General features: G+C 59.1%; 54 protein-coding genes and 5 pseudogenes (1 of these 59 cut by a window edge). 29 read left to right on the forward strand and 30 right to left on the reverse strand.

From position 1 onward, the window contains the following. Positions 1-587: 587 nt before the first annotated feature. From ACH79_RS42815 to ACH79_RS00580, 3 genes are all read right to left on the reverse strand, one after another. Positions 588-761 carry a hypothetical protein gene (locus ACH79_RS42815; protein ID WP_202639156.1) on the reverse strand — a complete coding sequence of 58 codons (174 nt, stop codon included), beginning with the start codon at positions 759-761 and terminating at the stop codon, positions 588-590. A gap of 142 nt (positions 762-903) precedes the next feature. Then, on the reverse strand, positions 904-1,122 hold the full coding sequence (locus tag ACH79_RS00575) for a hypothetical protein (protein WP_161849285.1): 219 nt from the start codon (positions 1,120-1,122) through the stop codon (positions 904-906). A 703-nt stretch (positions 1,123-1,825) separates the two neighbouring features. Then, positions 1,826-2,143: a helix-turn-helix transcriptional regulator gene (locus ACH79_RS00580; RefSeq protein WP_161849286.1), complete on the reverse strand. Its 318-nt coding sequence runs from the start codon at positions 2,141-2,143 to the stop codon at positions 1,826-1,828. Positions 2,144-2,499: 356 nt separating this feature from the next. Between ACH79_RS00580 and ACH79_RS00585 the strand changes: the two genes are divergently transcribed. Both ACH79_RS00585 and ACH79_RS00590 read left to right on the forward strand, forming a co-directional pair. Further along, entirely contained in the window at positions 2,500-3,147 is a 648-nt protein-coding gene (locus ACH79_RS00585) for a response regulator transcription factor (protein WP_371419352.1), read from the forward strand. 398 nt (positions 3,148-3,545) lie between these two features. Further along, positions 3,546-4,343 carry a DUF4239 domain-containing protein gene (locus ACH79_RS00590; RefSeq protein WP_161849287.1) on the forward strand — a complete coding sequence of 266 codons (798 nt, stop codon included), beginning with the start codon at positions 3,546-3,548 and terminating at the stop codon, positions 4,341-4,343. A gap of 210 nt (positions 4,344-4,553) precedes the next feature. Here the strand turns inward: ACH79_RS00590 and ACH79_RS00595 are convergent, their stop codons facing one another. Together ACH79_RS00595 and ACH79_RS00600 are read right to left on the reverse strand one after the other, a co-directional pair. Beyond that, complete coding sequence (locus tag ACH79_RS00595) at positions 4,554-4,817, reverse strand: hypothetical protein (protein WP_161849288.1); 264 nt, start codon at positions 4,815-4,817, stop codon at positions 4,554-4,556. 238 nt (positions 4,818-5,055) lie between these two features. Next, positions 5,056-5,421: a hypothetical protein gene (locus ACH79_RS00600; protein ID WP_161856151.1), complete on the reverse strand. Its 366-nt coding sequence runs from the start codon at positions 5,419-5,421 to the stop codon at positions 5,056-5,058. 220 nt (positions 5,422-5,641) lie between these two features. Here ACH79_RS00600 and ACH79_RS00605 point away from each other — a divergent pair, with 220 nt between their 5' ends. From ACH79_RS00605 to ACH79_RS00615, 3 genes are all read left to right on the forward strand, one after another. Beyond that, a complete protein-coding gene (locus ACH79_RS00605) occupies positions 5,642-6,094 on the forward strand; it encodes a hypothetical protein (protein ID WP_161849289.1) in 453 nt (150 codons plus the stop codon). A gap of 322 nt (positions 6,095-6,416) precedes the next feature. After that, positions 6,417-6,854, forward strand: coding sequence for a Spy/CpxP family protein refolding chaperone (locus ACH79_RS00610; protein ID WP_161849290.1), 438 nt, complete (start codon positions 6,417-6,419; stop codon positions 6,852-6,854). Between the two features lie 63 nt (positions 6,855-6,917). After that, positions 6,918-7,445, forward strand: a complete 528-nt coding sequence (locus ACH79_RS00615; RefSeq protein WP_161849291.1) for a DUF1269 domain-containing protein — start codon at positions 6,918-6,920, stop codon at positions 7,443-7,445. Positions 7,446-7,530: 85 nt separating this feature from the next. On the opposite strand, the gene ACH79_RS44970 is transcribed toward ACH79_RS00615, so the two are convergent. The 3 genes from ACH79_RS44970 to ACH79_RS00630 form a co-directional block, all read right to left on the reverse strand. Beyond that, positions 7,531-7,782: a hypothetical protein gene (locus tag ACH79_RS44970; protein WP_161849292.1), complete on the reverse strand. Its 252-nt coding sequence runs from the start codon at positions 7,780-7,782 to the stop codon at positions 7,531-7,533. A 251-nt stretch (positions 7,783-8,033) separates the two neighbouring features. Further along, positions 8,034-8,789, reverse strand: a complete 756-nt coding sequence (locus ACH79_RS00625; protein ID WP_161849293.1) for an outer membrane protein — start codon at positions 8,787-8,789, stop codon at positions 8,034-8,036. A 307-nt stretch (positions 8,790-9,096) separates the two neighbouring features. Next, positions 9,097-9,276 (reverse strand): hypothetical protein, encoded by a 180-nt coding sequence (locus ACH79_RS00630; RefSeq protein WP_246738367.1) that lies wholly within the window; start codon positions 9,274-9,276, stop codon positions 9,097-9,099. A gap of 373 nt (positions 9,277-9,649) precedes the next feature. Between ACH79_RS00630 and ACH79_RS00635 the strand changes: the two genes are divergently transcribed. The 5 genes and pseudogenes from ACH79_RS00635 to ACH79_RS00655 form a co-directional block, all read left to right on the forward strand. Then, entirely contained in the window at positions 9,650-9,856 is a 207-nt protein-coding gene (locus ACH79_RS00635; protein WP_161849295.1) for a hypothetical protein, read from the forward strand. 34 nt (positions 9,857-9,890) lie between these two features. After that, positions 9,891-10,254: pseudogene (locus tag ACH79_RS43590) on the forward strand (SOS response-associated peptidase family protein); the annotation flags it as partial. Positions 10,255-10,938: 684 nt separating this feature from the next. Continuing rightward, on the forward strand, positions 10,939-11,196 hold the full coding sequence (locus ACH79_RS00645) for a hypothetical protein (RefSeq protein WP_161849296.1): 258 nt from the start codon (positions 10,939-10,941) through the stop codon (positions 11,194-11,196). 685 nt (positions 11,197-11,881) lie between these two features. Further along, on the forward strand, positions 11,882-12,271 hold the full coding sequence (locus ACH79_RS00650) for a putative quinol monooxygenase (RefSeq protein WP_161849297.1): 390 nt from the start codon (positions 11,882-11,884) through the stop codon (positions 12,269-12,271). 198 nt (positions 12,272-12,469) lie between these two features. Continuing rightward, positions 12,470-13,806 (forward strand): annotated as a pseudogene (locus ACH79_RS00655) (transposase); the annotation flags it as partial. Positions 13,807-14,666: 860 nt separating this feature from the next. Here the strand turns inward: ACH79_RS00655 and ACH79_RS00660 are convergent. The 6 genes from ACH79_RS00660 to ACH79_RS00685 all read right to left on the reverse strand — a co-directional run bounded on the left by ACH79_RS00660 (position 14,667) and on the right by ACH79_RS00685 (position 21,558). Further along, positions 14,667-15,113 carry a hypothetical protein gene (locus tag ACH79_RS00660; RefSeq protein WP_161849298.1) on the reverse strand — a complete coding sequence of 149 codons (447 nt, stop codon included), beginning with the start codon at positions 15,111-15,113 and terminating at the stop codon, positions 14,667-14,669. A gap of 101 nt (positions 15,114-15,214) precedes the next feature. Next, on the reverse strand, positions 15,215-15,727 hold the full coding sequence (locus tag ACH79_RS00665) for a hypothetical protein (protein ID WP_246738368.1): 513 nt from the start codon (positions 15,725-15,727) through the stop codon (positions 15,215-15,217). Positions 15,728-15,751: 24 nt separating this feature from the next. After that, entirely contained in the window at positions 15,752-16,408 is a 657-nt protein-coding gene (locus ACH79_RS00670; protein WP_246738369.1) for a hypothetical protein, read from the reverse strand. Continuing rightward, a complete protein-coding gene (locus ACH79_RS00675) occupies positions 16,366-17,400 on the reverse strand; it encodes a TAXI family TRAP transporter solute-binding subunit (protein ID WP_246738370.1) in 1,035 nt (344 codons plus the stop codon). The genes ACH79_RS00670 and ACH79_RS00675 overlap by 43 nt, the downstream gene beginning before the upstream one ends. 576 nt (positions 17,401-17,976) lie before the next feature. Then, a protein-coding gene (locus ACH79_RS00680) for an IS3 family transposase (RefSeq protein ID WP_246738128.1) occupies positions 17,977-19,154 on the reverse strand; the annotation gives its coding sequence in 2 pieces (ribosomal slippage) (positions 17,977-18,857 and positions 18,857-19,154; 1,179 coding nt in all). 2,200 nt (positions 19,155-21,354) lie between these two features. Then, positions 21,355-21,558: a hypothetical protein gene (locus ACH79_RS00685; protein WP_161849299.1), complete on the reverse strand. Its 204-nt coding sequence runs from the start codon at positions 21,556-21,558 to the stop codon at positions 21,355-21,357. A gap of 555 nt (positions 21,559-22,113) precedes the next feature. On the opposite strand from ACH79_RS00685, the gene ACH79_RS00690 reads away from it, so the two are divergent. Next, positions 22,114-22,428 (forward strand): hypothetical protein, encoded by a 315-nt coding sequence (locus ACH79_RS00690; RefSeq protein ID WP_161849300.1) that lies wholly within the window; start codon positions 22,114-22,116, stop codon positions 22,426-22,428. A gap of 519 nt (positions 22,429-22,947) precedes the next feature. Further along, positions 22,948-23,508, forward strand: coding sequence for a tetratricopeptide repeat protein (locus ACH79_RS42820; RefSeq protein ID WP_202639157.1), 561 nt, complete (start codon positions 22,948-22,950; stop codon positions 23,506-23,508). A gap of 1,134 nt (positions 23,509-24,642) precedes the next feature. On the opposite strand, the gene ftsZ is transcribed toward ACH79_RS42820, so the two are convergent. Then, the gene (gene ftsZ / locus ACH79_RS00700) at positions 24,643-25,800 is read right to left on the reverse strand and encodes a cell division protein FtsZ (protein WP_161849301.1); all 1,158 of its coding nucleotides are present in this window, start codon (positions 25,798-25,800) and stop codon (positions 24,643-24,645) included. 858 nt (positions 25,801-26,658) lie between these two features. On the opposite strand from ftsZ, the gene ACH79_RS00705 reads away from it, so the two are divergent. Continuing rightward, positions 26,659-27,819, forward strand: coding sequence for an IS30 family transposase (locus ACH79_RS00705; protein ID WP_161849302.1), 1,161 nt, complete (start codon positions 26,659-26,661; stop codon positions 27,817-27,819). Between the two features lie 118 nt (positions 27,820-27,937). Here ACH79_RS00705 and ACH79_RS00710 read toward each other — a convergent pair whose 3' ends face one another. Together ACH79_RS00710 and nhaA are read right to left on the reverse strand one after the other, a co-directional pair. After that, complete coding sequence (locus tag ACH79_RS00710; RefSeq protein WP_161849303.1) at positions 27,938-29,467, reverse strand: adenylate/guanylate cyclase domain-containing protein; 1,530 nt, start codon at positions 29,465-29,467, stop codon at positions 27,938-27,940. A 359-nt stretch (positions 29,468-29,826) separates the two neighbouring features. Beyond that, positions 29,827-31,176 carry a Na+/H+ antiporter NhaA gene (gene nhaA / locus ACH79_RS00715; RefSeq protein WP_161849304.1) on the reverse strand — a complete coding sequence of 450 codons (1,350 nt, stop codon included), beginning with the start codon at positions 31,174-31,176 and terminating at the stop codon, positions 29,827-29,829. 792 nt (positions 31,177-31,968) lie between these two features. On the opposite strand from nhaA, the gene ACH79_RS00725 reads away from it, so the two are divergent. Continuing rightward, positions 31,969-32,970 carry a hydrolase gene (locus ACH79_RS00725; protein ID WP_246738371.1) on the forward strand — a complete coding sequence of 334 codons (1,002 nt, stop codon included), beginning with the start codon at positions 31,969-31,971 and terminating at the stop codon, positions 32,968-32,970. 1,044 nt (positions 32,971-34,014) lie between these two features. Here the strand turns inward: ACH79_RS00725 and ACH79_RS00730 are convergent. After that, positions 34,015-34,983 carry an AraC family transcriptional regulator gene (locus tag ACH79_RS00730; protein ID WP_161849306.1) on the reverse strand — a complete coding sequence of 323 codons (969 nt, stop codon included), beginning with the start codon at positions 34,981-34,983 and terminating at the stop codon, positions 34,015-34,017. A gap of 212 nt (positions 34,984-35,195) precedes the next feature. Here ACH79_RS00730 and ACH79_RS00735 point away from each other — a divergent pair, with 212 nt between their 5' ends. The 5 genes from ACH79_RS00735 (at position 35,196) to ACH79_RS00755 (ending at position 38,412) form a co-directional block, all read left to right on the forward strand. Continuing rightward, the gene (locus ACH79_RS00735; RefSeq protein WP_161849307.1) at positions 35,196-35,966 is read left to right on the forward strand and encodes an alpha/beta hydrolase; all 771 of its coding nucleotides are present in this window, start codon (positions 35,196-35,198) and stop codon (positions 35,964-35,966) included. 96 nt (positions 35,967-36,062) lie between these two features. After that, positions 36,063-36,941, forward strand: a complete 879-nt coding sequence (locus tag ACH79_RS00740) for an alpha/beta fold hydrolase (protein ID WP_161849308.1) — start codon at positions 36,063-36,065, stop codon at positions 36,939-36,941. A gap of 61 nt (positions 36,942-37,002) precedes the next feature. Continuing rightward, a complete protein-coding gene (locus ACH79_RS00745) occupies positions 37,003-37,497 on the forward strand; it encodes a DUF302 domain-containing protein (RefSeq protein ID WP_161849309.1) in 495 nt (164 codons plus the stop codon). A 108-nt stretch (positions 37,498-37,605) separates the two neighbouring features. Next, entirely contained in the window at positions 37,606-38,133 is a 528-nt protein-coding gene (locus ACH79_RS00750; protein WP_161856155.1) for a hypothetical protein, read from the forward strand. 117 nt (positions 38,134-38,250) lie between these two features. Beyond that, positions 38,251-38,412 (forward strand): hypothetical protein, encoded by a 162-nt coding sequence (locus tag ACH79_RS00755; protein WP_161849310.1) that lies wholly within the window; start codon positions 38,251-38,253, stop codon positions 38,410-38,412. A 228-nt stretch (positions 38,413-38,640) separates the two neighbouring features. Here ACH79_RS00755 and ACH79_RS00760 read toward each other — a convergent pair whose 3' ends face one another. From ACH79_RS00760 to ACH79_RS00780, 6 genes are all read right to left on the reverse strand, one after another. Continuing rightward, on the reverse strand, positions 38,641-39,798 hold the full coding sequence (locus ACH79_RS00760) for a DUF2652 domain-containing protein (protein ID WP_161849311.1): 1,158 nt from the start codon (positions 39,796-39,798) through the stop codon (positions 38,641-38,643). Positions 39,799-40,229: 431 nt separating this feature from the next. Next, positions 40,230-40,841, reverse strand: a complete 612-nt coding sequence (locus ACH79_RS00765; RefSeq protein ID WP_161849312.1) for a VOC family protein — start codon at positions 40,839-40,841, stop codon at positions 40,230-40,232. Positions 40,842-40,880: 39 nt separating this feature from the next. Beyond that, entirely contained in the window at positions 40,881-41,147 is a 267-nt protein-coding gene (locus ACH79_RS43600; RefSeq protein ID WP_246738785.1) for an SDR family oxidoreductase, read from the reverse strand. Continuing rightward, the gene (locus tag ACH79_RS43605) at positions 41,065-41,571 is read right to left on the reverse strand and encodes an SDR family oxidoreductase (protein ID WP_246738372.1); all 507 of its coding nucleotides are present in this window, start codon (positions 41,569-41,571) and stop codon (positions 41,065-41,067) included. Before ACH79_RS43605 ends, ACH79_RS43600 begins: the two co-directional genes overlap by 83 nt. A 138-nt stretch (positions 41,572-41,709) precedes the next feature. After that, the gene (locus ACH79_RS00775) at positions 41,710-42,189 is read right to left on the reverse strand and encodes a DUF6130 family protein (RefSeq protein ID WP_161849313.1); all 480 of its coding nucleotides are present in this window, start codon (positions 42,187-42,189) and stop codon (positions 41,710-41,712) included. Between the two features lie 67 nt (positions 42,190-42,256). Continuing rightward, a complete protein-coding gene (locus tag ACH79_RS00780; RefSeq protein ID WP_161849314.1) occupies positions 42,257-42,571 on the reverse strand; it encodes a DUF6875 domain-containing protein in 315 nt (104 codons plus the stop codon). A 20-nt stretch (positions 42,572-42,591) separates the two neighbouring features. On the opposite strand from ACH79_RS00780, the gene ACH79_RS44975 reads away from it, so the two are divergent. Together ACH79_RS44975 and ACH79_RS00790 are read left to right on the forward strand one after the other, a co-directional pair. Further along, entirely contained in the window at positions 42,592-42,846 is a 255-nt protein-coding gene (locus ACH79_RS44975) for an AraC family transcriptional regulator (RefSeq protein ID WP_161849315.1), read from the forward strand. A 156-nt stretch (positions 42,847-43,002) separates the two neighbouring features. Next, entirely contained in the window at positions 43,003-43,761 is a 759-nt protein-coding gene (locus tag ACH79_RS00790; protein ID WP_161849316.1) for a sulfite exporter TauE/SafE family protein, read from the forward strand. A gap of 756 nt (positions 43,762-44,517) precedes the next feature. Here the strand turns inward: ACH79_RS00790 and ACH79_RS43615 are convergent. The 3 genes and pseudogenes from ACH79_RS43615 to ACH79_RS00805 all read right to left on the reverse strand — a co-directional run. After that, a pseudogene (locus ACH79_RS43615) lies at positions 44,518-44,900 on the reverse strand (XRE family transcriptional regulator); the annotation flags it as partial. Between the two features lie 6 nt (positions 44,901-44,906). Further along, positions 44,907-47,366 carry a S8 family peptidase gene (locus ACH79_RS00800; protein ID WP_161849318.1) on the reverse strand — a complete coding sequence of 820 codons (2,460 nt, stop codon included), beginning with the start codon at positions 47,364-47,366 and terminating at the stop codon, positions 44,907-44,909. Between the two features lie 14 nt (positions 47,367-47,380). Continuing rightward, a complete protein-coding gene (locus ACH79_RS00805; RefSeq protein ID WP_161849319.1) occupies positions 47,381-48,364 on the reverse strand; it encodes an AAA family ATPase in 984 nt (327 codons plus the stop codon). Between the two features lie 520 nt (positions 48,365-48,884). Here ACH79_RS00805 and ACH79_RS00810 point away from each other — a divergent pair. Beyond that, positions 48,885-50,045, forward strand: a complete 1,161-nt coding sequence (locus tag ACH79_RS00810; protein ID WP_161849320.1) for a TIGR02677 family protein — start codon at positions 48,885-48,887, stop codon at positions 50,043-50,045. On the opposite strand, the pseudogene ACH79_RS00815 reads toward ACH79_RS00810, so the two are convergent. Continuing rightward, positions 50,021-50,375 (reverse strand): annotated as a pseudogene (locus ACH79_RS00815) (Ku protein); the annotation flags it as partial. The gene ACH79_RS00810 and the pseudogene ACH79_RS00815 overlap by 25 nt on opposite strands. 170 nt (positions 50,376-50,545) lie before the next feature. Between ACH79_RS00815 and ACH79_RS00820 the strand changes: the two are divergent. From ACH79_RS00820 to ACH79_RS00840, 6 genes and pseudogenes are all read left to right on the forward strand, one after another. After that, a complete protein-coding gene (locus tag ACH79_RS00820; RefSeq protein ID WP_161849321.1) occupies positions 50,546-50,926 on the forward strand; it encodes a hypothetical protein in 381 nt (126 codons plus the stop codon). 22 nt (positions 50,927-50,948) lie between these two features. Further along, positions 50,949-51,397, forward strand: a pseudogene (locus ACH79_RS43620) (hypothetical protein). A gap of 2 nt (positions 51,398-51,399) precedes the next feature. Continuing rightward, complete coding sequence (locus tag ACH79_RS00825) at positions 51,400-52,128, forward strand: SOS response-associated peptidase (RefSeq protein ID WP_161849322.1); 729 nt, start codon at positions 51,400-51,402, stop codon at positions 52,126-52,128. 129 nt (positions 52,129-52,257) lie between these two features. Next, the gene (locus ACH79_RS00830) at positions 52,258-52,524 is read left to right on the forward strand and encodes a hypothetical protein (RefSeq protein ID WP_161849323.1); all 267 of its coding nucleotides are present in this window, start codon (positions 52,258-52,260) and stop codon (positions 52,522-52,524) included. A 48-nt stretch (positions 52,525-52,572) separates the two neighbouring features. Then, positions 52,573-53,676: a DNA polymerase IV gene (gene dinB / locus ACH79_RS00835; RefSeq protein ID WP_161849324.1), complete on the forward strand. Its 1,104-nt coding sequence runs from the start codon at positions 52,573-52,575 to the stop codon at positions 53,674-53,676. Next, positions 53,673-53,894: a hypothetical protein gene (locus ACH79_RS00840; RefSeq protein ID WP_161849325.1), complete on the forward strand. Its 222-nt coding sequence runs from the start codon at positions 53,673-53,675 to the stop codon at positions 53,892-53,894. The genes dinB and ACH79_RS00840 overlap by 4 nt, the downstream gene beginning before the upstream one ends. Before the next feature lie 11 nt (positions 53,895-53,905). Here the strand turns inward: ACH79_RS00840 and ACH79_RS00845 are convergent, their stop codons facing one another. Further along, positions 53,906-54,271 carry a hypothetical protein gene (locus ACH79_RS00845; protein ID WP_161849326.1) on the reverse strand — a complete coding sequence of 122 codons (366 nt, stop codon included), beginning with the start codon at positions 54,269-54,271 and terminating at the stop codon, positions 53,906-53,908. Between the two features lie 351 nt (positions 54,272-54,622). Then, positions 54,623-55,492, reverse strand: a complete 870-nt coding sequence (locus ACH79_RS00850) for a VOC family protein (RefSeq protein WP_246738373.1) — start codon at positions 55,490-55,492, stop codon at positions 54,623-54,625. Positions 55,493-56,479: 987 nt separating this feature from the next. Between ACH79_RS00850 and ACH79_RS00855 the strand changes: the two genes are divergently transcribed. Further along, positions 56,480-56,733 carry the 5' end (the start) of a TOMM precursor leader peptide-binding protein gene (locus ACH79_RS00855; protein WP_161849328.1) on the forward strand. The gene runs 1,993 nt beyond the window's last position, so 254 of the gene's 2,247 nt are visible here — the first part of the coding sequence; the start codon lies at positions 56,480-56,482; the stop codon falls past the right edge of the window.

The raw sequence follows: 56,733 nt of genomic DNA on the forward strand, positions 1-56,733 counted from the left end.
CCAGTCGGTGCTGTAGGCGCGAGCACACCTGCGGGGCTGATGGGTTCTATTATTTCTTTTCGTTGGGAGCGACCGCGGGAGGTGATGAGAGTTCTTCAGCGGGCGTAGTGCCCCTAAGTTCGGATGCCCCAACACACTCACCCGCTCAACTCTTGGTGCCCCTGACAGTCCCTACCAGTTTGCATCCCATTTGGCGCACGCGGCTTCGCTTGGACAATCGACTTTCCTCCGACCATTGGCTTCTTTGCCGGCGGGGCGCCCTGAGCGACAGCGGCACCACCAACCGAGACTGCTGCGAATACTAATGCAGCTCGTGCAGCGGTATTTCTGCTAATGATCATCGATCTTCTCCATCTAAATCCGGCTTGAAGCGTTGCCTCTGGAGAGAGCGCTCGATGGCTTTTTCCGCGTTACCAATCGCCTCGCCCCGCGTGCTGCCATATCCGGATATCTTGGTCCCGGAGACGGTTGCGACCTACTTCCAATGGTGGCGTACGATGCCCTGCACAACGGAGTATTCGATCCCGCGATACAAATCGCGATTGCCTTTGTGTTTCGTCGCGATGTGGCCGCCAACTGAGCGGTCCTTACTCTGACCGGTCCGCCATCATCTTTTCAATATCGCCAGCGAGTTGTCTAAAATGGGCGGCGAGGCGCTCGTAAAGCTCGCGCTTCTGCCGATCCGTCGCGCTTCTCGCGATCTGTTCGGCAAAGTCGGCTTCGGCGCGCAGCTTCTCCGCGCTGGCCTTCATGTCCTGCATAGACCCTCACCTCGGCGGCAACCGATCATATACGTCGCCCGGCGTCGGGGACCATCGCAGGGGAATTAGAAAGCAGCTCGATCGCTCAATTTTGCCCGCCTGCTTAGCATTCCATGAGAAAGAAGCCGCCAACTGGGCGGCCTTACCGTAGGCCAATCCGTGCCACGGTCATTTCCGCGATCTCTCGCGGCTCGCTAATGCCTGTCGCGCCGACCTCGATAACCTTGCGAGCGACCATATCGCAAAGCGGGTCATTGCGATCAACCACGCCCAGCAAGTTTAGAGCGTGGTTGAAGGCTTTGTTCAAAAGCTCGATTTCTTCCGGCGTGCGCTTGTTTTTCAATAACCGATTGATTGGCATTGTCCCGCCCTCAGCCGACGCAAACAAAACCAGACCCCTCTTATAGCACTGGAACTCCGTTCACGGCCAGAGAACTACGGAAGGAACCCTAACCCTTCTCGAGCTTGCTGCGTTTTGCTAAGGCCAACACGCCAACCGGCATCATCAGTCTGAAGATGGAACGCGAAGACGGCGTGGTGGGTGCTCATGACTTGCTGTTGGTCGTTCTTGTAGTCCTGACTAACGTCAGGCCCTTCGAGGCCATCAGCGCGAACACAGTCACAGGGCATTCCTGCCCCACACTGACATCCCAACCCTTCTGCCCAGGCACGCTGCGGATGGTTGACCTTGCAGTCAGGATCAATCATCGAACGAGCCTAACCGGACGACGCCGGTATGCATCGATCGCAGAATTTGACAGCAGCAGCCTGCGCCGCTCGCCGCGTCTCATCATGCAAGCGATGCTGTCGAACAGAAACCGCGAGGTGTCGTTGGGTTCGCCGAGTTCACCCGTCCTCTCAAGGACGCTCCAAGCAATATTGAAAGACTGCTCAAAGAGGTCGGTGTCGGTCATGCAAGGAAAAACAGAGCCTCAACTGAAATGTTCCTACACCGGGCAAGGCCACGGCCGCGCGGTGATGGTTTGGGAGCAACACAACAAATGTTAGGTTTTGGTATGCAAGGAGAGCCGCGCCTCAACCGCATCGCAAATTCAGTGGCTCGTTCAACTAATCGCCTGCTGCGTCCTAGAACACCACCGTCTCCTCGCGCGCTTCTTTATTGTTGCGCACCCGGTTGGTAGGTAGGGTCTCGGCGGCCATTCCAGAAGCTCGACACCTGTTTCCGTGAAGACGATGCCTGCGGCGCTCAGTTCCGTTATCAAGGCGGATAATGTCGACGCCTGTGGTTCGCGTTTGCAGCTTTCGAGATCAGCGATTATCACACGACGAACACTGATACCCTCTGCCAAGTAGGATTGAGACCAACCAAGAAGTGCACGTGCGCCTCTTACCTGCGCAGCGAGCTTTGGAAAATCATGCATGGCTCCTCCGAAAAAAGAGTATGCAGAGGTTCAAAAGTGAACAGTATAGATTCTATAACAGTCTCATTTTTTATTGTTTGCTGCCTGCTAAGGTCAACCAAGATCAGGTTGTGAGCGCAATGCCAGCACGAGCGGCTCGGCGACAGACCTAGCAGCACCGTCCGTCACGTCACACCTTGTTCATTCGCCCCGCTGAGGTTCCGCGTATTTTGTTGTGAACCCTTCACCCTTATGGGTGAGACCATCTCTTCCGGCGGTTCGAGGGTCCCGTTTTTCTAACCTCAGCGCTCACCGATCCCGGGTTGACCCCGTGGGATGTAGAGCGTCATCCTATTGTCGTGGGTGGGAGGAAGGCAGTGGAGGTGAAGGTCGGTTCGATGTTTGTACATATTGTCGAAGACAATGCGAACTTCCGCAAAGCAATTGAAGGCCTGTTGAAGCAATTCGGATATGAGGTCTCCACTTATCCTTTGGCCCAGCATTTCCTGGATCGTTTGCCGAGCGACGACATACCGAGCTGCATCCTTCTTGACGTGCGGCTTCCGGGAATGAGCGGGCCAGAGCTGCAACAGCGGTTGTCAGAACTCGGTTCGACGCTCCCCATCATATTCCTCTCCGGCTACACTGATATTGCGACTACAGTGAAGACCATGAAGGCTGGCGGAGAGGATTTTTTGATCAAGCCCGTATCATCGGACCAGCTTCTTCCAGCCGTCGAACGAGCCATCGCCCATCACCGCGCGGTGCTTAACCTGAAGCAGACCCGCGCCCTCATTCTCTCCCGCATTGCAACGTTGACGCCGCGCGAGCGGCAAGTGTTTGAACTTGTCATTCGTGGCAAAACTAACAAAGAGATCGCCAACGTCTTGGGCGCGACCGAACGCACCATGAAGGCGCACCGCCATTTCGTGATGACGAAGATGCAGGCTCGATCTCTGCCAGAGCTTGTTTTGCTGGCCGAGCGCGTCAGCATCCTTGCGTCCGACGCGGGGCAGACTAGCTAAGACCGCGCTCGGTGCTGACCAGCCAAGGAGTCGTCCCAAAATGCAGAAACGGCGCTGTCGCCAGCGCCGTCTGGTGCACCTTACGCGTGGAACCGGCCCACTTCGACTGGCGCTGGCGGGAGCGACCCGCTCTGGCTCTGCTGGCGTGGGAAGCCTTGCCCGCGATCCGCCGATGAGGCTACGCCGCATGTAGCGAGAGTCAATTGGATCGGACAATTAATTTTAGGCCAGTGGCGATAACCTTTCACGCCATCGCAGCATCTGGCCAACGTGGCGCCCTCACTCCGTTGGCGCTGAGTATACGTCGTAAAAGGCTGAAATGATCTGCCCAAGTGATTGCATAATTTGTTGCCACACTTGGCGGCGTGAGGCGGGCCATTCTGGAACGGAGATCAAGAATGATCTTCATGTTGTTTGCCGTGGCCATTGCCGTCTTATTTTTTGCCGGCTCGCTCATCTTGCTACGTTTGGGTCAGCAGCTCGGCTTGCAGCATCGCAAGCGGAGCGGCAGCGAGGGCCTCGGAGGGTTAGCGACCGTTGAAGGCTCAATTTTCGGCTTAATGGGTCTGCTGCTCGCATTCACCATCTCAGGTGCGCTGCAACGCTTCGATGATCGCCGACAGCTGGTCATTCAGGAAGCGACGGCGGCCACCACCGCATATGACAGACTGAGCCTTTTCGGCGGAGACGATGCGCGCAGGCTTCAGACCGGCCTCAAAGAATACGTCCGCGCCCGGATCCATCTATACCGCATGGCGCATGATTTCTTGCTGCTCCAGCGGGCGGAAGATTTCTCGGACCAGCAAGAAAAAAAGGTGCTCGAACTCAAGAACCAGTTGTGGGACGCGGCGGTGGCGGCTTGCCCGCAGCCGAACTATCGACCTGCATGCGCTCTATCTCTTCCGGCGCTAAATAGTCTCTTTGAAGTCGCGCGCCTGCGTGCAGGTGCCGCCGAAAAACATCCGCCACAGATCGTCTACTTTATGTTGTTTGGCCTTGGTCTTGGCTGCTCACTGCTTGCCGGGTTCGGTATGGCCGCGAGCGCAGGGCACAGCTGGATACACATGTTGCTCTTTGCAGGAACCCTGACCGTCGCGCTCTACATCGTGACCGATATGGAATATCCGCGTCTCGGCCTCATCCGGATCGAGAGTTTCGATCATTTCCTCGCCGACGCCTACGATCAAATGCGATAACGCGCTTCGGCTGGCCTGAAACTGTCACCGCAAGTGGGTCCTTCGGCCCGTGGCGCACCTGCCGGGACCGCGCGACCCCACATATTGAGGATATCTGGCGCGAGAAAATCCGTGGTGCGGTTGCACGCGTGCCGGCACGCCAACGGCAGCGCAGCGAATGGCGCGATGCAATATCATCGAGGTGATGAAATGGACGGTGGTTGCTTGGCTTTATTTCGGAAGACATTCCACATTGTAGGCAATGATAATCTGGGCCGGATCGGCCTTGCCGATGGTCTTCAAGTCTTCCAGGCCACTTCTCAGCTTGGCTCCGGCATCCCTTAAACTTTCTTCAAGCGCCGATTTAGCCGCCCTGCATCGTTCTTCGTTGGAGAACTCCTGAAACACCACGGTCGGAAGGAGCCTCCATTCCGCCCTATCATTGGAGGCGGCTGGGCTGACGGAGTAGGAAAAGACGTACATCAGAACCCACATCGCATACTCCACGGTGTAACGACGACTTGCGCGGAGCGCCTCTGAACGTCTGCTCCAGGGGCAAGTCCAGGCATGGCACGTTCCGCAGCGCTGGGAATGACGCGATGTGCCAACTCGATCTGCACCAGGCCAACGCGTTGCCGACGGCACTATGGCCACCGGCGACATGGTCATTGTGCGCTATGCCGATGACCTCATCATCGGCTTCGCGCCCCATCGGCCAACGGCGTCGCGCCACTCAGTACGGATAGTACCGGTTTGGGCAAACCCAGTTGCCGTAGGTGTCGTAGCCGCAGCCGCCGCGGTAGGCCCCCGCCGCGGCTGCGCCGACCGCGGCCGCGCCCACCGCCGCCGCGCCGACACCGTAGCCGCGATAGCCGTAGCCGCGATAGCCGTAGCGCCCGCCGCGCACAGCGACCGCGCCACCCCGATATCCACGAGCAGCGACAGCGCCGCCCCGGGGTCCTCGAACTGCGACAGCGCCACCGCCGTGGAAGCCTCCAGCGCGCATACCACCGCCGCGTCGGGCGAACGCGTCATCGGGAGTGAAGGTGACCAGCAGCAAGGCTGCGGCTGCCGAAGCGATGAGAATTCGACGCAACATTAGGAGTTCTCCTTCTTCGAGATAGGGAAGCCGCGGACACCTGCACATCGCACCGAACCGCGGGTCAGTTGAAGCCTCGCGCGCGGGAGCTTCGCGCCCTTGACCTGGATCAAACAAACCTCACGTTCATCTACGTGAACGACTGCTCGATCACCGCCCATTCACGCGGATGCTGCAAGCAATCGGAGTATCTTGCCGCGACGCAACAGGAACGAACACGATGGCTGAGACCGTCAGCGTTGGTTGCCCGTCACGTCGCCCAGCCTGCGACCGTGAGCTCGTCGGCACTGGCGCTGCACCTTGCAGCCGAACCTACATCGCCAAACTCGAAGCCGAAGGCGTCATCCAGCGGCAAGGTGACGGCTTTGCGCTCGACCAGAGCCGCGTTGCCTATCTGCGATACTTGCGGCGCAAGCGGCAGCAATCGCCGCGCGCGGAGGCCGACGCTGATCACGTCAAGGCCAAGACTGAGATGCTGCAACTGCGGTTGATGGAGAAGAAGCGAGAACTGGTCCGGCGGGCGGACGTTGATGAGTTGATCGACACCCTTGCCGGGGTCGTTCTCACGCATCTGAGCGGCATGGCGGCGCGGTGCAGCCGCGACATGGTGGTGAGGCGCAAGATCGATCAGGTGGTGTTTCAGGTCAGGCGTGAGCCGAAGCCTGCAGCGTGATGGCCGATGTGGTCGGCGAACCGCCGTTAGAGCAACAGGTCTGACGATATGGATTGCCACGAAACCGTATGTCGCCTCCGGGAGCACAGCAGACCAAGTGTGCTCAAAGCAAGTTCTTCCGATTTTTGACCCACGGCGGACATCAGTTGTCTGTCAACTGCTCCGCACAAGCTCGCGTGAGCTGTTAAGCTAACTCGGGCAGCTTGGCGATGTTCACCGCTTTCAGCTGCGCTTCATGACAATCAACTGATCTAGATCAACGAAGTTGGCGTCGGGCCGAGGATATCGTTGTTTAGGGCCGATGTCTGGCTGGAGGTCTGTCATGCATTCAGCAATCCTGATTTTCCTTGCCATTCTGGCCTTTGCGACGACGCCAGCGCGCGCCCAAGGCTCGTGGCTTGAGACGAGATTTGCAAGGGCGATTTGCAGCGGCGGGGCGACGCCCGTTGCCAACACCGATGGCCTAGCGAGGCGGCTTAAACTCACCGATCCTCAAAAAGCGGCGCTGAAAGATTTGACTGGTGCTTCTGCGTCTGCCGACGCTTCTGCGAAGAAGTTGCTATGCGCTGACAAAGATCTTTCTACGACGCCGGGCCGAATGGCGTTCGCCGCAAAGATGGCGGAGACCAGGCTTTCCGGCCTGAAGGCAGTCGAGCCCAAGCTTCAGGCGTTTTATGACAGCCTGGACGCGAAGCAGAAGAAAGCGTTCGACACTGGCGGGCGCATCGGCGGAATATTCGACTGGTGGGGCAAGAAATAAAGGCCCGACTAGAACGAAGAAACTGGAAGAAGATTTTCTCGTTCGAGTAGAGGAGCAGAACTGATGAGTGATCTTGTCGTGATTGCATTCCCAACCGAGGCGAAGGCAGAGGAAGTTCGTCAGAAATTGCTGACCATGCAGAAGGACTATCTGATCGAACTCGGCGATGCCGTGGTTGCGGTGAAGGACAGCAACGGAAACATCAAGCTAAATCAACTGATCAATACCACGGCTGCTGGTGCGGTTACTGGCACCTTTTGGGGCGCGCTGATTGGCCTGATCTTTTTGATGCCGCTGGCTGGCGCTGCCCTTGGCGCAGCGTCCGGCACGCTCGGCGGATATTTGACGGATGTCGGCATTGACGACAAATGGATGAAGGAGACCGCTGCTGCCATTCAACCTGGAACCGCAGCACTCTTCGTACTGGTGCGCAAAGTCACGGCAGACAAGGTTCTTGAGAGGCTCAAAGGCGAAGGCGGCGCGGTGCTAAAGACTTCTCTCGACCACACTAAGGAAGCCGCCTTGCAAGCGGCTCTGGCAGAGGTCAAAGCGGCGGTACCGGCTTCGCCTCCTGATTTGCCGCGCGTTTGAAACGCTTGCGACCGCCTGCCGGCGACCGCGCCGCTGGGCGACGGGCGGTTATTGGGGCCGCGGCGGTTACTGGGGCGGCAGCCCATCAACCGCGGCGCCCGCGTCGAGCACTGGCAGCACAAATCCGGCGCATCGCCAGGGCGCGCGCTACAACAATGCGAACCTCCAGCAGAGATTCGGCAATCCCAACCAGCGTCCAGGTGGCGGCCGCCAGGGGCTGGGTCAGGGAACGAACCGGCCCAATGTCGGCGATCGTGCCCAGGGCATCGGCAATCGGGCTCAAGGCATCGATCGCCGCCGGCAGGCGGGCGCCGGAAGGACGGCCGGCAATCGACAAGCCATCAGCCGGAACCGCCCGACGGCGGGACGTAGCGTTGCGTGCAGGCCGGGTGGCGGCGGCAATGGCGTGACAAATTTCGGCGATGTCCGACTTCTCAAGCGCTTGATTTATGCAATCGGCAGCGACCTGCCGTTGTTCGATTGTGGGCGTGTCGCGGACCTGACGGATTTCTCAGACATGTAACCTCCAACAAAAAGGTCGGCATTTCTGCCGACCTAGTTTGCTGGAGAAGTCGAAATAACGCGAGGTCAGTATCTCGCTGCGACCGGTGCGCCGTAACCGCCGAAGCGGTAGTTGATGCGCAAGGTGACCATATCCACGTCCTGGCTGACCCGGTTGTTGAGCACAGCGGCAAAAGGTGCGACAATCGTAAACGTATTATTGGCATCGCCCATGAACAGGTGGTCGTATTCAACGCCGACCGACCAGTTCGGTGCAAAGCCGTACTCAAATCCGACACCCACGACGCCGCCCCAGCGGGTCGAGCTTGCCGAGGCCAGTTCAGCGCCGAAGTTAAGGTTGTCGAGGATGCTAAAGCGGTTGCTGGTCACCGCCGCGCCGCCCTTTACGTACAGCAGCACTTGATTCCAGGCGTAGCCGATCTGGCCGGTAAAGAGGCCGATGCCATCGGTTTTGGTGCGAAGGGAGAGCGTAGGATCGAACAGGCTGACGCGCGTATGGCTGAGATCCGCCCAATCGCCCTGGGCTTCCAGGCCAAACACCCACTGATTGGCTTGCCAGCGATAACCGATCTGGCCGCCGACGACGCCGCCGGACCGCTCGTGGCAGCCCTCAGCGAAGGTGCCAACCACCGTGTTAACAAAATCCCAGCAGTTGCGGCTCTGACCCCAGCCGCCGTTGGCGCCGATGTAGAAGCCGCCCCAGTTGTAGATCACCGGAAGCGGCGCGGGTGGCGGTGCCTTGACGGCCATATCAGCGGCCGAAGCGGGAGAGCCCATCCCGAGAGCAAGCAACCCGATAGTCCCCAGTAAAAACTTCTTCATCGTAATTTCTCCATCCCCCGTCGCCTTGTCGCGACCACCAAGTTGAAGTGCACTTCCGAATTACAACTGTAAGTAAGTTTGCATGATTTTCCCGGAAATGGCGTGACTTGCCGGCAACAGTCCGTTTTTGAAACAAGGCAGACGCGTGTCAGAACTGTGGATTGACCTCCTTCATGTCAGCGCGACCCAACGGATAGTAGGCGGGTGAACGGCGGAAAGCTTTCCGCAGCGTGTCCAGCCATCGCGATGCGCGCATCAACTTGGTGTCGGTCAACCGCTCCAGGTGCGCCCGAGGTAACGCCTACACCTATTTCCGCTTCACGATCTCGAACCCGTTGGTCTCAAGCTCCGTCATAACCACCTTGGTCAGGTGAGCGGCCTCTTCCGGTTGTATCCAATGATCGTGCGAAGCGGGATCATCTTCCTTGGGATATTTGACAAACGCGGAATGGATCGCGGCGTAGATCACGTCTCTCGGATCGGCCATCGGCACTCCTCCATGCAAATAGCTTAGCTCATTTTCACCTAACAGCGGAGCACCAGCCGTTCAGGCATTCAAAACGCCTGCTTGCCCCAGGACGTTGCTGATAGACTTCGCGTGCCACTGCCCGCCGGGCACCGTCGCGACGCCTCCCGGCATGCAACTGTGAGCTTGACGGCAGCCGTCTCCTTTAAGCCAACCATTTGAAATCGGGCGGCGCATAGGTCGAGGTGCAAGTACGGGTGTACCGCGCGCGCCAATTCAGAATGACAGAGCCGAACGATAACTAGCTATTAACCAAGTTGGATTATCTGGAGAGTTGGGCATTCGGGGCGCGTGTGCTGGCTTGCGGGCCAGCCGGTAGTGTAGGCGTGGACCCATGGCCCTTGACCCCGAAGAGTTCGTCACCCTGACAGATCACGGCTCGATGAAACTGCGCGCGGCCGTATTGCGCGCGATGACGTTGCTGCCCAAGGAACGCAAGCGGACAACAATCGTCCGCGAGAGTGAACCGGCGATCCTGAATTTCGAGCAGATCAAGAACCTTGCGGCGCAGTGGGACGAACGGCTCATGCCAATCGACTGACTAGTTTCCCTGCGCTGGTTTCAGTCGGGTCGACGAATACGCGCCCCGATCCGAAACGGAAACCAAGAAAAGGGATGTGGTCTGGTTCGACCTCAACGAGGACCGTCCATTGTTCGCCTTCGCGGGCATGTGGACGACCTACAACGGGGAAGGCAGCACCAAGTCGAAGCCGATAGCGGGGCCGCACGGTCTATGGCTTTCTGACGACATCACCTAACGCCATCGTCGAGCCTATCCAACCGAAGGCGATGCCGGTGATCGTGACGACCGATGAAGAGCGCGATGTCTGGATGCGCACGCCGTGGGACGAAGCGAAGACGTTACAGCGTCCTCTGCCCGATGACGCCTTGAAGATCGTGATGCGTGGTGCGGACAAAGAAGACAAGGCTGTCGCATGAACGTTACGTCGACTGTTTAAGTCGAGCGTTCGATTTGGCCACGTACCGACGACTTCCGCTCTACCCCCTATAAACAGACATCGTTAGCCTGCGTCGGCATGCATGCCCCGAAAAGTTTCAAACCAAATTTGCCCAGCCTAAACAAAGTTGTGCCCTGGTGGTCTTAATGATGGAACTGGCGCTTTTATCTAGCGTTGGCTTCTTCGGTTGATTGACTGGTTTCTCGCACCATCCCGCGCCAACAGTGACGAGTACCGATAACGACCAAAGCCAAGGGTGACAGGCGTCCGACGGGACCGACGTCTCAACGGCAAAGGGTCCAAAGGTCAGAGTCCAAACGGCCAGTGCAAAGCGAGGGTCAACCCTGCGGCAGCCGCCAGTCTGTCCGCAGCTAACTGGCAACATACATGCGACACGAAGGCCGCAAGGCTTTGAGGACCATCGGTCGTTCCGGTGGTCCTTTTCGTTTGGGCGCAAAATCCGTGCGGACGACGGCTCTTATCGCTTGACGCATGTTTTCAACTCAGTGATGGACAATTGTTTGGGCAGTAGTCGTTCAAAGAAATTAGACGACGAGCCTGCGCTGTGGCCACTCTGGGGCAAACAACGTTAGGTCAGCAGAACTGCATTTTCCGAATCAGCGAAGTGCTGTTTCCTCCTGATGGGGGCTCGTGTGGGATTGTCATGCAATTCAACCGCGTCAGCGGTCTCGTCGAGGACCTGCATATATGGAGTGCGACAAGCAACGGCTTCTCCTTTGTGATCAGCTTTGAAACTTGCAGCGGTCCCGGCCTCCGCGGACGCCATGGTTACCTGGCATCTTGGCGCCCGATCCACCAAAGCCGATGCGCCATAAAGGTCGGCGGCTCTCCCTTTATGACGCTTGTCGAGGCCGAGATCGCTTGCACCGCCATGCTCGCGCACCTGATCCGCCCAGGCTGATCAAAAGCTCTATCGCCATTCAACGCATCACATCACACGTTCGCGGGTGACGTGGTAGCGCTTCGGCCTCTGCATGGACCGCATCTACCCGCCGCGCAAAATCGACCTATCCCCGTCGTTGCTCTGACGAGCGATCCGGTCGGCCACCGCATGACTGGAGGATTGGTTCGACATCAAAGGCGGTCCACTCGCTCGGGCTTATCACGAACATCCGACCCTTGGCCTAAGGGTGACCGGCGTCGCCATTGCCCTCGCGCTCGGGTTTACTAACGAGTGCAACCTCGCCGCTCGTCGAGAGCAACGTCGAGATGGCGGAGGTCATCGCTGCTCGCGTCACCCCCCTTCCAGGACACGACTTCGGTCATCCAATCTCGAATGACCGCCCTTGGTCCGTAGCCGAACAACGCTAAAGCATTCGTCATGTCGGGTCTCAGCAGGGGACCGCATGGCATGCGCAATTCCTCACCGCCGCTTGTGACCCAAATCGTAAATCAGCTCTAGCAGAACTGAGGCATTGGGCCATACGGTGCGATGGATGCCACCGGCCTATGTGAAGCCCTACGCCAAGAGGCGCCGTGTGGGCTGCATTACAGGATACACGTTGGCAGCGACCTTGGTCCGAGATATCCGTGGGCGGCGGGAACGGTCGCGGCCGCAAGCGCTTGGAGAATGCAAGGAGATTGACATGGAATTCAGGCAACTTCTCGTGCTGAGTGCCGTAATGCTGACGATGACAGGGGGGCCCAGCTACGGTCAGGGCGGTAAAGAACCCTACGTGCGAGTGGCCGAGATCGAAATCGATCCGGTCCAGTTGGAGGCTTACCAGGCCGCAGTCAAGGAACAGATCGAAGCGGCCCTCCGGATCGAACCAGGTGTGTTGGCCTTGTATTCCGTCGCCGACAAGGAGAATCCGGCGCACATCACCGTCTTTGAGATATACACGGACGTGGAAGCATACAAAACGCATCTTGAAACGGCTCATTTCAAAAAGTACAAGACCGCCACTCAGGACATTGTGAAATCACTAAAGCTTCGCGAGACGGTACCTATCCTGCTTGGCGTCAAGCGAAGGTGAGCTTGTTCGATTGTCACAAATTTTTGCGAGTCATCCCGCGATCCATTCGTCTGTAATGCTAGGCACTTCGCGCGCTAGTTTGCAGCTAGTTCGGGGCTCAGCCTGAGTCAGCTTCTGGCCGATTGTGTTGAAAAAGGCGGCTGTTGCGACGCAGAGATATCAGTGATTCAGTCTGTCTAATTGGCAGGACTGAAGGTCATGATGGGGCATCGGCAAATCGAACAAGCTGCGTTGTTCTATGAGTTCTCGCTCGAAAGGCACATCCCGGCCGACCACCTACTCCGGTCGATCGATAGGTTCGTAGAGCTTGAGGACCTGCGACGGGAGCTGGCGCCGTTCTACAGCAACATCGGACGACCTTCGATCGATCCCGAACTGATGATCAGGATGCTCCTGGTGGGCTATTGTTTCGGCATACGATCGGAGCGTCGCCTCTGCGATGAAGTCCACCTCAATCTGGCGTACCGCTGGTTTTGCCGGCTGGGACTGGACGGGGCTGTCCCCGATCACTCGACCTTCTCGAAGAACAGGCACGGCCGCTTCCGTGAGAGCGATCTCTTCCGTCGCGTGTTCGAGGCCGTCTTGCGCCACTGCATCCGGGAGCGGCTAGTCGGTGGCGAAGGGTTCGCGGTCGACGCGAGCCTGATCAAAGCGGATGCCAATCCGGCAGAAGGGTATCGAAGGCAGCAAGGGGCTTCCACCGGAGGCCGCGGGTCGAGCAATCGATGAATACCTTGCCGTTCTTGATGATGCCGCGTTCGGTGCTGCGACGGAGGTCACGCCGAAGTTCGTGTCGCCCTCCGATCCGGCGGCGCGCTGGACGGGAGCGCACGGCGGACAAGCTTACTTTGCGTATTCGACGAACTACTTGATCGACGTTGAGAACGCGATCATCGTCGATGTCGAGGCGACCACGGCGATCCGCCAGGCGGAAGTGTTGGCCGCCAAGCGCATGATCCAACGCTCGCTCGAACGGTTCGATCTTTATCCGGGCCGGATTCTTGGTGACAGCGCCTATGGCTCCGCCGAGATGCTGGGGTGGCTGCTCTACGAGCACGGGATCGAGCCGCACGTGACCGTCTTCGACAAGTCGGCCCGCACCGACGGGACCTTCTCGCGCGAGGACTTCACCTATGATCATGCCGGGGATATCTATCGTTGCCCCGGTGGCAAAACCCTCACCACCACAGGGACGCCGGTGAACGACGATGCGACGATCCTCTACCGTGCGAGCAAGCACGATTGTCAAGCATGCTCTCTGAGAAGCAGGTGTTGCCCCAACACTCCGGCCTGCAAAGTGCCGCGCTCGATCTACGAGGGCGCTCGCGACATGGCGCGCGAGATCGCAAGATCATGGGAAGGCCGCACTTCACGTCGGCTCCGGAAGAAGATCGAGATGCTGTTCGCGCACCTCAAGCGCATTCTCAAGCTCGATCGGCTACGACTAAGGGGTCCGAATGGCGCACGTGATGAGTTCACCCTCGCTGCAACCGCTCAGAACCTTCGTAAAGATGGCCAAGCTGATCCCGATGCCCATCAAGCCGACTCGTCCGCGGAACAGCGGGCGTTCACGACGAAACTACTGCCGCCTTTTTCAACGGAATCGGCCCTTCTCGGACCTCGTGCAACGTCATCTTCTGCGTCGTTGTTGGCGGATAAGCGGACATCGCGGATTTACCCTTAGGTCAGAGCGGCTCACTTTTAAGGAGCCGACCACAGAGTCATTGTCCGCCGCCGACCGCGTGATGCCGCGTTCGCGGCGTCGGAGATCTCTCGCAGCGGCGGAGCGCTCACCGACGGCCGGTCGGCAGTGAGCGGGAGACGGCTCCACTCACGCGGGGCCGTCTCCATTTCGCGGGGCGTGCCCTTCCCCCGTGACGACCAGAATACATAGGAACGTTTGGCTCATAGCCGGCTTTGGTATTCGCGCCGGGAATACCGGCGCTGACTGACCGGAGACTATGATTGCCCCAACTCCCAGCTGGGGCTTTTAAGCAGAGCCGCAGAGAAGTGATGCGAACCTCGGATTGACTCCCCGCGAGCGTGCCGACATGCCTTGGATCCTTGTGTGTTTTGGCCCATCTCATTGTCGTGACGATCGCTAGCGTCATTTTCGGCCTGCCGTGAAGCGCAGCGCGCACGGCGTCGAATGCGATGGGTTATTACTCTGCTGCTTCGTGAGACCTGCCGCCTCGGAGGCGAATAACCCATCCGCAGCCAAGCCCCCTTTCTAATGCATGAGCATCGGTCGACTACGCCCGAGGAGTTGGTCGCGCGCACGCTAACACATCGAGTTCGATAGCTTGAGCCGGCAGAGGCCGCCAACAATGCGCCATCGTTGGCGGCAGTAGAGCGACGGCCTTGATCTAGATCATGCGATTTTGAGGCGGTGCGCCTAACGGCGCTTCGCCGCATCCCTGTCGCCCTTCCAAGCCGAGAACGCCTTAAACGCTTCCAGCCTGACTTCCTCGCTTGGCTTGGTGTCGGGATGCAGCGCCTTCGCAATCAGGCTGCCTGCCTTGAAGGTCAGGCCACCCGCCTTGGTGATCTCATTGTTGTACCAGTCCCACATCTGACGAAGCTTGAATTGCAGCTCCTCGTTCTTCTGCTTGAGGTGGGCAACTTCGCTGGCCGCCTTGGTCTGGGCAGACTTGGCGGCACTCTCCCGGCAAGCAAGCGCGTTCTCTAGGTCGAGTACGCGCTGGTGAAGCAGATAGTTCTCGGCCTGTGCAAGTGCCAGCTCGGCCTTGGTGGTTGCGGCACGCAGTGCCTCGATGTCCGCGGTCCGCCTCGTGCGCCAGCGCGCCTGCCTTTCTGCACTGCTTATCACGATGAAAGCCATCGGTCCAAATCTAACATGATAACACTCCCCCGTCCGGCATGAGATCAGATCGAGATGGCCCGCCATCGTGAAACGCGGCCGTTCCTGATCTGGACGCCGGTTCACGGCTTGACGTAGGTCCAGCCATGCTCCTGCAGTTCCATCACGCGCACTACGCCTGACCTCACGACCTTAGCTTCCGAGATGAGCGGAATCTCCTTGCTTTCGACCTTGCTCATGTATTCGCGGGTATTGCCGCAGGCTTTGAAGGAAATTTCCGGACTGCTCAGCGCAAGCGCCTCGATTCGCGCTTTTACCGGCGAGGTGTCGTCGCGCAGCATATGAAGGCCAGGGCCAAAAGTGACAACCTCGATCGACACTTTCTCGCCGAGATCCTTGTAATATTGGACGACGTTGCTCGCATTGTTGAGCGCAAGGTTCATCATCGCCGTGTCGTTGCTGTTCAATTGCAGGATAAGGCGGTGCTGCTTATTGGTATCCTGAGGGAGGTTCGTTTTGGTAACCGCACTCTGCGCTGATTGTTGCTTGTTCACCTTCGCTTCCGACGACGGCACGACCAAGAGCAGTGCTGCAATCGCCGTCGCGGCTCCTACCATTTTCCTGAGGCTCGTCATGGAGTTCTTCCGATCTGGTGGCCATTAGTTGCGTGGCCCGGCAACGACGTGTGGCCATTTGCACGCCGCTGCCAGCTTCTCTCGCGCCGTCTTTAATCCGCCGAGCGAAAAACGCCCGTCTTGGGCGACACCCGATCGAGTGGTGAGTCGAACCGCAATGTGACCGTCCTCGGGGAGCGACTGCAGCAGGCCTACGATGTCACCTGTGAACGCAGCGCCGGCTCCAAACGACGGCGAACCTGCCGCAAGTTGCACCGGCTGATCGCTATTCACGCGATAGGTAATTCTGTAGCCCGAACTGCTGCGAGAGACGGCCGGTCCTGAGACCACCAGCTCGGTACGGCCACCGCGGCAGTAAATGGCGAGCTGCATCGACGAGCCCTCGGAGCCCGCGGTGGCGGTCACCATCGGCGTATAATTTACCGGCGAGGTAGTCTCGCTGATGATCCAGTTGTCGCCGGCCCTCGCCGCGCGATCCGGCGCTGCGATATCACGCGAGAGTCTGTCCAGACATTCCAGGCGCTCTGCATCCTCTATGATGATGGAGCAAGCGCGAAGATGCGCCATTGGATCGGCCGCGCCTTGCGCAAAAGCGATCCCGCTAGCAACTTCGAATGCGATGGATAGAAGGATCGCCTTCATCGCGACGCCCGGGGTGCGCGCGCTTGACGATCCAGCCATTCCTGCGCCGCCGCAAAGCGATCGAGGCCAGGGACTGTCGCAGCGAGATTGATCGACTTCCATTTCGGGTCGAAGCCCGGGCCTTGCAGCCTGCCTATACGCGAAAACAGCATGTCGACAAAGCGGGCGACGCGCTGATAGCGGTTTGTTTTTGCGGCCCAATTGAACGCGACCAGTGCGGTCGGTACCGCAATCGTTGACACTTGTTCGCCTTGCTTGATCAGTCCAGGGTATTCGGCGGCCTCCAACACCCCGGGAAGATAGTAATCCTCGAATTTGCTTTCGTATTCTACCGGAAGGAACTTGAAGCCCGGCTCCCAGCGTCCCTTTACGAAGGCGTCAACCGGCTTCGACGTGATGAAGACGACGGCTGCCATCTCGCCTTTGCGCATCTGCTCCAGTGCGACCTGATGCGGAATGAAAGTCTTTTCTGCATTGATGCCTAGGCGGCTGAAGATCAGTGGCCCCGAATATGCCGCAGCCGTGCCCTGGGTGTTGAAATTTACCTTCTTGCCAGCGAGATCCTGCAAGCTCTCGATCTCAGGGCGGACAAAGATATGCAGCTCCGACGGGAAGAGATTGAGCAGGTAAGTGATCCGACGCCGGATCTCCGGCACCTGAATCTTGTACTCTTCGAGCGCGTCGGAATTGATGATCGCCGTATCAACGCCACGCAAATAGAGCAGCGAGTTCAGATTTTCCGTGGCGCCCCGAGTGACGATCGGCAGGACATGCAAATTCGGGCCGTCATCGACGACGCGGGCTATCTCGGCCGCGAGACGTAGGGGCGCACCTTCGAGCAAGCCGCCGGCGAGGCCTACGGTCCAGGCGTTCATCTTCTCTTTTTCGATTTGTGGTAATACACGGCGGACGTCTGAGGCTCCGCCCTTGGCGGTTTGCGCGCATACGTCAGTCGATAGAAGCATCAGGAGAACGGGCGTCCACGCGGCGAGCAGCAGCAACGAACGTGGTTTTGCGGCGATGTTGTTCATCTCTACCCTCCACCAAGGGCAGCCTCTTAGACAGCGCCAATGCAAGCGTGATCTTCTCACTGGCGCGCGTCGAGTCGGTCCTACGCCTTCCTAAGGAGCCCATAGCGGGAAAAGGTGGCAAGGTCTGCCCAATAGTGAACGGAACACGGATGATAAAGAGCAACGAAGGGGAACTGATTAGGCCGACAAAGTGAAGCCGCCCCCAAAGGGCGTGAGCGGGGCACCTTAAGTTAAGGCTTGCGGAGCCCACAAGTAACGCTACGTCCTCGAACACCAGATTAGAAGCGTTTCGCGATTGACGTGTCTGTTCTGCAGCCAACACTGGAACAACGAAATCCTCGGCTCAATTCCCTCGGGAATTTTAGGAAAAGTACCGAGCGCAATGTTTTCGAGCTCGTCCGGATAGATCAGGATCGATCTCGCGCACCACGGGAGAGAAGGGAAGCGCGGCGGCTGATGGTTGTTTTGTCGTTACCTCACTGGGCACGACCTTGGCTGAGGGGGATGGGAATGAGTTAATGGCCTTTGTAGTGCTCGACCAAACTAGGTGATCTTCCCCCGAAAAAATGGACAGGGTTAAGCTGCTTTTAGCTCCATCTCGATCGGGCTGATAAAGCCGATGGCGGAGTGACGACGAGTCCGATTGTAGAAGCCCTCGATATAGGCAAAGATATCCCGTGTGGCTTCTGCCCGTGTTGCATAGTGCCTGTGGTGGACGAGCTCCGTCTTGAGCGTGTGAAAGAAGCTCTCCATCGGAGCATTGTCATAGCAGTCGCCCTTGCGGCTCATTGACGCCCTGAGGCCGGCGGATTGCATCAGCTTGCGGTAATCCGCCGAGGCATATTGAACGCCGCGATCGGAATGGTGGATCAGGCCGGCACTTGACCGCTGCGCCGAGATCGCCATCCGCAAAGCCGCCAAGGGCAGGTCGGCGCGCAAATGATCCGCCATCGCCCAGCCGACAATCCTGCGGCTGTACAGATCCATGACGGCGGCCAGATAGAGCCAACCCGGATCGGTCTCGATGTAGGTGATATCGGCCAGCCAGATCTGGTTCCGAGCAGTGGCGATGAAGTTGCGGTCGAGCAGATTCGGGGCGATCGGCAGGTCGTGGCGGCTGTCGGTGGTCCGCACCCGGCGTGGCCGCGCCATGATGGCCCTGATGCCGTGACGCCGCATCAACCGCTCGATGCGACCACGGCTCGCCCCGCGGCCCTGAGCCTTCAACTCGACATGGATACGCGGGCTGCCATAACGCCCGCGGGTGTCGCGGTGGACCCGCCTGATGTCGTCGACGAGGTCACGATTGGCAGCAGATCGTCGGCTCTCCGGGCGCGAGCGCCAGGCATAATAGCCGGCCGGCGAGACGCCGAGCACGTCGCACAGGAGCGTCACCGGATAGTCGGCGCGGCGATCTTCGATGAAGCGGAATCTCATGTCCGTGTTCCAGCAAAGATCGCGATCGACTTTTTTAAAATGTCGCGCTCCATGCGCAGCCGCTCGTTCTCTCGCTGCAAACGCGCGATCTCTGCCGCGTGGTCCGCCGACGGCAGCGTCGCCTGCGTTGTGGGGCGCCGCGTCGCCGCCGTCGGCTCCAGCCGAGCCCCTCGCTGCTCCATCCACCGCCGCAGCACGGAATCGCGCAGCCCAAGCTCCTTGGCAACAGATCCGATCGAGCGCCCGCTCGACGCTACGAGATCAACCGCTTGCCGCTTGTAGTCGTCCGTAAACGACCGACGTTGACGTCCTTCCATCCGACACCTCCTGGCTCTTCGAGCCTACTACAGGTGTCCATCAATTCGGAGGAGGTTCAAGGTCCGCCGCCAGCGTTTCTCAACCGCAAGCATAGAAAGATAGGAACGCATTTTAGAAATTCCGCGTTGACCAGATGCGGCGGTGCAACAGCCGCCGCAGGGTCCCTGTCCCTTTGCGCGCTCCGCAACCCTACGGGAACTGACCCTCAACCGTACAGCGCGAGCGGAGCGAGGAGCGGTAGGACGGCAATGCGATATATCAAACTCGCAATCCTAGTTTTGGTATATGCGCCGATATCATCGCCCACGTTTGCGCAAACCTGTTGCCCCGCCGGCTGTGCGCCAGAGGCCAATCGGTGCGTGACCACGGGTCCGCTGTGGACCAGATGCGTTCCCATCGTCTGTACCGAGGGTTCTCGAACGCCGACCGCCAGGGCTTCTGGCCCTACAGCCGAACACCGAAAGAGCGCAGTGCTCGCCCGCCCGCTGCGCACAACGCGTGTTTACGTGGCCCCACGTCAGATCCCCACGCATTGCCCATTGCTAAATCCAACCAAAGCGCAGGTCGACGAGGCGACCAATCAATGCGTGAACGCGTTGACTCAAAGTTCGCAGTTGCGGGAATGCATTTTCGAGGACTATGCCGGTAGGGCCGAAGACAAAAGAACTGGCCTGAGCTGCCCTGACCGTCAAGCTGCGCTGGCTAGGCAGTGTCTAAAACGCTGCACCAACTACGCATCCGATACGACCCACTTAGTATGCACCGGCAGCTATCCGAACACCGTCTGGCATATCTCCTTTGGAGATATCGCGGGCGACACCGGCAATTCCGCGCGTGTAGACCTCTGCGGGCCTCCGCTAAGAAGCATCTTCGCGAAAAAGCCGCCACCGGGTTGAGGGTTATGTCAAAAGGTGCAAGGGCGACGACTTGACCATGCCGGTGAGGGCTCGCTCGCCCCCATGGGAGCCCCCTTGCGCGACGCTTGTTGAGGGTCTGCCGACGCGCCAAAAGGTCAGGTTGGCGTTCCTACCGCAATTGCAAACGATGCGACCCGATACGGCGGGCGGATTGATTTAAATCAAACGAGCTTGCGGCAGAGTTGGCGTGGGCGTTGGCGCGGCATTAAAAGTTGGCGCTTCCCTTGTTTCAGTTGACCAACGCTTGCGCTCCGGCTGTGCCCGCATCCGATATGTCGCCCGCGGATTTGCCAGCCCTGGTGCGCAACAATGGCGCATGGGTTCAGTCTCGAAAGGACGCTTGATAGGCGCACGTGCTGGTGACCGTCATATCACTGGCGATTATCGGAATCGGTATCGGGATCGGGATCGCTCCCTAGTCGCGACCCAGCCGAACCGATGGCGCGTGGTGAACTCCGAAGTGAGAGGTCTCCCATCGAGCCCTCACTGATGTAGGAACAGGCCCACACCCTTTTTGTTGTTGTGCGAAGCGAACCTTCGCGAACTGCCTTTATTTCAAGACGACGCAACTTTTTGTGCGGAACTCCGCACGTATCCAAAGAAAGGTAGACATGCAAGCGCATCGAACTTTCCTGAGCTTTGCATTAGCGATCGTTTGCGGCATCACCCTTCAGAGTACCGCGTTCTCGCAAGAGTATCGGGGAACGTGGCAACAACAGCAGGCCTGCACACCCGACGTCTGGCGGCTATGTGGCGCGCAAATACCCGATGCGAACAGGATCGTGGCTTGCTTACGGCGAAACACTCCGAACCTCAGCGATCGGTGCCGCGCGGTTTTTGCACAAGGCGACGCGCCGTCACGTGGTGAGGATCGCGACTACGGGCAAAGGCGTTACGATCGAGATTATGGACCGCGTCGCTACGATCGTGATTATGGGCCAAGGCCCTATGACAGAGACGACGGGCCAAGGCCTTACTACGGTCCAAGGCCTTACGATTATTACGACGAATAAAGTGGAAGATAGTCTTTCCGCAGCAGACCTCACCAGAGGTCCAAGTTTTCGGCACAACGGGTATAAATGAGGCCGCCGAACTGAGGCGGCCTCTGATGGCATTAGCGGTAGCCTTTGCACTTCGTCTCTTCTTTGTACTCTCCATTGCGCTCCCGTTTGCGCTCGATCTTGCACGGCCCTCTGTAAAATTCCTGCTTGTACTCGCGTGCTTCGTTATAGCTGCGGCCGTAGTAATCACCGCGATCGTACCCCCCAGAGTCGGGTTGGGATCAGCCAAAGCCGGGCTGGAAAAGACCATCACGCCGACCATCACCAAAGCCCGTTTCATATGTCAGCTCCTTGTAGGTTCCAGGGGCAACCACCTCAGAACAGATTTGTTCTTTCGCAGGATGAGTGCACGCTTTGGCTAGCGTCGCGAAAATAACGCGGCCGGATTGAAAGCGCCGATTCATGATGTAAATCAAGGGACACATCTGGCTCTCCGACATCCGTCAGGCATGACGTCAAAGCCACGCCTCGAAGATCATGCCAATGACCTGCGAGAAAAAGCGGCCGCCTATGCGATCTCAGCCGGTCTCGTCGGCTTCGGCGTATGGATCGCTATTGCCGGCCTAAGCTCCAGTGCACCCGCCATATGGATTTGCGCTGCTCTCATCCCCATCGGGGTTGGGCTCGTCAGCGCTTTCGGCCCCACTTAAATCGATCGGGAGGGTCCATTGGGCTCGCGAAAATATGGGGCAGTAACCGGTACCGGTACCCGCCCGATTGCGATCCCGGGAAACGGGGGGGTCGAGCCTCTACCTCCTTACCGATGCACCCCAAACAGCACGTTCACCGCCATCGCCGTGTGAGCACGTGCCAATGATTTCCAGGTGCCTTCGCCATTTAGCGTCTTCCATGCCGTCTCGATTGGGCCATGATGTCCGTTGTGTTCCGTCGTGGTTCGAGGTCTGTGATGAGCGAGTATCAACGCCTTCCGCGCCGATCGCAGCGCTCCCGATGAGCGTAGCAAGAGGGAGGGACCGATTATGGCGATTTCGATTTCTACGATCGTGGCGGGGGCTCATCTTGTCGTCGCAGTGGCCGATCAGGTACCTACGTTCGACATCGCCCGAAGTTGCAAATTGGATACGGCCGCGACGGCCAGCGATTCAGTTCAGCAGTCCCTCAACAACTGCGTGGACGATGAAAACAGGGCCCGACAACAATTAGGGAGCCAGTGGTCCAAATTCTCGGCCGCCAGCAAGGCGCAATGCATTCCGCTGGAGGGTATCGGTGGTGACCCCAGCTATGTGAGCCTTTTGACCTGCCTGCAAATGGATAAGTGGGAAAAGGACGACTAGATATCAAACTGAGACACTATCAGGTTAACCGGTAGCGGTACCCGAGCGACTGCGATCCCGACATACCGCCCCGGGGGGACCCCCCACCCCTTTCGGCCACAGGCACATGCTTCCCTAAACCGCGATAGGAGCCCTGTGGAGCGTCCCCGCATTCGGCTGGCTCAAGGACAAGGAAGCGCGATGATCGCACAGTCGGCTCGCGCTGAGTCAGCAGATGGCTCCGATCAAAGCGGCATAGGTTATCGCAGAGACCGACAACGTCACAGGCTACGAGCTTCGGCCGAACCGGATACGCATCGCCGCACAGCTCATCGATGCGTCAACAGGCGCGCACCTTTGGGCGGATCGTTTCGACTGCGCACTCGAGGACATCTTCGACCTGCAGGACCATGTGTCCGCCAGTGTGGTTGGTGCAATCGCGCCGAAGCTCCAGCATGAGGAGATCAAGCGGGCCAGGCGCAAACCAATCGAAAATCTGGATGCATACGACTATTACCTGCGTGGGCTGGCGAAAAATTATTGGACCAAGACGCGATCAGCGAGGCGCTCCGGCTCTTTCGCGAAGCGATGAAGAGCGACCCCTATCTAGCCTCGGCCTATGGCATGGCCGCGTGGTGCTATGCGCGGCGCAGGGCAAATGGTTGGATGATCGATTGTGCGAAGGAGAGCGCGGAAGCGAAGCGGCTGGCCCGGAAAGCAGTGCATCTGGGAGCAGACGACCCGGTAGCGCTGTGTATGGGTGGATATGCTCTCGCTCGTGTAGCCTATGAGTTCGAGGATGCTGCGGCTTTCATGGATCGAGGACTAACGATCAATCCCAACTTCGCGCAGGCTTGGATGCTCAGCGGTTGGCTGAGAGCCTGGATGGGCGAGCCCAAACTCGCACTTGAGCACGTTGCGCATGCCATGCGCCTGAGCCCGCTCGATTCGTGGATGTACGGCATGCACGGAGCCATGTCGTATGCCCATTTTGTCGCGAGCCGCTATGAGAGGGCGTCGTCATACGCCGAAAAGTCGATGCGCGACAATCCAGGCAATCTGCATATCCGCAGCCAGCAACGCACTCGCCGGACACCTTGAGCCAGCACAGAAAGCCATGAAGCGGGCGCTCGAATGTCGTCCCGATTTGCGTGCCTCCATTCTCAGCGATTTAGCGTCATTTCGCCGAGAGAAGGACCTCGCCAAGTTCGCCAATGGTCTCCGCAAAGCAGGACTTCCGGAGTGATTGTGAGTCGCTTTCGTCGGCCACAAGTTGTGCTTGTGTATGACGCCGATGTCCGAGACGGGTCTTGGCTGTGTGAAAACGCGAAGACGCTCAATCGCGATAGAAGAAGTTATTCATCCAAGACCGCTTCAGGCCTTCAATTCCCAAGCGCATTCACTTTAGAAATCAAACTGGAGAATGTCCTTCTCGTCGCGTTTTGACTTTTTGCGTTTTTACACAGCCAGGGTCAAAGGTGGAAGGTGCCCAGCGAGCAGATGTTTTTCCGTTTCACCCCTGAAGGCTGACATCCTAGCGGACCATCCTCGGAGCTTAACCTCGGCAGGGTTACGCTCCATGTGTGGCGGGTGCAGGATTAGTAGCTTTGACGTAATGCGGGGGAGCTGCAGGGGATAGGCTCTCATTTGCGCTTTCCGTGTTGCGACCCTGCCCCTGTGAAGGTTAGAATCGGAGCGACAAGCGCTTCCAAGCACCTTACATTAATTGAGCATGCGCCCGCACGGGGAGCTGTAGGGGAGCCAGCAAGGCGGGACGGCGCGACAACCGCAACTCTTGTCCGAGAAGTCCCAGCAGTCCTGCGGTGGTCGGCTCTACTCTCAACAGCGGACATCTTGGCCAGCTCGCAGTCCGTCTGCGTTGGGGCCAATAGCAGACCTCAGTGTCTACCGGGCCTTAGCCCGCTCTACCTCCGATACTGTTGCAAAACTCGAAAGTTGTAGGGCTCAAGAATTTTCACGAAAACACTAAGCAGCGAGCGATCGCTGATTCGTATGACCTCAGTCGCGTTACCGAAGTCGCCTGTGAATTTTGCGTGAGGCCGTGACGTCCCTCACATCTTGTACACGAAAGTCGCGCCCACGGCCCGCAGAATTTTGACCATCGGCGAAAATCGACTTTGCAACACAATCCCTCCAAAAGCGGACATCACAGGCGCCAACTGGCAAGTCCGCTTAGGCCCGCTTTCAAGCGAGCCGATTGGTTCCTGCGAGAATTCAATTAGCCTTGTGGCCCAGGAAGGCCGGGATATCGCAAACAACTTGCTCGATCGAATTGCGCACAGCGGAAAAGCGGCTGTATAAATTCGGCCGCGGTGCACTACTCTCGATCCGCTGGGCGCGGCTATGATTTTCCTTGCGCAGCCTGCTAGCGAGTTCCGTAAGTGAGCCCGTTGGTTGCGTCTGGCGCGTCGCACCAAGATTATCGATGCCGGTCGCTACCACCGACACGCGGACAACACCTTGCAGGCTTTCATCGAAAGTGGCGCCGACGATGACGTTGGCGTCCTTATCGACCTCTTCGCGAATGCGGGTCGCCGCTTCGTCTACCTCGAACAGCATAAGGTCCTTGCCGCCGGTGATGGAGATTATGAGGCCACTGGCGCGCTTGATCGACGGGTCATCGATCAATGGATTGGAAATTGCGGCCACGGCTGCATTGAGCACGCGCTTTGTACCGGAAGCCTCGCCCCTGCCCATCATGGCTTTGCCCTTCTCGCGCATTACGGTGAGAACGTCGGCAAAATCGAGATTGATCAGGCCTTCCTTGACTACAAGGTCGCTAATGCAGGCCACACCGGAATAAAGCACTTGATCGGCCAGCACGAATGCATCGGCGAAGGTGGTCTTCTCGTTGGCCACCCGGAAGAGGTTCTGGTTTGGGATGACCAGCAGAGTGTCCACCGCCCTGAGCAGTTCCGCGATGCCTGCTTCGGCAAAGCGCATGCGGCGCTGGCCCTCGAAGTGGAACGGCTTGGTGACTACACCGATGGTGAGAATGCCAAGCTCACGGGCCGTCTTGGCTATAACCGGCGCTGCCCCAGTGCCGGTACCGCCGCCCATGCCGGCAGTAACGAACACCATGTGTGCGCCGGTTAAATGATCGCGGATCGAATTGATTGCCTCTTCGGCCGCCGTGCGCCCCACTTCGGGCTGCGAGCCGGCACCAAGGCCTTGGGTGACTTGGGCGCCCATCTGGATGATCCGGTTGGCCTTTGACATGGCGAGCGCCTGTGCGTCGGTATTAGCGACGATAAATTCGACGCCTTGCAGCTCAGACGCGATCATGTTGTTGACGGCATTGCCGCCAGCGCCGCCGACCCCAAACACGATAATGCGCGCCTTCATCTCGCTGATATCGGCAATGCTGGTCATTTTTCTCTCCCGATTGCTCGGCTACGTCGGGGACACGCATGCTTACCCACGAGCAGCCTTGCGGTCTGCTGCCATTAAGTCCGCAGCTAGGCGCCCCGGGGGGGTGCAGCTAGTCCGCGGCTGTCGATCGAGCCATCATCAGCTCGGCCATCTTCCGAAGAAAACCTTCGAGCCGCGCCGTCGCCTCCTTAGCTGCCGTAGCCTCGGCGGTCGCCTGTAGCACTTCAACCATCAGCCGATCGGCGCGCTCACGCTCGAAATCGGCCCGGTGACCCGCTGCTGTTGCTTCGAGCCGCGCGATCTCCCCTGCAATGCTGGATCTTTGCAGCTAGGAAGACATTGCCTGCTTCACGTGGCCGACGCTTGTGCCGTATTTCCGTGAGATCCACGCTCACCATTGCTTTGCCGTCATCTGAAAGTGAGCGCGGCAGCCGGAGCCGCTTGACAAGCGAACGAGCGGCATTAGGCGAGATTGTCAAGCGGGCGCCAAGTGCGGCATATGTCAGTGTTTCAACAGGCACCGGCTGTTCTCCTGGAACGAACCGCGCGGTCTATTAACCGAAAAGTAACCGGAAGTTAAGTTGTGATGGTTAAGAGATCGTTAACAGTGGGCGGATTCCGCCAATTGAGCGTCCCGCGACCAGAATGGATGGTTGCCTATCAGACTTCACCTCGGAAACGCGCCGGCGCCGTGGGACACGCCGAGCCAATCTTTATTGTCCGCCCTATGTCGACCGGCTGGTAGGAATGTCCGTCCCGGGTCAAAATCGCCTTTCGGCAGGACACTTCCGGTCTTCCCCGGTGGTCTCAACCGGTCGCCGCAACACTTTATCTTAGAGGGAAAAGATGGAGTGTGGGATGGAACGAAGGTTTCATAGAGGTTTTACTGCGGCAGAGAAGACGGAGTTATGGGATCGCTGGAAGCGTGGGGAGTCGCTGAAGGCGATTGGACGAGCTTTTGGTAAGCAATCATCGTCGATCTATTTTTTGGTAGCTCCGCATGGTGGAATTCGTCCTGCGGAGCGGCGTCGCTCCAGGCTGGCGTTGACGCTCGCGGAACGCGAGGTGATTTCCAGAGGCGTTACGGCACATCAATCAGCACGGTCGATCGCCAAACTGCTTGGCCGCTCACCCTCGACGGTGAGCCGGGAAATGAGTCGCAATGGCGGCTATGATCGCTACCGAGCGACACTTGCGGACGAGAACGCCTGGGCGCGATCTCGTCGTCCAAAATGTTGTAAGTTAGCGACCAATCCGCGGCTTCGGCAGGCGGTGGCAGGGAAGCTCAGATTGGATTGGTCACCCGAGCAGATAGCCGGCTGGCTGAAGAGAACGCATCCTGAAGACGAGTGTAATCAGGTGTCACACGAGACCATCTATCGCAGCCTGTTTGTCCAAGCGCGCGGCGTGCTCAAGAAAGAGCTGCTTAGCCATCTTCGATCGAAGCGCTTGATGCGTCGCTCCAGGCCGGTTGACCCGAATGGCGATAAACGGGGGCATATCAAGGATATCGTCTCAATCCGTCAGCGACCGGCGGCGGTTGAAGATCGGGCGGTGCCTGGTCATTGGGAAGGCGATCTCCTGTCCGGGCCGAACAACACCTACATCGCGACCTTGGTCGAGCGTCATACCCGTTACGTGATGTTGGCCAAGGTGGCAGGCAAGGACACCCAGACAGTGGTCTCCGCGCTCATCAAGCAGGCGAAGAAGCTACCAAAGGAGCTATATAAATCCCTGACCTGGGACCGGGGCAAGGAACTTACGGATCATCGTCGCTTTACGTTGGCGAGCAAAATCGACGTCTATTTTTGCGATCCGCAAAGCCCGTGGCAGCGCGGGTCGAACGAGAACACCAATGGCCTGCTGCGACAATACTTCCCGAAGGGCACCGACTTGTCGGTGCACTCGCAAGCCCATCTGAACAAAGTGGCTCGTCAGCTAAACGAACGACCACGTGAGACCTTGCAATTTGAAACACCAGCAGAGAGATTTAACGCCTGTGTTGCGTCGACCGGTTGAGCCGGCACCCACTAACCGGACATATTCAGCGCCAGTTGGCATGTCGCAAACGGGCCATTAGCGGAAGTCGCACCCATTCGATCACTTCGTCGTCATGTTCAGCACTTGGCTGCCATGGTCATTCGGGCAGTCCGGCTTTCCCCAACCCTTCTTCGAACCGCGAGAGGTCTTCGGGCCGATAAGGGCCTACCATGTCTTTAAGAATGGAAACACGTAGTGTGGGATTCAGTTGCCGCAGCCGGGCCACTGCCTTATGCGCCTGCTTCAGCCGATCCGCCATTGCATTGCTTGCGGCGGCGATACGTAATCCAGGTGGAAAGTCTGGATTGTCCCGCAAAGCCATTGCCGCCCACGATGCCGCTTCGCTGTAGCGGCCCAGGAAGAAAAGCGCATGCGCGGTCCCGCTTCGCATACGTGGCACCCGCGGATCAAGTGGGCTCAGGCGTAAGGCACGCGCGAACCGCTCGATCGCCGCTTCGGGCTCGCCGAGCCAGATTTTGGCCCAGCCGCCGAAAAACAATGCCTCGGCCATATTGCAATTGAGCACCAGCGCGCGATCGATTAAGGCGGCGGCTACCTCAAGATCGCGAACAACAAACGCTAATGCATGCCCGGCGGCGGCGAGCGCGATCGCGTCATCCTTATCCTTGCCCAACTCAACCGCCCGCTGAGCAAGCCTTTTCACTTCGGCAATCTCGTTTGCTGTGACTGAGATCCAGCCTTCGCTTTTGGCAAAGGCGTAGCAAGCGGCAGCACGACCATAAGCCGACGCAAAATCGGGATCGAGCTCGATCGCCCCGTTGAACAGACGCAATGCCTCCTCGTTAGTTTGCCGGTTGGCAAACTGATAAAGCTCGGCCAAACCGCGTAAATAGCGATCATAAGCGTCGAGACTCTCGGTCGGCTTGCGCTTGGCACGCTCGATCTCGGCCTTTTCCATTGCCGGCGCGATCGCCCCGACAATGCTCTCGGTCACCTGGTCCTGTAGATCGAAGATGTCGCCGAGCCCGCCATCGACGCGGTCAGCCCAAAGATGGGCCCCCGTGGTGGTATCGACGAGCTGTCCCGTGATGCGCACCCGGTTGGCCGCTTTGCGAACGCTCCCTTCCAAGACGTAGCGCACCCCAAGCTCGCGCCCGACCTGCTTCACGTCAACAGCGCGCCCCTTGTAGGTGAAGCTGGAGTTGCGGGCGATGACGAACAGCTGTCGGAAATGCGAAAGCGCAGTAATGACCTCCTCGACCATTCCGTCTGCAAAATACTCCTGATCGGGATCGCTGCTCATGTTCTCAAACGGCAGCACGGCGATAGACGGCTTGTCTGGGAGTGGAGGGACCACACATATCCTCTCGGTCGGGGCGTTATGCGCTCCCGCGCGTACAGCGTAGGCGCGGACAGGCCTGGAGATGTTCTTGAGCCGCTGCTCGCCGCGATCTTCGAAGCCAACGTCTAACTTGCTTTCGACTTCGCTGTACACCTTCTCGGAAATCAGGATGCCGCCCGGATCCGCGATGCCCTCCAACCGGACAGCAATGTTGATCCCTTCGCCATAGAGATCACCGTCCTGCCCAACGATAACGTCACCAAGGTTAAGCCCGAAGCGGAACCGCAGGGGGCTGCTGTCCGAGGCAGCGAGATGATCCTGCATCGGTAGGTGGACGGCGTGGACGGCTCGACGTTGACGATTTCGCTGGCGGGTCAGCAGACGGGTGTCGCGGGGGAGCGGCGGTCCCTCATTCGCGTTCCAGCTCTAAGAAACCACCAGTCAGATTTCGCCGCTATGGGTCGAGATGAGGCGGATATGGGTAACACCTTCTACATTTGTCCTGACGTAATCCTGAGCAGCCGCGATCAGACGCCGTACTTCGAGATCGTTATACATAGAGTGCTTCGTATTTAGATGCAGATCGGTTTCCACGACTATATTACGTTCGTAGTCCCGGCTGGCGTGATCTCGATGCTAAACGATACGAAGCGTACGTGCGGACCTTTGAATGTCATTTGGCCTCACGCCCTCGAATTTTTGTCTTTGACTTGCAGCGCGCCCCAACACATGCCGAGGCAAGCGGCCAGTACCGAGCCCACTATCACGCCGAGCTTCGCCGCGCCCAATAGGTTTTTGTCGTGAAAGGCGAGTAGTGCGATAAAGATGGACATCGTGAATCCGATGCCCGCCAGCAGACCGACCAGGCAGATGCCAGCCCATGAAACTCCGGGCGGCAGTCTGCCCCACCCGATCCGGACCATAAGCCAGGTTGCGCACACTACGCCAATTGGCTTACCTGCGAGCAGGGCAATGGCGACGCCGCTCATCACCAGTTGCGATCCTCCAACGGACAGATCAACGCCGCTCAAGGTGACACCTGCATTAGCTAACGCGAACAGTGGCATCACGCCGTAGGCAACCCATGGATGCAGCGCCGTTTGAACGCGGACCACTGGAGGCAGCATTTCCCGGTTGGCCAGGTGAAGTTGCTGAAGCGGACGCTCCATCCGGCTGACACCTTTTGCAGTCTCGAGAAGGCCGCGCAACTCGTCTGCAACCCGCGTCACCACGTCAACCGGATGCTCCCGCATCGGAATGGGCTTTACAGGCGTGATCAGCCCAAGGACGACTCCGGCGAGAGTTGGGTGAGCACCAGCCATCAGCAGACCAGCCCAGATCACCGCGCCTGGAGGTACGTAAGGGTAGGCTGAACCGACGCCGATCCGCTGAAGTCCCAGCACCATCAGTAAGCCCAAGCCGGCGACCGCAAGTCCGCCGTAAGAGAGGCCCCCCGAGTAGAGAAAAGCAATGATCAGTACGGCAACGACATCGTCGATAATTGCAAGAGCCAACAGGAAGACACGAATATTGGCTGGGATAGACCGCCCCAGCAGGGCAAGCACTCCGATGGCAAAGGCGATATCCGTAGCGGTGGGTACAGCCCAGCCATGGCGGAGGATCGGGTCGCGGTTGATAGCTATATAGACCAACGCGGGGACAATGATGCCGCCCAGCGCCGCCGCTATTGGAAGCGTCGCCTGCTTGAGATTGCTCAGCGCGCCTTCATGGATTTCACGCCTGATCTCCATGCCTACCACCAGGAAAAACACAGTCATCAAGACGTCGTTGATCCAGAAATGCAGTGTTTTGGAAAAGACGAAAGTCCCGAGTCCCATCGAAAGTGGCATATGCCAGAGAGCGTCATAACTTTGGGCGAACGATGAGTTCGCCCAAAGCATCGCGGTCATGGCCGCGATCAACAGCACGACGCCGCTGACTGCTTCGACGTGCAGAAATCGCTGCAGCGTCTCAAACACACGTTCAGCGAAAACTTGGGCGGGTGGAGGATCTCGAGGTGCTGTTTTGTCCATAGACACGCGCATCCCGCGCGGCGGCCCGACCAACGCACTAGCCTGTCTCGCTGCAGAATGCAGCCGACACCCGTGACTCTATTTCGCACGGAAAAGCCGAACCAAGCAATCGCAAAACGTTGCGAACGACGCCAAATCTTAAGCAGGTGACACCCCGCAGCGCGGAACCCGGACGAGCGCAACCGCTTTCATCCGCCCCAAGTTCCGCGGTCCGCTCTTGGCACTTTCAGCCCATGTCGTCGCTCTATACCGACCCGCTACTGTGTCGAGGAAACGAGCAGATGTCGCGGCAGAGATCCGAGCAGTAGACGAGCAAAATGCTACCGAGCAAGAAGAGCTTGATCTCGTCGTAGCCATCCGTCGTCAGCGGACCCAATTCGAAGGCTGGCGGAAGGAAGGCCCACCAGACCAGGGGCAGCGCCAGCATTGCGGCGAACGCACAGCGGGCTTGCCTGCCAAGAAACCGGCAAAGAAGACGGTGGGAACGAAGGGTGCAAATTTCAGGTGGACGCCGAGAATCTCGGCAAGCATCTGCAGCGCGCAGGAGATCGCAACAAGCAGCAAGGCCACCGCAAAACCGCGCCAAGACCACGGCTCGATCCTTGTCCAGTCTCCGAAGATAGAAGACATCTTCATCGTGGGCGCTCCCGGTCACGGAGCACGGACTAGTGAATCTTCAGGCGCACGACCACGCTCGACGAGGTCTGCGCTCAACATATGAACACCGCTGGCGGCCTGATATTCCCCGAAGACGGCCTCAGTCGGCGCAGACCTAGCGGACCCGCTAGGTCGATGGCGCGCTCCTCGAACTCCGGCCTGGCCTCCGACGAACCCGCCCACCACGGCATACCGATTTTTCGCGGCCGGGTGAGTTGGGCGCCGCTGAAATCACTGAGCGCGGCGCTTCGGCAGGTCCTCAACGATCACCTGGCTGACGTCAGGCTCGACGCCGTCGGTCTCGTTGCACTTGCAGGTGCGCGCGACCGCTACTCCACGCTGCTACCCCGTGACCTAGATATGATAGTCGGCCACCTCCCGTTGCAGCTCCTGGTGCCGCGCTGGAGAAGATCAAACACGAATCGCTATGTAATTGTGTTCGGTATAGGTTTAGATCATCAATGGCGACAGCATCACTTCGAACTCGAGAGGAACAACGTGGCAAAGATCCAGCCCGAGCCCGTCCGCGATCCCAAGGCCGATCATCTTCTGACCCCGCAAAACTGCGTCCTGGTCCTGATTGATTACCAGCCTGAACAATATTCGTCCGTGACCTCATCCTCCCGTGAGGAGATCACGCTCAATGTAGTTGCGCTGTGCAAACTCGCTCAAGCCTACGATATCCCTGTTGTGCTCTCGACGGTAGCGGTGGGCATGGGCGTGAACGAAGGCACGATACCGGCGATCCGTGGGGCTCTGCCCGGCGTGGAAGAGATCGACCGCACGGGCGTCAATGCATGGGAGGACGAGGACTTCCGCAAGGCCGTTCAGGACACGGGGCGGCGCAAGGTGGTCATCGCCGCGCTTTGGACCGAGGTCTGCCTGGCCTTTCCGACCCTCGACATGCTGGCCGAAGGCTATGAGGTCTATCCGGTTGCCGACGCTGTGGGCGGCATCTCGCCGACCGCACACGAACGCGCATTTGACCGAATGATTCAGGCGGGGGCAAAACCAATCACCGCGATCTCCTTCGGCTGCGAGATCATGCGCAACTGGGCGCGCGGAGATTCCGACAAGCTGCGGCAGGTCATGAGGTGGTATTTCCCCGACCATCGCCGTCTGCACCAATCAGCCTAAGATGCGGAGGTTACGTGGCGGGCGCTCAGCCTGAGATGAAGAATGAGCGCAGCCCCGCTTTTTGAGGCTTTTAGGGGCTTTGGGAGGCGGAGCTACGCAGGCCACACCAATTCGGAAATCAACTCCGCCCCGCCGCCGCCGTTCCGACGATTGAGCCGTTCTGTAAAATTCTGGTCCAGAGTCGTCTAGCTTGCAGACGCCCTCCGCCCAATAGGTACGATGCCCTGGGCAGGGTGTCATGATCAGACCGACAAACGAGAGGCCGATGTGTCCGGCGTGCAAACACCGGATCGCTCCTGCGGATAACTCCCGGCCAACGCGGCTTCGAAAATGCGAACGTTCGAATGCTCGACCTGCGGCCGGACCGAACAGGTCTCTATGTCTGTGGATCCCCTGAAAACGGACTTGGTGGTGGGCTGGCTCGCCGGCGAATTGAGACCGCCGCGCTGAGCCTGCAGGCCCGATTGGGGCCTCGCGTCCGGCGCTGCCATTGGAGACGCTGCGGCCCGTTCGCGACGATCCCTTGACTGAAGTCCAGTTCGTCAACGCCTCAGTCTGGTTGCAAGCGCACGGCGCTCCGGCCGCCACAGATGCAACCCAATTCGGCGTCCTAAGGTTTGTCCGGATGGTTTTTCGCACACCAGGGTCATCAACGGATCTGAAGTCCCGAAATTCCCCCAGAAGCGGACATGGCTGTGAACGGCCGCTTTGCGCCAGGAGCGGCCATTCAACAACTCCAAAAGTTCTATTACTTGGTTTTCAGTCAACCGCCGCCAAACTTGGACGGATCATCGTAGGCAGGAGGGTCGTCATGGTCGGTGCGCAAACCACCCGGAACGGAGCCGTCGCGATAGATTGGCACACCACCCGGACACAGCCTGTCTGTGACGAACAACGAGTTGTCGTGATCTGGAATGATCTCCCCTTGCGGCAGCGCTTGCAGAAAGAGCGATTAGCAGAGCCAAAGTAATGGCTGCGTTCCGAAGCGTCCGTTCAGATCAGACATGAATAACAAAAACGGCACGAAGTTCAGCCTTGGCAAGGTCATTCGGCGATTTCTGCTTCCAGAACGTCCTCTTGCTTCCGGTCGCCCTCAGAGCGGCGACTTGCCCGGTAACGGCCAGGCGACAAGCCGTGATGTCGAAGAAACACCTTCGAAAATGCGGCCACTGTCTCGTAGCCGACACGGGTCGCAATTCGTGCAATCCCGTCGTCGCTTGATTCGAGCAGAAACGCAGCATCCTCCATCCGACGGACGATCAGGTAGCGGTACATGGACTGGCCGACGAGCTTGGTGAAGCGGGCCGAAAACGCCGAGCGGCCCAGCCCCACGCGGTGCCCGAGGTCGTCAAGGGTCCAAGGCCGATCCGGTTGTTCGTGGATCAACTGAAGCGCCGGTCCGATGTGCGGGTCCGCCATCGCCCCGAGCCACCCGCCTTCTCCGGGTCCGAGAGACTTGATCCAGCTTCGCAACACCTCGACGAAGAGCACGTCTGTCAATCGTGAAAGCGCGACGCCTTGCCCGGGACGCTTACGCGCCGACTCGCTCACCATGCGTCGCAGAATCGACTCGAGCCACTCACCGTCCTCCGTCGGCTTCAGCAGAAGCACGGGCGGAAGCAATTCCAACACGCTACCACGCGAGGGCCGCGCCACGGTGAACTTGCCGCAGATCATTGTTGAATACGGCTGCGCGTTACCGCCATGACGGATGACGCCATGATGCGCAGACGATCGATCGAGATCGAGAACTGAAAATGGTGTCGTCCGGCGATCCGAATAAATCTCATGGGGCTCGCCGCGTGAGACGACAACGAAGTCGCCCGCGTTCATGCGGAGCTCTGGCCCTTGCTCGAAAGCGAGGGTCGCTGAGGGTGAGCCAGGACTGAGATAATGGAACAGGGCGTAGGGGCGTTGTGGCAACGCCAGGCTCCAGGGATCGCCGAGCTCGAAGTGGAAGAGCAGAGTCCCGCCGAGGCGAACGCGGTTGAGTACTTCGGCGAGGATGTCCATAGCGATGATCCTAATCCCGCGGACGATCCGACACAATACTTGGACGATTGGGCTCTACCGTCCAGGAAATCTCCATACTAGTTCCTGCCAAGGCGCGGAGGCATCCCGCGGTCATCCATTTTTCAAAGCGGTGGATGGAGAAACCGCGACTTTGCTGAAGCGCTTGCCCATCCCTCGACCTCGCGTCGTCCGTTATCCAACAGGAGCTCTTAATGCGGAATTTTCTCCTCTCAACCGTTGCCGCCGTCATGGCCGGCGCGGCATTTGCCGCCCCCGCTCGTTCGGCGGAGCTGCCCAAGGGGGCGGCTCACAATATCGTGCTCGTCCATGGCGCTTTCGTCGACCAGACGAGCTGGAAGCCCGTTGCCGACATCCTCACGAAGAAGGGCTACAACGTCACGCTCGTCGAAAATCCGCTCACCTCTTTGGCCGCTGACGTCGATGCCACCAAACAGGCGCTGGCGAAGCAGAACGGCAAGACCGTTCTCGTCGGCCACTCCTGGGGCGGCGTAGTCATCACGCAGGCCGGTAACGATCCCAAGGTTTCGGCGCTCGTCTACGTTTCCGCTTTCGCGCCTGACGTGGGACAATCTCTAGCGGCTCTCGCCAAGAGCGGTCCGGCAACCGAAGGTACCGCGGCGATTCATCCTGACGCCAAAGGCAACCTCTACATCGATCCCAAGGTGTTTCCTTCGGCGGTCGCTGCTGACCTTCCCCCGCAGATCGCCGAATCCCTGGCAAACCATCAGCTTCCGTTGAACCACGTAGCGTTCGAGGCGCCGGTCGATACGGCGGCTTGGCACGACAAACCGACGTTCTACGTGATCAGCACCAGGGACAAGGTGATCGCCCCCGAGGCGCAGAAGTTTTTCGCCGACGGGATGAAGGCCGACACGACGGAAGTCGCCGGCAGCCATGCTTCGCTCGTCGTTCATGCGAAGGAAGTCGCCGCGGTGATTGAAAAGGCTGCGCTCGCGAAGTGACGAGACCGCTCTCGGCGCTTTCGCGCCGGGAGCGCACGCACAAACCCGTACCGATCCCCCACTCGACCATTTCCTGCCAAGCATCCGGAGGATGACATGACTTTACTCGACATCGCGAGCCAGGACGCCGCCACGCTTGAAACGGCACCCACCCGTTATTACATCGAAGGCCGCGGAATCCGCTTCGCCTATCGCCGCCTCGGCCCGTCCACCGGAACGCCGCTGGTTCTCCTGCAGCACTTCTCGGGCAACATCGATGCGTGGGATCCGGCCGTCGTCAACGCCCTCGCCGCCGATCGCCCTGTCATCGCCTTCGATAACGCTGGCGTCGGCCGCTCGACAGGTCAAACGCCCGACAATATTGCAGCAATGGCGCGAGACGCGGTCGCCTTCATCAACCTGCTCGGTCTTTCCGAAGTCGACCTGCTGGGCTTTTCCCTCGGCGGCTGCGTCGCCCAACAGGTCGCCGCCGAGCACGAACGGCTGGTCCGGAAGCTCATCCTCGTCGGCACCGCACCGAAAGGCGGAGAGGAACACCTGTTAGCTGTTCTGCAGGAAGCGTTTTCCCAAACCGATGCGCCGGACCCCCGCCTGCCGCTGTTCTTCACGAATTCGTCCGCCAGCAGGTCGTCCGGCTTGGCCTTCCTGAAGCGGACGAAGGTGCGTAAGGATGATCGGGACACCGATAACGGCAGCGCGGTAACCGATCCGCAGGCCAAGGCGCTGATCACCTGGTGCGCCACAGCTGATCCCGAGCACGCCATACTGCACGCGATCCGCCAGCCCACCCTTGTGGTCAGCGGTAGCCACGACACCATGCTGCCCGCGAACAACGCCTACGCCATGTTCATGGAACTCGGCAACGCCCAGCTGGTGCTATATCCCGATTCAGGGCACGGCGCCCTGTTTCAGCACCACGAGACGTTCGTCAGCAACGCCCGGACCTTCCTGGAAGCGTCACCGGCGGCTGCATGATCCTCGGCGCGCTCCGACGCGATCACGCACTTTATCCATGAGAGTTGTTACGGAGGACAAAATGGCAATCGAAAAAGTCGAGGTGGAGCGTTTCAGCCTCACGAGTTCAAAACCATTCGAAGCTGTTGTGGCCGCACTCAAGGCGGCGGTCGGTCAACCCGACATGGTCGAATTTTTCAGAACGACGAGGGCAACAAATTTCTTCCCCGATTTGGAGCGCATTGTAACAAGCGGCCTCGGCCGCACGGGCCTTATGCTCTTCGCGGAATTCGACCTGGGCGATATTCTGCGTCGCGAAACTGGATCCAGGACGCCTAGGATCATACGGCTTGTGGTGGGCAATCCACTCATCATGAAAGAAATGGTCAAGCACGTTCCCGATGCTGGATCTTACGCTCCAGTCACAATCCTCATCGATGAACGTCCCGATGGCGTGCACGTCTCCTATAACAAAATGGAGAGTTATCTGCTGCCTTATGGCAACGCGGCAGCACTTGCCGTCGCCCGAAATCTCGATGAGAAAATCACAACCTTGCTGCGGGAATGCGCAAGCTAAACGTCCTGATGAGGTTTTCGGCCGGTGGAAGTGGGTAACTCATACCAATCGCGCAACGCGACGGACGTTGTCATGACGCGAGCCAGACGTTGGAAGGGAAATTCCTGCATGTACAAGACACTTCTTGTCACTCTCACTACCTCGGCTCTTTCCATCGGGCCCGTCGCATCTGCTCCCGCCGTCAGGAAAGAGCCGCTGGATGCTGCGACCCTCAGCGCGATAAAATCGAAGTTCGGCAGGCTGATGGAATTGGCCAACAACCACGATTTCAAGGCTCTGCATGGGATGTTCTGGCAATCGCCCTCGACCCTGTTGGCGGCTAAAAGCGCGATCCAGTCCGAGGGGAACTGGGCCGGCTTTTGGGGCAACGAGGCGGTTGATCAAAAGCTACATGATATCGGTAGCTCCGGTCCGGTCGTGCTCGAGCCCGATTATTCGAAGCTCAAGGTTGTCGGCCTGACGAGCGACGTCGCCGAGTCCTACGTGCCGATCAACATCACAGTCTCTTATGCGGGGCAGGATGGAACAGCCAGGCCGTTTCTAATGATCATCAATTGGCTTCGCGTCGGGAAGGACTGGAAGGTCGCTTCCGAGATCATTCTGCCGGTGCCGCCTGTACCCGCCGCGAAGGGCTAGGCGCGAGGCCTCACTGTTCGGCACCGACGCCTCGCATTCTTTCGTACTGAACGCAACGTCCCGGGACTGTCTTCACTCAGTTGACTGACGAACCGCTAGTCGTGCGAGGCGCGGGCGGTGCGCCAGTATCAGGAAGCCTTCGCCAAGCTCGATGCGGATGATGCCGGCGCGATACTCTCCTTCGCAGCCTTAGTTGGCAACTATGCCGATGACCGGCTCGCCAGCTTTTACTTGAAGAGCTGCAACGGCGCAACAAGCGCCGTCATTCAAATCAACTAGCGAAATAAACCCTTCGAAGGCAGCTTTGGGTCAAACTGAGACCCGAGCCACCGGCGCGGCATGTCCGTTCTGCCGCCGGCAGCGGACATTTCCATGACCGGCCGCTTTGCGCCAAAAGTAGACATTTGCGCCGTAGTTGCTCTGAACCATAAGAGACATGGCACGCATACTTTCACCGCACCATTGCTTACAATGGCTCGGCCAAAATGGGATTTCATAGCCCATCGATCAACTTGCACTTGATTTCACCGCCTCGGTAAGGAATCGCTCGCTCGAAGCAATCAAGGGCGGCTCGTCGATTACAGAGTGTGGCGTCTCTTGCCCTTCCAGCATCAGCCGCAATTTTCCAAACCCCTTGGTGATATTTTCTTTGAATTTCGCTGCCGCCTGATCGACGAAGGCTTTGTCCTTCGGCTTGGGCTTGGCGACACGCATTTCTATACGGGTTTCGCCATTTGCTCGATCATGAAAGACATGAGTCAGCGTGATCTTTGGCGCGCCGGCGATCGGAAGAAGGGTGCTGACGGTGAGATAGTCGGAGGGACGCCAATCCAGCACCTCTTCGACGATGGCGTCCTTCCCGTGCATGCAATGGTTCTCAGTACCAATTCCCCTGCGTTTGTTGCTTGAGTTCTCGATGACCGCATCAGCGGGCCACCATTTCTGCCGCAGCCCGGGCACTGTGAAATGTTCCCACAATATCTGTCGAGATGCAGCGATATCAAAATCCCAGGTCATGTAAGCATCGGCCCGCGTTACCTCGACGCGAGTGCGCTCATTCTCCTTCTTCCACACCTCATCGAGGTCGCGGAGCCAGAGCTTAACGTCGCCAATGATGTCGATAGCTTCTCGATGCTCGACGAGGCCCTGCGCCACCGGATCTACGCCCATGGTCTGGATGCAGGCGTCGCTGTAAAGCACATAAGCCCGGCTGCCAACCTTCTCGGATACCGTGTTTTTGAGGAGTCTATGGACCAGGATCACATCGCGTCCTGCAAGCTCTTCGCGTCCGCCCATCTTCTGCTTCACCATCTGACCGTGATGGACAACAAATTTAAAATCAAGATCGCTCATTGCAACACAGGCTTTGCACTCGCAGGTCGATGCCTGCTTGACGTCACGCAGGCGCCTACGGAACTTGAAATAGGCCGTCTCAATAACGTCCTGTAGTACCGAGCCATCGACTTTCTCGGCCACCGCGTAGACGAAGGCGGCATCGCCCTCAAACTTTGCGAGTCGGAAAGGCGGCCTGAGACCTTTGACCACTGTGTTCATGAAATCGGCGATGATGTCCTGCGCGTGGTCGAGCTCGACTCCTGCGAGGAAGCTCGTGTAGCCGGAGATATCGGCGATCGCGAAAAAGGCCAGTTCGGGCTTCGGAAGCATCGCATTTCCTCCAAAATAAGCGGAACATTCTCCCGCCTCCTGATAGAGTTATGCCACGTAATGTCGCGTAAGGGATGCGAAATAACAGCTCAGGGCGCTCTGCTTCAGCGTGTCACCCTTTGGACGACGTAGGCTTTTGGGCAATCAGCGAACTTTCTGGATTAGGCGGATGGCCGCTTCGCGCCAGAAGCGGCCCTTGGCGCGCTCGAAATCCAACTTTCGCTTTACCCCCCGAAACCCGACTCAACTCGGCTATCGCGGTATGTCCGAAATGTGCCGCCAGATGCAGACGTCCCCACAGGGGCGTTCGCGCGGGCGAATCGCAATCAAGTATGCATCTGCCTCAATCGACAATGCGCATCTAGTGACTTGAATTTTTCACCTCGACCGGCGCGTTGTATTCGAACTGTAGTTTTCTTGTACGCTTGGCTTCATGCGGGCCTCCTGCCCGCCTGTTCGCGCACGATGTAATCCGCGTACCAGTCGAACCAGTTGGCGTCGGGTTGGCCAGTCTGCTTCTCGTGCTCATCATGCGCAGCCGCTGCACGTCGTAGTGCGTCAGCAAGCACGTTCGACGAAGCAAAGGTAGTGTCCGCCTCCACGCGGCCGGGTAAGCGCTGCGTTAGTTGCTGGATCAGCCAAGCATTACCCTCCGAATCCCCGAATGTCGCCAAGGCACCGTAACTCGGCCGATCTGGATCGGGACCCATAACGCGCCCATTCGGCCCGCGGTGAAACACCTCGCTTACGTCGGCCCCACGCTTGATGAGTTCGTCGCGGGCCGCTCCGATATCGGAGACGACGAGAAAGTGGAGCGGCGCCGCCGCAAGCTGGATTGAGGCTGGTGATCCAGGAGGCGTGAACTGCACGGCGCGCGAGCCGTCAGCTCGGGTGAAGTCAGCATCCAGCCGCCAACCGAGATCGCTGTAGAATTTCTTGGCGCGATCGACGTCGGCAACCGGCAGGACGGCAACCTCGAGCTTCATGTTCAAGCGTTGCTGATTCGGATTCTCGCTTCGCGTTCTGGTCTCAAAACTGACCATATCTCTATTCCTTTCGTTGCTTGCTGCTTCTTGATAGCCTCACAGTTCCGCAAATCCGCCGTCGACTACCACTTCCGATCCGAGCATGTAGCTGGATGACTCGCTGGCGAGAAACAGCACCGCTGCAGCAATTTCGTCGGGCCGTCCAAGGCGCCCGATCGGAATCATCTTGCTCGCGCCTGCGAGATAATCGCGAAACTGCGCTTCGGTCTGACCCGGATGTTCAGACTGTCCCACACCACGAAGAATCGGCGTTTCGATCAACCCCGGGCTGACGGCGTTTACGCGAATTCGCCGGCCAAGCAGCTCCGTCGAAAGGGTGCGAGCAAAAGGATCGTACTGCCGCCTTCGAGGCAGACAAGATGGCGCGACCCGGCACCCCAACCAAGTTCAGCCATGCAGCATTCAGGATGATCGAGCCACCCTCACGCATGACCGGTTCGACTGCCTGGACCGAAAAGAATACAGACCTGACATTCGTATCCATGAGCCCGTCATATTGCGCCTCACTGGTCGTCGCTACCGGCGTGACATAAGCCGCGCCCGCGTTCGCAAAAAATATGTCGAGCGCGCCGAAGGCCTGCTGCACATCGAAAGCCATCTTCTGAAGGGAGTTGCGGGAAAGTACGTCGGCCTGCAGTGACAGCACGTCGCCTCCGATGAATTTGCGTGCCTGTTCGAGCGCGTCCGCCTCGCGGCCAGTAATGGCGACCCGCGCACCGTTGGCCACAAGAGCTTTGCGGTGGCCAGGCCGATGCCCGAAGTGCCACCAGTAATGAGCGCAGTCTTCCCGTTGAGCATCGAGTTCTCCTGATCGTTTGGGCTGTTGATTTCGTGAGCGATACTTCTTGTCTTCGTCCCGCCTGACTTACTTACGGTGGCCGGCGTGACCCATTTTCTCGTGTTCAGGCACGATGAATGTCAGCGTCGTCGTCTGGCCGGGGAAAACTTTGTGGTCGGCGTCGACCAACGCGATCGTCACCTTGTGCGGACCAGCAGGTAGGCCGGCAATATCGACGGTATTGTTGTCGCTCGCGTCCGCCCACCACCACGGCAGGTCGTCGACGGTGATGTGGAGATGCCCGATACGGGGCGACACTTGGCGCGCGCCAGCCCCGAACACCTGAACAATGCGAACATTTTCCACTCGATACTGCGCCCAGAAGACGCCAATCGCCAGACCCTCGGGAAGCGGGGGGTCGACGATCAGCCTGGGAGCAGGCTCGTTTTCGACAGCGACGTACGGGGAAGCCCCGCGGATTTCCCTCGCGCTTTGAGCTAAGGCGTTGGTTGCGAGCACGGTGCCGGCCGCAATGGCGCCGACGGCAAGAGTCTTGACGAGAGTCATGGCATGACCTTCCTTAATAGGTGACAGCTTGCGAGTTTTTGTGGATCGATTGGCGAATATGGGCAAACTAATCGCGCTTTGCGGGCCACCGCAGGCGGCGCAGTTCGTCGGCAAGAGCATGGACCGCCGTCTCCTGAAATCGACGCGCCCAAAGATTCAGCCACTCCTCGTTGCCCAAGAAGAACTTCCAGTCGCTGACGACTGCTTGCCTTATGAGCAGGAACGGCACCGGCGCCGTGAATGGCCGAAAGCTGGGGTTATAAATTGCAGCCCTCTCATTGCGTTCGTAGAACGCTCCGAGCACCAATCCGTCTTCCGCATGGGATGGAACGGCGAGACGCTGCAGGACGTCTTCGAACAGACCGTGAGCACGATCTGCCAATAGATCGGTGAAACGCGCCTTTGGTCGAAATCGCGCTGGCTCTCCGATTCTCGAGCCAGGCAAACTTTACTCGCGCATTCAGGCAGTCGACGGGCCTGGCACCCGGCCAATATCGTCGCGAGGTAACGGCGGCGCTCGATATGAATGCGCTGCGCGTGAGGAGTGGTTTCAAGGAAACCGACCTGCGCATCACTCTCGGCAAGGCTTTCGATGAGAACTTGTTGGGTGGCCAACTCAGCCTGCGCGGCCGGACGCCCAATGCGATCAACACCTGAGCGCCAAATTGTACCGAGTACAATGTTACACTTGAACCGACGCAAATATCGGAGCACTCTTAGTATTGATCCGAACTTGTACTGATTGTACCGAGACGGGTAGGCGAGGAAGCTCATACCGACAACGGTCACGGGGATCGGGGAAGGAGACGAGCCATGGAGCTGACGACCACCACGATCCTGATCGCCTTTGCCGGCGTCTTCCTGATCTGCTTCATGAAGGGTGCGTTCGGCGGCGGGTTCGCCATTGTCGGCATTCCCTTGCTTTCACTGGTGATGGATCCCGTGACCGCCGGCGGTCTGCTCGCGCCATTGTTCGTCGCGACGGACTTGTACGCGTTGCGCTACTGGAAGCCTTCGACGTGGTCGAAGCCGGACCTCAAGCTGCTGTTGCCGGGGCTCGTGGCTGGCATCGGGCTCGGCTATGTGCTGTTTCGTGTGCTCGACCATCGGGCCGTTGCGATCGTGATGGCCGTTGTCAGCCTGATCTTCGTCGCGCTGTGGTTCTTCGGCGGCCCCGATGTGACGGTCCAGCCGCGTTCGACGCCGAAGGCGGTCGCAGCCGGCCTCGGCTCCGGAGTCGCCTCAATGGTCGCGCACTCCGGCGGACCGCCGCTTGCGATGTATCTGCTGCCGCTTGGGCTAAGCAAGGACGTTTATGCGGGAACGAGCAGCATGTTCTTCACCGTCGGCAACGCGCTCAAGGCGGTGCCGTGGCTGTTGCTGGTGAGGCCGGGACACAACGTCTGGATCGTGATGGCGGCGTGCCTGCTCGCCATTCCCGCCGGCGTGTGGGCCGGTTGGCGACTTCACGGCAAGCTGGACCAGCGCCAGATCTATCGGGCTTGCTATGGATTGCTTGTCATCACTGCGCTGAAGCTGTTGTGGGACGGTGTGCACGGCTATCTAGCTTAGGCGGCGATCCATCGAACCCTTCCGTAATTTTGAGGGCAACGATTGCCGCAACTCGGCGAGTGGCCGCTTTCCGTAACATCTGTCACGCGAGCCGGCGGCGGTCCTGGTAGAGACAGTGCCCGCCTGTGCTCTATCCGCGGGGCGAACCGCAGGACGGCGCCAACTGCGAAGCGCATCATTTCGACTGCTTGTCCGATTTGTTCGCCGCAATACCCTATTCTACGATGGGGGCGTAACACACCTACCCGAGTAGCTTCCGCGGTATATGTTGGGATGAAACCACGGAGATAAGCCAATATGGTCGATGTGATGCACGACGCTTAGTTCGATTCTGGCCCGAGCATTAGAAGCTCCATTCCAAACGCGCCCAAAAAATTTGGCGGGGATAGAGTTGCTTACATAACGACTCAGCAGCTTAAGTGCTGGCTGGGGCGGGAGGGATCGAACCTCCGAATGGCGGAATCAAAATCCGTTTGATTATTCAAAGATTTCAAGGGGCATTTGGAAAAAACGGTCAAAATGGCCTCTAATAATATCAACAGCTTGGCAGCTATTTCCAAATGAAAAAGTTGCCCCCCGACCCCGGACCGCAACCTGGAATTATCTCGCAGCCGTTGCTGATGCGGGCGAAGGAACGACGTTATTCGAGCCGATCCGGATAGGCGCTCAAGATAGATGCTCCCGCCCTCGCGCTCTTGGGGACAGTGTGGAGTTCAAATCGCGACTTCACGAAGGTCGCCGTTCCTTGCTGGCCACCTAGCGAAAATCTCCTCGTCCGACGCTCTCCGCTGCGGCGAGCAGAACCTCGCCCTGGCCGAGCTCCAGGGCCTCCCGACCCGTCAGGCCGTCAAGCTCGTCGTGGACCTGCACGAGAAAACGGAAGACGGCCAGGGGGACCTGCCAGTCGTTCCCGTAGGGCGGGTAACTCGGGATAGGGTTTTCCATCGCGATTGAGTTGCCAGACCGGAAGGCGGAAGCCGCGCTTGACCTCCGTCCAACCCGAAAAGTTGTCCGTTCTGTCGCTTCGTATTGATCGTTACTCGCCAAATGTGCAGCAACTCGGCAAGTTCTTCGGCTCTGCGCATGTCTTTGCCGGACAGGATATCTGCAGCTCTGATTCGACCCCGGTCCCGCGCCGCCACTGCTCATGAAGCAGGTATTGGAATTTCCAGCATGTTGGCGATCGGCGTGTAGATGTCGATGTTTGCTCCCGGAGCTCTCACGGAGACGACCAGCGCATAACGCGCCGAACGATCCCAACGCTGAAGCGCAGGCTTTTCCTTCCACCAGCCACTGACGGGAAACACCCCGATCGCATCGCGCTCAGCTAGTTCTGCCGCACTTCCGCGCCAAATATCCGAGTGGATCGATCCCTTATCGCGAATCGTACCGAGCACCCAATTGTCGCCACCTGCCGCGGCTCCAACCTGCCCCTCCTCCTCCGCCTCGGCAGCCTTGTTGATTCGTTGGCGAAATTGCTGGAGGCTCTCCAATGACCGCTTTACCGCAAACCGGAGCGAATGAGACGAATAGCGGTGCCGTCTCGTCCATCCCCGCTCGCCGGGGTTAGGCTCGACGAAATAGGACAACGTCACGCGTAGCTCGACATCCTGCTCCCCCAACGCGAGCAATTCGTCTCGGGGCCACGGCAAGCGGTGTAGGTTCATGCTGCGGGTCTTAATCGCCGAGCCATCCTTCCGGAACGGAAGAAGGGCATCTTCGACCATCAGGGTCGCATCGTCCGTCGCACTCATCACTGCGCGACCGATATCAGGTACGCCCCATCCGTATCGGCGAAGCATGGCTGCTTTCTGTGCCTGCGCACCCCCCTCGATCCGCGCACGCATCGCCGGCGTCCATTCGGCCGAGTGCACCGCGAGAGCTCGCACGGTTTCTGGCCAAAGCTGGGGGCGGGCAACCAAAACGCCGGCGCAAAGATGCGCGCCCAATGCCGCGGCCGCGCTGGTATCGCCAAACGTCTCGAAGAGACGCATTTGCGGACGATAGTGCGTTGTTATGAGCTGGAGATCATCGATCGCTGACGCCGGATTGACACCGTCATGGGCAAAGTTGCCACCTTCGAACACGACGTCCGGTCGGATCGGCCACTGACGATCCCAAACGCCAGACGTTCGGCTCGCCGGAGACAATTCGCCAGCGGGCGCCACTGGCTGCCAGCCATTGAAGTCGGGATGAAAGATGCCGATTTTGTCGGTGTACGCTCCGACAACTAGCGGATTCCATGCCTGAGCGGGGCTCTCGACCTCTTCAAGGTCGTTACGGTCCGGATAGTCTGGAGCCGAAATATCACCTCGCAGATTCCCGGCGGCGAGCACCATGAGGCGCCGACGGTCGCCGCCGCCATAGCAAAGCTGGTCGACGGCCGCCGACCACGAAGATGGGCGACCGCGACCAAGACCGACTTCGCTCGTCACCGCCATGCAGAAGACCCGCCGACGACGCGGAGCTTGTGCCTCAGCCTTGTTGATACCGATTTCTGTGATTGCTCCATAAAGTTCGGGATCGTTCTGGCCAGCTGGCGGCAAGACCTTGACCGTCTCCAATCGATGGCGCAGGTCAACTTGACCACCATGGCTAAGCGCCGCTTCAAGATCGCCATAGAGCGCGACACCTGACATCGACGTACCGTGGCCATTCCAGTAAGAGCTGTCACCTACGCCCCAGCCGTTGTCATAGGCGTGCTGGTCGACGGCATCCAAGCCCGGCTCGATCAACGGATGCGTCCGGGTCGCTCCGCTGTCGAGAAGACAGATGGCCGGCGCCAGCGCATCAGGTGCGTCAACCCGATCGACGAGATCGCCCGCCCAGTCTGCCTGTTCGACTGGGCGCATCTCGAGAAAGAGCGTCGGCGTGTCCTTAGCGATGCGCAACTCGGCCACGGCGTCGCTATTGTCGACGAGCCTTGCCATCGCTTCCTCGTTGGCGAGCGCCAGGACCACGTCGCGCTCGGGGAAGCTGATGGCATGTTCCTTCAGGGTTACATTGAGGCGTTGTGCGACATGCCGAAGGGTCTCCAGGCGACCGTCGCGAACCCATACCTCCCACCACGCCTGACGACCAGCCGTCGGAAAAAGCGCCATGTCGTCCGTGAAGAGCGAACGAACAGCTCCAAGGCGAACATCCTCGATTCGAGCGACCAAGGCCTCGTTCCTCGGCTTTCCCGACTTCGTGTTCTCGTCGCGATAAGCCTCAACCTTTTTGGCAAAGAAATCCGCTGAGCGCTCAGGTACGAACACAGTGGCCGAAACCATTTCCTGATTATCGGCGGTAGGCTTAACGGCAACGAGCTCAATTTTGGCAGGCTTATTCTCAAGATCTTGGACAGCCTCCCGCTCCGCCGCCGGGATCTCGAATTCGAGATAGAACCCCTTCTCGCCTTCAGCGACCGCTTGGTCGCGGGCTCCAAGTTTCTGCCGAGCCTGCCGGACGGCGGCACCGATCGCGTGGCCGAGTTTCTGTGCGTGCCGCGCTCTCACCCTGGCAGGCGGCAGTCCCGTGATGACAATGCGAGGCGATGTGTACGGCTCTGCTTGACCGCCACCCTCAACATGAAAATGCGGCCGATTGCGCGGCGGTCGTGCCATCTATCGTCTGCACCTCAACTCGTGGCGGCTCTGCGTTCCGCCAATGTCGAGAGCAGCGTTGGCGTCCTGATCTCGCTTCTGTCCTCGAGTACGGCGATCTTCGCCGCCTCGTCGGCAGCCCTTGATACTTCCGCCTGGCTTAAACCCACAGTGGCTTCTAAAATCGATGACCAATTGATGTCCGAGAGGTCAAATCCCGTCAGATGCGATTCCAATATGCCGCGAGCGATCTCCGGGTCCGGCAATCCATAAAGAATGACGTCGTCGAAACGCCGGAAAACGGCTTTGTCTAGCAGCTCTGGGTGGTTGGTCGCAGCAACGATCAGGCTCGGGCCATCATCGTTCTCCAAAAACTGGAGAAATGAATTGAGCACGCGCCGGATCTCGCCGACATCGTTCGTGTGCGATCGTTGTGAACCGATCGCATCGAACTCGTCAAAGAAGTATACGCCGCGCTGAACTGCAACAGCATCGAACACCAGGCGAAGGCGCGTCGCCGTTTCGCCCATGAGCTTGCCGATCAAGCCCTCATAGAGAACTGTGAATAGCGGCAGCTTTAACTCGCCGGCAAGAGCGGACGCCGTCATCGTCTTGCCTGAACCCGGAGGCCCAACTAACAGCAGCTTCCGTCGAGGCATCAGGCCGCGGGCGCGCAGGCGCTGCTGTTGGCGCTGTTCGGTCAAAACGCGCGTCAAGCGCCCTTTCAGTTCTGGCCCCAACACCATACTGTTAAGGCGAATATCCGAATAACGCGCCGAAAGCAGGCTGCTGAGTTCGCCTTTTGGCTGCGCTAGAGGAACGGGACCGGCGCCGCGCCGACCGACATGCGCGGTCTTGCCCTTTGCCGCGTCGATCAGTTCGCGCAGTTCCTGGGCGAGTTTGCCGTGTCCTTGCCTCGCCTCGTGCGCGGCAAGCTGCGTCGCCACGGAGAGGAAGCGGTCCTCATCTCCGTCGATATGGCTGCGCAGCAACGCGACGATGTGGCGAGCGGTCGACATTATTCCCTACTTCTGGTTCCAGTCCGGAGTTCCTCCAAGACCGACACTAACGATCAAGCGTGGGGCTGTATCGGACAAAAGAGCTTACATCTATTCGACCCGGCCCTGATTTCACAGGATTCGGCGACCCCGGCAGGCCTTGAGCCTGCTCACTAGTCTACCGATGAGTGGTTAAGTGTTTCCGGTCCCATCCCTGGACGGAGCGTGGATGACCTGCCGCGGGCAGAACATGCGCCTTCCTTGACGAGAGAACATAACAGGAACATTGTATTCATTGGTCGCCTTTGGTCAAGAAGCAGCAGCAACGATTGCGCCGGCCAAAAGCCACTGCGCGTGCGGCTTAAGTGACTTTTGGGAGATCGGCGCAAACAACCATGGGTAGCCATCGCCTACAGCCAAATCATGGCATCACCGATATCGGCCCTCCTGTGTTTAGCGGTAGTCTATAGCTGATTTGCTTTGACGGACGCCGCTCTCGGGGCCACCATTACGAGGTATTTCAAGTGGTTATGGGGCATGCATGAGCGGTCAATTCGAGATCGCCACGCATCAGGACCTTTTCCGTCACGTCACCGCCGATAATGCGGCGCTGTACCGGTCTGTCCTGGATGTGTGCGCGGCAGCTGAACGTCAACTGCTGCTTTACGTCCGGCCTTCCGAGATTCTCACGCAAGCAAAGTGGCCGGGCGAGCCGCCGACCGCCTCCGAACTGGACGCCGTCCTCGACAAGTTGACCGCGTGGGGCAATCTCGACTGCCAGGCCGACAACTCGCGCGTCACCTCGTTGAGCGGGTTCTATCGCCGCCGCATGCTCTACCGACTTTCGAAGGGCGGCGTCTCCGTCGAGATGGCGCTCAGCGCCTTCGCCAAGGAGATGCAGCGCCGCGGCGAACTGCAGACGGTTGCGCTTGAAGACATCGGCAAGAGCCTCCTCACGCTGATCCACCTCGGCCGAAGCAACGACCCTGACGTCGCCAAGATGTACGAGACCCTCAACGGTCTAATGACCGTGTTCAACAACATGGCCGAGACCGCGCGAGCCTTCATGGCCGGCGTCCTCCGCGGTGTCGATTTGCAGGACGGCGACGTGGACGCCGTGCTGAACTACAAGCAGCGTCTCATCGAGTATATCCGCCAATTCGTTGGCGACTTGGTCAGCCGAAGCGGTGTGATTTCGGAAGACATCAATGCCCTCCAGTTGCGCATCGACGCGATGCTCCAGTCCGTGGCCCGCCGTCAGGCACGCAACGCCCCTCCGGGCGAAGAGCAGGCCGCCTACGAAGCCGAACTGAAGATGTGGGACGAGCGGTGGCAGGGCCTGCGAATGTGGTTCGTCGGCGGGTCGAACGGCGAGCGTTCCCAGAGCGAACAGCTCAGAAGTCGGGCCCGGGCCGCGATTCCGCAACTGCTCACAGCGATCATCGCGATCAACGAACGCCGAAGTGGCCGCAGTGACCGCTCCGCCGACTTCAAAAGCCTTGCTCACTGGTTCCTCGACTGCGACGGCGACGAAGACGCCCACCGACTTGCACGAGCCGCGTTTGCGCTCAATCCGGCGCGTCACTACGCCGAAAATACCGCAGCTGCTGACGTTACCGGCGTCATACCGTGGCATAAGGCGCCGTCCATCGTCGTTCCGCTCCGGCTCCGCGAGACGACCTTCCCGTCCGGACGCAGATAGTAGGGACGGATCAAGTAACGTGGATCGATCTCGGACTTCTCGACGAACTCGTCGATCTCAATGGTGCGCGTGGACTCCAGCGCGATCTCTTCGAGCTCTTCCTTGGTCACCTCGATGAATTGGTCTTTCTCGAGCTGATAGCCCTTGACGATGTCCTCGTTCGGCACCTCGTCACCGGTGTCCGCGTCAACCTTGAGGTATTTGATGCGATGGCCGGTCTGCCGATTAAGTTGGTTGAACGAGATTTTCTCGGACTCGGAGGTGGCTGGATACAGCGCGACCGGACGGGGGGCCATGTACGCAGAACTCCGTTTTCGGGGCAGCTCGGATTCAAGACGATCGAAAGGGGCTGGTTCCGACACGCCGCCCTGTTTTGAGACTGTCAATTCGGACGTGGCCGACGCGACCAGAAAAATCCATCACACCCTCCGTCGTCGGACTCGACATTTGTTCTTGTTATGTTCTAATTGTACTATGAACGATCGACCCGCGAGTTGCGGATGCCTACCCCGAAACAAATGGAAAAGCTGGCCGCCGCTTCGATTGGAGGTAAAGCCGTGGGGGCGCGCCCACTCGGCCCTCAGGACGAGATGCCGGACGAATATTGGCATGCCGTCCTGAACGATGCCCAATTCGAAACGAGATCTTCGGAACGATCGAGCGCAGGGCAGCGCCTCTCCGAAATCCCGCAGCATGTCCTGCGAGTATCCTGTCGCAGGTGCGAGCGCATTGTCGAGATCCAGAAGGCCGACGCGATCCGCCTGTATGGGCAGCAAGCCAGCTGGAGGGAGGTCGGGCAGCGACTGCTAAACAACACCTGCCAGAACCGGACTGGTCGCTATGAGGCAGACGGCTGCTGGCCGGCCTTCGAGCCCGTCTGATCATAGCTCGTCGTCGTTTCGGATGGCCCCCAAGCATCATCCGACGCCTCTGTCCGGCGGAGATCGTAAGGCCTTGAAGAAGGAGCTCGGCAAGGCGCGGACGATGACAGGCATTTTGGCCGCGCAGTCGGACGAGCTGCGGCCAAGGGGGACGCACTGATACGCCAAGCCGATCGGCTCCTGGCTGAAAGCTGGAACGAGCGGATGTGGGCGGACGGAGAACCGATCGATCCCTCTCCGACCGTCGACCAGGCGATAAACGGCGGCTATCCTTGGCTTCAGATTCAGTGCTCGCGCTGTAAGGCGCCGAGCCAGGTCGATCTTGCAGCCCTGCCCCATCCACCGACAACTTTCGTTCATGATCTCGTCGGCAGGCTTCGCTGTCGGAAATGCGGCAAGGCGGGCCGGCGCCCCTCGGCGACGCTGCTGCAACTAACTCAGCGGCCGCGCAACGTGGCTCCGGAGGACTGAACGTGTGCAATCTCTATTCGATGACCAAGAACGTTGACGCGATCCGTCGCCTGTTCAGCGCACTCAACAGTCGCGTTGGCAACTTGCCTTCAATGCCCGGCATCTTTCCGGACTACCCAGCGCCGATCGTTCGCAACGCGCCCGACGATCGGGAGATCGTCATGGCTCGATGGGGTATGCCGTCCTCCCAGCAGGCGCTCTTGGACGCCACCAAGAAGCGAGCCCAGAAGCTCGAGGCCAAGGGTAAGCCGGTCGATTTCAAGGAATTGCTTCAGATGGAGCCGGACAGTGGCACCACCAATATCCGAAACGTGGGCAGTGCGCATTGGAAGCGATGGCTCGGGACCGAGCACCGTTGCCTGGTCCCCTTCACGTCATTCAGCGAGTACGACACGATCGATGGCAAGAAGGTCCCGGTATGGTTCGCTCCGGACGAAAGCCGCCCACTGCTGGCGTTCGCCGGCCTCTGGACGAACTGGACCAGCGTCCGGAAGGCCAAGGAAGGAGAAGTCACGATCGATGTCTACGCCTTCCTGACTTGCAAGCCGAATGCCGAGGTGGAACGCGTGCACCCGAAGGCGATGCCAGTGATCCTGACGACAACCGAAGAGTACGATGTCTGGCTGCGCGCCCCTTGGGACGAGGCCAAGGCGCTCCAGCGGCCGTTGCCGGACGGGGCGCTGAAGATCGTTGCGACCGGCGAAAAGGAAGATCCCGCGCTGGCCGCCTGAAATATTGCACGCAGGCGGACGGAACACGTGGAAAAGCAATAGCCATGCAATTCGGAATCCCTGACCTGTGTTAGCAGCCCGGGAACAGAAGGCGGGCGCGTGGATTCGGCCTCGTAGGAGCGATTTCGAATGCTGATGACGAAGGAGAGGCAACCAGCGATCCGGACGCTACGCGGCTGGGCGATTTCGGTGCTAAGCGAGGCCGGCGCCATTCGCGAATGCGAGGAGCACGGGTGGATGCAGGACCGCGGCGATCCGCATGCCCGCGACCGCGCATTCCAGATCGCTCAGACGGATCCGCCGGCCGGCGTTTCGTCCCAAGTGGCTGCCGTCGCGATTGCCGAGGTACTGGACTCGATCGGCGACGCCTGCCCCGAATGTCCCCCGGCGAATTGAGGCTGACTTAGCCGCGACTTGGCTTGCGGTGCCCTGTACAATCCGCCCATGGTCCCTCCCGATCTGGAACACAGCGTTTCGACAACGTCTCACCGCAAGATCATCCATATCGACATGGATGCCTTCTACGCGTCGGTCGAGCAGCGCGATAATCCGGACCTGCGCGGCAAGCCGGTGGCAGTGGGCGGTTCGGCCGAGCGCGGCGTCGTCGCTGCCGCGAGCTACGAAGCCCGCCAGTACGGCGTTCGCTCGGCCATGCCGTCGGTCACCGCGAAACGGCAGTGTCCGGACCTGATCTTCGTCAAGCCACGCTTCGAAGTTTACAAGGCGGTCAGCCGACAGATTCGCCAGATCTTCGCCGAGCACACGCCAATTATCGAGCCACTTTCGCTCGACGAGGCCTATCTCGATGTCACCGAAAACCTGCAAGGCATCCTGCTGGCCAGAGACATCGCGATGAGGATCCGCGAGAAGATCAAAGCCGAGACCGGCCTAAACGCGTCGGCGGGCATCTCTTACAACAAGTTCCTGGCGAAGCTCGCCTCCGATCATCGCAAACCCAATGGGCAGTATGTCATTTCGCCGCAGATGGGACCGGCCTTCGTCGAGAAGCTGCCGGTCGGAAAGTTTCACGGCATCGGGCCGGCAACCGCCGCCAAACTCAACGCCTTCGGGATTTGGACCGGCCTCGACATTCGCAACCAGTCCCTCGCGTTCCTGCAGGAGAACTTCGGCAAGTCCGGCACCTATTACTACTGGATTTCGCGCGGCATCGACGAGCGCCCTGTACGGGCCAATCGTGTCCGCAAATCGGTCGGCGCCGAGAACACGTTCTTCACAGATCTCACGGAATTCGACGCAATGGTCGCCGAGCTCCAGCCGCTGATAGATAAGGTCTGGGAACATTGCGAGTCGGCGAGCACCCGGGGGCGAACGGTGACACTTAAAGTGAAGTTCGCTGACTTCGAGATCATGACGCGCAGCCGATCCGTGTCTGCGGTTGTCGCGAACCGCGACGATCTCGCGCGTCTGGCGATCGGCCTGCTGGAAGACGCCATGCCCATTTCAAAAGCGGTGCGCTTCCTGGGAGTGTCGCTGTCTTCCCTGCAAGGCGAAAACGACACGGAGCCGCAACTGGATTTCGGGATTTGAACTCGAATACGGCAACGCCGAATGTCACTCCAGGTACGCAGCTCGGCCTTGAGGACTTCGATTTCGATCTTCCGTCGCGCCTCAGGCGGCGGCTGCGCACCGCGCTTCGCAAGCTCCTCCGCAACCCGCTGTTTCACGGCAGCCGGGGGCCGCATCCGCACCACGGCCTCCTGCGTCTCCTTCTGAGCTTTCTCAGCGGCGAACCGCAGCAGACCTAAGTCGTCCTCGGTCAGGCCGGGCTCGTCGGTTTCGAGTTCGATCCGCTCTCCCTTAGTGGGAATGCGAAGAAGGTTGCCTGCGCTGGGGAGGTGAAGGCCAATGCACGTTGCCGCAACTGCTCATCCTGGGCGAGACGGTCAGCGTGGACGCGAGCGGCAATCGCAGCAATGTCCTCGTCACTCATCGCCGATAGCGGCCCGCGGGCCAACAGTGAGCGAGCCTCTTTTATCAGGCCGGTGGTTTCCGCCACCTTCGCTGCAACGATGCGTTTCGCCCGCTGCTCTTCCTTCTTCGTGAGTCCGAGCGACTTCCAAAGTTCAACCTTCAACGTCCAACGTGAGGCGTTGACGAGCGTGCTCAGGTCATCTGGCCACACGGCTGGAACAGGCTTGCTTGCGAGATCGTCAGGTAGCTTGAAGCGAAAGTAGGCCCAGCCCTTCCGCCATACGAGGGGCGTCATCCGCCATAGCCGTAGCACGTTCGTGTAGCAACGGCAGTCTTCAAGCGCCTGATATATCGAAGCTTTCGATATTTCAATGGGTTGGTGGACGATGGCGCGCCATTCAGAACAAAACTACGAACTCATATGTGATTGAAATTTCTGTATAATCTTCGGTCGCACCTAGGCCAGCCTGGCGATAACACCGGACGTGGAGCACATCGCGTCGATCTGCAAAATTGCCGATGCTGAGCTTGACGATGTCGATGACCTGCGAAGCTTCCCAGCCTAGCGCTTCGTCTTGGGAAGCACCATCCTGCCCTGTGAAGCAATGCTCCCCCACCTGCTGGACCAACTGACTTCCGAGGCGGAGGGTCGCTCGGCGTCTCTCTGACCTCGGGCACCCTGCAGCGCAAACAGTGCGCCTTGGGGATCGACACATCGCGCGATCCAGCATCCATCAGCCAATTCGATCGGACCCTGGAGGATCCGGCCTCCGCCGTCATTGACGCGCTTGGCGGCCGCGCCGACGTCGTCGACATTGAAGTAATAGAGCCAACACGGCTGCGGCACGCTCGGAAGCTTGGTGAGCATGCCACCGATCGTCTGCCCGGCGGCCGAAAACAATTGATACAGGTCAGCCGGTTCGGTTTCACCGTGGGCCTTCTGCCAGCCAAACAGCTCGCCATAGAAATCAAAGATCTTGTTCCGGTCTTCAGCCAGCAACTCATGCCAGCCCACGTGCCCCAGCACGTCCAGCCCGTCGGGTTGCCGTTGGCGATATGTCAGTCCGCTGACCAGTGCAAAAGTCGCCTTTTGCGGATCGGCGACCACTGAAACCCGGCCGATATTGCTGTCCGTTGGCGGTAGCAAGACAGCGCCTCCACGACGCCTGATCCGTGTGGCCATCGCATCCATGTCATCGACTGCGACGTAGCCGACCCATCTCGGAGTTGCCCCCAATCGCCGCCCCTCTTCCGGGAGATCCATAAGCCCGCCAACCGGAACTTCTCCGGCAGTAAGCACCGTGTAGGCCAGTTCCGGAGTCGACGCATCCTTCGCACCCCAGCCGACGACCTTGCCATAAAAGGCGCCTGCTGCCGCGACGTCCGTGGTCAGGAGTTCATACCAGGCGAAGCGTCTGAGTTGACTGACCAAGCCAATTTCTCCGTTCAAGCCTGGAGACGATTGCGCACTGCACCAAGTCGCACTCGTTGCAATCTGCGCTGCGGGCGCGGACCGTCGTTGCAATGGACAAAAATGCGCTGACAACGTTGAAAATGAATGCAATCTGCACGAGCGTCATTACATTTTCGTGTGTGCATGAATCTTGCCTGCCTTATTTGGTCGGCGTAGAGTCACTCTCACGGAGATCCTTCCTGCAACATTGGAGGATGCGACCATGCCGCGGGTGAAGCAAGCTTCGAAAAGGAAGCGAGTAACCGGAACCGCAGTGCCGGCGTTGGGAGCCGCCGGATTAACTTTTTCGCTGGCAGGAGGCGCATCGGCATCGGCCGTACCGACCGGTGACGTTCAACAGGGGCGGAATTTCGCTCCTGGCATGATGATCACGCTCGGTGAAGAGGAAATTGCCGACGTCAGTCTCGCCACCTTCCATCTCTTCGACAACGAACTCTTCGACAACGAAAATGTCCTTAGCGGCGTGCAGCTAGCCCAGCGCGGATGCGGTGGCTGCCGCGGGTGTGGTGGCATGCGGGGATGCGGTGGCTTCCGCGGATGCGGTGGTTGTCGCGGCTGCGGAGGCTGTGGATGCAGAGCCTGCCGATGCGGCGTCGGCTGTGGTGGTTGTGGTGGCTGTGGCATTGGTTGGATAGGGATAGGCGTGCCATGGGTAGCATGTGCCGGTTGCTGTGCATCTTGGGGGCGGTGCCGCTGGTGCTAGGCAACGACGCGTTCTGATTGTGTATCGACAAGCCACGATTTCATTGGCCGGGGCTCGCGATCGACCCGGCCAATTTCTTGTTTTCGTTGGGCGGTTCGCCTGCCAGCTTGCCGATGACAAGCGAGTGTGTTCCAACTCAAATCGAACAATTCCGGTCGGCGCGGGCGCACAAGTCCCGCAGGAGAACGGTTCGCCTTGCTCTGGCGATCTGAAATGACAAGCAACAAGATCCGCGTGCTCCGATGACAGCCAATCGCAAGAGCCGCGTTGCGAGCAAGACCCACAAAGACACTTTGCGATTCGCGCCGAACTTCACCGCCTATGTACTTCCTCCCGATGTGGTCTGCCTCTACTCGGAGGATCGCAAATTCTTCCTGCACGGCGATCTGTATTGTGCGGTGGCCACGTCGATCGGAAAAAATGGAAAATCTGCGCCAGAGATCGCTCGCCAGCTTTCGAAGAGCTTTCCACCCGACAAGATAGAGGAAGCAATCAA

Origin of the sequence: Bradyrhizobium sp. CCBAU 051011 (assembly GCF_009930815.1) — a bacterium.
Taxonomy (GTDB): domain Bacteria; phylum Pseudomonadota; class Alphaproteobacteria; order Rhizobiales; family Xanthobacteraceae; genus Bradyrhizobium.

Excerpts from the sequence above, each read along its gene's own strand:
- ACH79_RS00790 (WP_161849316.1), top strand. The coding sequence starts at position 43,003 with ATGGAGCTGACGACCACCACGATCCTGATCGCCTTTGCCGGCGTCTTC.
- ACH79_RS00610 (WP_161849290.1), top strand. The coding sequence starts at position 6,417 with ATGCATTCAGCAATCCTGATTTTCCTTGCCATTCTGGCCTTTGCGACG.
- ACH79_RS00665 (WP_246738368.1), bottom strand. The coding sequence starts at position 15,727 with ATGACGAGCCTCAGGAAAATGGTAGGAGCCGCGACGGCGATTGCAGCA.
- ACH79_RS00760 (WP_161849311.1), bottom strand. The coding sequence starts at position 39,798 with ATGCTTCCGAAGCCCGAACTGGCCTTTTTCGCGATCGCCGATATCTCC.
- ACH79_RS00710 (WP_161849303.1), bottom strand. The coding sequence starts at position 29,467 with ATGCAGGATCATCTCGCTGCCTCGGACAGCAGCCCCCTGCGGTTCCGC.
- ACH79_RS00590 (WP_161849287.1), top strand. The coding sequence starts at position 3,546 with ATGATCTTCATGTTGTTTGCCGTGGCCATTGCCGTCTTATTTTTTGCC.
- ACH79_RS00650 (WP_161849297.1), top strand. The coding sequence starts at position 11,882 with ATGGAATTCAGGCAACTTCTCGTGCTGAGTGCCGTAATGCTGACGATG.
- ACH79_RS00800 (WP_161849318.1), bottom strand. The coding sequence starts at position 47,366 with ATGGCACGACCGCCGCGCAATCGGCCGCATTTTCATGTTGAGGGTGGC.
- ACH79_RS42815 (WP_202639156.1), bottom strand. The coding sequence starts at position 761 with ATGCAGGACATGAAGGCCAGCGCGGAGAAGCTGCGCGCCGAAGCCGAC.
- dinB (WP_161849324.1), top strand. The coding sequence starts at position 52,573 with ATGGTCCCTCCCGATCTGGAACACAGCGTTTCGACAACGTCTCACCGC.
- ACH79_RS00600 (WP_161856151.1), bottom strand. The coding sequence starts at position 5,421 with ATGTTGCGTCGAATTCTCATCGCTTCGGCAGCCGCAGCCTTGCTGCTG.
- ACH79_RS00775 (WP_161849313.1), bottom strand. The coding sequence starts at position 42,189 with ATGACTCTCGTCAAGACTCTTGCCGTCGGCGCCATTGCGGCCGGCACC.
- ACH79_RS00740 (WP_161849308.1), top strand. The coding sequence starts at position 36,063 with ATGACTTTACTCGACATCGCGAGCCAGGACGCCGCCACGCTTGAAACG.
- ACH79_RS00625 (WP_161849293.1), bottom strand. The coding sequence starts at position 8,789 with ATGAAGAAGTTTTTACTGGGGACTATCGGGTTGCTTGCTCTCGGGATG.
- ACH79_RS00670 (WP_246738369.1), bottom strand. The coding sequence starts at position 16,408 with ATGGCTGGATCGTCAAGCGCGCGCACCCCGGGCGTCGCGATGAAGGCG.
- ACH79_RS00735 (WP_161849307.1), top strand. The coding sequence starts at position 35,196 with ATGCGGAATTTTCTCCTCTCAACCGTTGCCGCCGTCATGGCCGGCGCG.
- ACH79_RS00685 (WP_161849299.1), bottom strand. The coding sequence starts at position 21,558 with ATGTGTCCCTTGATTTACATCATGAATCGGCGCTTTCAATCCGGCCGC.
- ACH79_RS00605 (WP_161849289.1), top strand. The coding sequence starts at position 5,642 with ATGGCTGAGACCGTCAGCGTTGGTTGCCCGTCACGTCGCCCAGCCTGC.
- ftsZ (WP_161849301.1), bottom strand. The coding sequence starts at position 25,800 with ATGACCAGCATTGCCGATATCAGCGAGATGAAGGCGCGCATTATCGTG.
- ACH79_RS00730 (WP_161849306.1), bottom strand. The coding sequence starts at position 34,983 with ATGGACATCCTCGCCGAAGTACTCAACCGCGTTCGCCTCGGCGGGACT.
- ACH79_RS00595 (WP_161849288.1), bottom strand. The coding sequence starts at position 4,817 with ATGTGGGTTCTGATGTACGTCTTTTCCTACTCCGTCAGCCCAGCCGCC.
- ACH79_RS00805 (WP_161849319.1), bottom strand. The coding sequence starts at position 48,364 with ATGTCGACCGCTCGCCACATCGTCGCGTTGCTGCGCAGCCATATCGAC.
- ACH79_RS00575 (WP_161849285.1), bottom strand. The coding sequence starts at position 1,122 with ATGCCAATCAATCGGTTATTGAAAAACAAGCGCACGCCGGAAGAAATC.
- ACH79_RS00635 (WP_161849295.1), top strand. The coding sequence starts at position 9,650 with ATGGCCCTTGACCCCGAAGAGTTCGTCACCCTGACAGATCACGGCTCG.
- ACH79_RS00660 (WP_161849298.1), bottom strand. The coding sequence starts at position 15,113 with ATGGCTTTCATCGTGATAAGCAGTGCAGAAAGGCAGGCGCGCTGGCGC.
- ACH79_RS00615 (WP_161849291.1), top strand. The coding sequence starts at position 6,918 with ATGAGTGATCTTGTCGTGATTGCATTCCCAACCGAGGCGAAGGCAGAG.
- nhaA (WP_161849304.1), bottom strand. The coding sequence starts at position 31,176 with ATGGACAAAACAGCACCTCGAGATCCTCCACCCGCCCAAGTTTTCGCT.
- ACH79_RS00705 (WP_161849302.1), top strand. The coding sequence starts at position 26,659 with ATGGAACGAAGGTTTCATAGAGGTTTTACTGCGGCAGAGAAGACGGAG.
- ACH79_RS00630 (WP_246738367.1), bottom strand. The coding sequence starts at position 9,276 with ATGGCCGATCCGAGAGACGTGATCTACGCCGCGATCCATTCCGCGTTT.
- ACH79_RS00725 (WP_246738371.1), top strand. The coding sequence starts at position 31,969 with ATGGCGCGCTCCTCGAACTCCGGCCTGGCCTCCGACGAACCCGCCCAC.
- ACH79_RS00675 (WP_246738370.1), bottom strand. The coding sequence starts at position 17,400 with ATGAACAACATCGCCGCAAAACCACGTTCGTTGCTGCTGCTCGCCGCG.
- ACH79_RS00580 (WP_161849286.1), bottom strand. The coding sequence starts at position 2,143 with ATGCATGATTTTCCAAAGCTCGCTGCGCAGGTAAGAGGCGCACGTGCA.
- ACH79_RS00690 (WP_161849300.1), top strand. The coding sequence starts at position 22,114 with ATGGCGATTTCGATTTCTACGATCGTGGCGGGGGCTCATCTTGTCGTC.
- ACH79_RS00810 (WP_161849320.1), top strand. The coding sequence starts at position 48,885 with ATGAGCGGTCAATTCGAGATCGCCACGCATCAGGACCTTTTCCGTCAC.
- ACH79_RS00820 (WP_161849321.1), top strand. The coding sequence starts at position 50,546 with ATGCCTACCCCGAAACAAATGGAAAAGCTGGCCGCCGCTTCGATTGGA.
- ACH79_RS00830 (WP_161849323.1), top strand. The coding sequence starts at position 52,258 with ATGCTGATGACGAAGGAGAGGCAACCAGCGATCCGGACGCTACGCGGC.
- ACH79_RS00750 (WP_161856155.1), top strand. The coding sequence starts at position 37,606 with ATGTACAAGACACTTCTTGTCACTCTCACTACCTCGGCTCTTTCCATC.
- ACH79_RS00645 (WP_161849296.1), top strand. The coding sequence starts at position 10,939 with ATGCAATTCAACCGCGTCAGCGGTCTCGTCGAGGACCTGCATATATGG.
- ACH79_RS00745 (WP_161849309.1), top strand. The coding sequence starts at position 37,003 with ATGGCAATCGAAAAAGTCGAGGTGGAGCGTTTCAGCCTCACGAGTTCA.
- ACH79_RS00765 (WP_161849312.1), bottom strand. The coding sequence starts at position 40,841 with ATGGTCAGTTTTGAGACCAGAACGCGAAGCGAGAATCCGAATCAGCAA.